The sequence below is a fragment of the Thermodesulfovibrio aggregans genome (genome assembly GCF_001514535.1).
Classification (GTDB): Bacteria; Nitrospirota; Thermodesulfovibrionia; order Thermodesulfovibrionales; family Thermodesulfovibrionaceae; genus Thermodesulfovibrio; species Thermodesulfovibrio aggregans.
This window is the reverse complement of the sequence record NZ_BCNO01000001.1, coordinates 229,563-287,233: the sequence shown is the minus strand read 5'-3', so window position 1 is coordinate 287,233 and position 57,671 is coordinate 229,563. Positions and strand designations below refer to the sequence as shown.

55 protein-coding genes, 1 other RNA gene and 2 pseudogenes (2 of these 58 cut by a window edge) are annotated in these 57,671 nt (G+C 35.2%); 19 read left to right on the top strand and 39 right to left on the bottom strand.

The window, feature by feature from the left end:
- Nucleotides 1-205, top strand: the final stretch of a protein-coding gene (locus tag TAGGR_RS01415) for a helix-turn-helix transcriptional regulator (RefSeq protein ID WP_059175587.1). The gene continues 788 nt to the left of window position 1, outside the view; 205 of the gene's 993 nt are visible here — the last part of the coding sequence; its start codon lies beyond the left edge, outside the window; its stop codon occupies nt 203-205.
- A 779-nt stretch (nt 206-984) separates the two neighbouring features.
- Here TAGGR_RS01415 and TAGGR_RS10385 read toward each other — a convergent pair.
- The gene (locus TAGGR_RS10385; RefSeq protein WP_153000410.1) at nt 985-1,203 is read right to left on the bottom strand and encodes a hypothetical protein; all 219 of its coding nucleotides are present in this window, start codon (nt 1,201-1,203) and stop codon (nt 985-987) included.
- 119 nt (nt 1,204-1,322) lie between these two features.
- On the bottom strand, nt 1,323-1,733 hold the full coding sequence (locus tag TAGGR_RS10200) for an AAA domain-containing protein (RefSeq protein WP_201783809.1): 411 nt from the start codon (nt 1,731-1,733) through the stop codon (nt 1,323-1,325).
- 39 nt (nt 1,734-1,772) lie between these two features.
- Here TAGGR_RS10200 and TAGGR_RS10985 point away from each other — a divergent pair, with 39 nt between their 5' ends.
- Nucleotides 1,773-1,901 (top strand): hypothetical protein, encoded by a 129-nt coding sequence (locus tag TAGGR_RS10985; RefSeq protein ID WP_269083316.1) that lies wholly within the window; start codon nt 1,773-1,775, stop codon nt 1,899-1,901.
- Between the two features lie 37 nt (nt 1,902-1,938).
- On the opposite strand, the gene istB is transcribed toward TAGGR_RS10985, so the two are convergent.
- A complete protein-coding gene (gene istB / locus TAGGR_RS01405) occupies nt 1,939-2,724 on the bottom strand; it encodes an IS21-like element helper ATPase IstB (RefSeq protein WP_059175586.1) in 786 nt (261 codons plus the stop codon).
- Nucleotides 2,712-4,190 (bottom strand): IS21 family transposase, encoded by a 1,479-nt coding sequence (gene istA / locus TAGGR_RS01400; RefSeq protein ID WP_059175585.1) that lies wholly within the window; start codon nt 4,188-4,190, stop codon nt 2,712-2,714. Before istA ends, istB begins: the two co-directional genes overlap by 13 nt.
- A 65-nt stretch (nt 4,191-4,255) precedes the next feature.
- Here istA and TAGGR_RS01395 point away from each other — a divergent pair, with 65 nt between their 5' ends.
- Together TAGGR_RS01395 and TAGGR_RS01390 are read left to right on the top strand one after the other, a co-directional pair.
- On the top strand, nt 4,256-5,380 hold the full coding sequence (locus tag TAGGR_RS01395) for a TonB-dependent receptor (RefSeq protein ID WP_059175584.1): 1,125 nt from the start codon (nt 4,256-4,258) through the stop codon (nt 5,378-5,380).
- A complete protein-coding gene (locus tag TAGGR_RS01390; protein WP_059175583.1) occupies nt 5,381-6,886 on the top strand; it encodes an ABC transporter substrate-binding protein in 1,506 nt (501 codons plus the stop codon).
- Between the two features lie 24 nt (nt 6,887-6,910).
- Here the strand turns inward: TAGGR_RS01390 and TAGGR_RS01385 are convergent, their stop codons facing one another.
- From TAGGR_RS01385 to TAGGR_RS01370, 4 genes are read right to left on the bottom strand one after another with little or no spacing between them, the layout of a single operon-like run.
- On the bottom strand, nt 6,911-7,633 hold the full coding sequence (locus tag TAGGR_RS01385) for a LytR/AlgR family response regulator transcription factor (RefSeq protein WP_059175582.1): 723 nt from the start codon (nt 7,631-7,633) through the stop codon (nt 6,911-6,913).
- Nucleotides 7,630-8,628, bottom strand: a complete 999-nt coding sequence (locus TAGGR_RS01380; protein WP_059175581.1) for a sensor histidine kinase — start codon at nt 8,626-8,628, stop codon at nt 7,630-7,632. The genes TAGGR_RS01385 and TAGGR_RS01380 overlap by 4 nt, the downstream gene beginning before the upstream one ends.
- A complete protein-coding gene (locus TAGGR_RS01375; protein ID WP_059175580.1) occupies nt 8,615-10,048 on the bottom strand; it encodes a phytoene desaturase family protein in 1,434 nt (477 codons plus the stop codon). Before TAGGR_RS01375 ends, TAGGR_RS01380 begins: the two co-directional genes overlap by 14 nt.
- On the bottom strand, nt 10,032-11,246 hold the full coding sequence (locus TAGGR_RS01370) for a methyltransferase domain-containing protein (RefSeq protein ID WP_059175579.1): 1,215 nt from the start codon (nt 11,244-11,246) through the stop codon (nt 10,032-10,034). Before TAGGR_RS01370 ends, TAGGR_RS01375 begins: the two co-directional genes overlap by 17 nt.
- Nucleotides 11,247-11,376: 130 nt before the next feature.
- On the opposite strand from TAGGR_RS01370, the gene TAGGR_RS01365 reads away from it, so the two are divergent.
- On the top strand, nt 11,377-11,715 hold the full coding sequence (locus tag TAGGR_RS01365; protein WP_059175578.1) for a hypothetical protein: 339 nt from the start codon (nt 11,377-11,379) through the stop codon (nt 11,713-11,715).
- 78 nt (nt 11,716-11,793) lie between these two features.
- On the top strand, nt 11,794-13,227 hold the full coding sequence (locus tag TAGGR_RS01360; RefSeq protein ID WP_059175577.1) for an SDR family oxidoreductase: 1,434 nt from the start codon (nt 11,794-11,796) through the stop codon (nt 13,225-13,227).
- A gap of 88 nt (nt 13,228-13,315) precedes the next feature.
- Here TAGGR_RS01360 and TAGGR_RS01355 read toward each other — a convergent pair whose 3' ends face one another.
- From TAGGR_RS01355 to miaA, 14 genes and pseudogenes are all read right to left on the bottom strand, one after another.
- Complete coding sequence (locus tag TAGGR_RS01355) at nt 13,316-15,844, bottom strand: DUF499 family protein (RefSeq protein ID WP_059175576.1); 2,529 nt, start codon at nt 15,842-15,844, stop codon at nt 13,316-13,318.
- A 58-nt stretch (nt 15,845-15,902) separates the two neighbouring features.
- On the bottom strand, nt 15,903-17,132 hold the full coding sequence (locus tag TAGGR_RS01350; RefSeq protein WP_059175575.1) for a DNA methyltransferase: 1,230 nt from the start codon (nt 17,130-17,132) through the stop codon (nt 15,903-15,905).
- Complete coding sequence (locus tag TAGGR_RS10785; protein WP_059175574.1) at nt 17,129-17,479, bottom strand: HepT-like ribonuclease domain-containing protein; 351 nt, start codon at nt 17,477-17,479, stop codon at nt 17,129-17,131. Before TAGGR_RS10785 ends, TAGGR_RS01350 begins: the two co-directional genes overlap by 4 nt.
- Nucleotides 17,472-17,768: a nucleotidyltransferase family protein gene (locus tag TAGGR_RS01340; protein WP_059175573.1), complete on the bottom strand. Its 297-nt coding sequence runs from the start codon at nt 17,766-17,768 to the stop codon at nt 17,472-17,474. Before TAGGR_RS01340 ends, TAGGR_RS10785 begins: the two co-directional genes overlap by 8 nt.
- 22 nt (nt 17,769-17,790) lie before the next feature.
- Nucleotides 17,791-19,278: pseudogene (locus TAGGR_RS01335) on the bottom strand (DUF1156 domain-containing protein); the annotation flags it as partial.
- Complete coding sequence (locus TAGGR_RS01330) at nt 19,275-22,598, bottom strand: helicase-related protein (RefSeq protein WP_059175572.1); 3,324 nt, start codon at nt 22,596-22,598, stop codon at nt 19,275-19,277. The gene TAGGR_RS01330 and the pseudogene TAGGR_RS01335, both read right to left, overlap by 4 nt.
- A 35-nt stretch (nt 22,599-22,633) precedes the next feature.
- The gene (gene sfsA, locus TAGGR_RS01325) at nt 22,634-23,797 is read right to left on the bottom strand and encodes a DNA/RNA nuclease SfsA (RefSeq protein ID WP_059175571.1); all 1,164 of its coding nucleotides are present in this window, start codon (nt 23,795-23,797) and stop codon (nt 22,634-22,636) included.
- Nucleotides 23,794-26,118 carry a carbamoyltransferase HypF gene (gene hypF, locus TAGGR_RS01320; protein WP_059175570.1) on the bottom strand — a complete coding sequence of 775 codons (2,325 nt, stop codon included), beginning with the start codon at nt 26,116-26,118 and terminating at the stop codon, nt 23,794-23,796. The genes sfsA and hypF overlap by 4 nt, the downstream gene beginning before the upstream one ends.
- Nucleotides 26,119-26,121: 3 nt before the next feature.
- Nucleotides 26,122-26,727 carry a ribonuclease HII gene (gene rnhB / locus TAGGR_RS01315; RefSeq protein ID WP_059175569.1) on the bottom strand — a complete coding sequence of 202 codons (606 nt, stop codon included), beginning with the start codon at nt 26,725-26,727 and terminating at the stop codon, nt 26,122-26,124.
- Nucleotides 26,724-27,086: a 50S ribosomal protein L19 gene (gene rplS / locus TAGGR_RS01310; protein ID WP_059175568.1), complete on the bottom strand. Its 363-nt coding sequence runs from the start codon at nt 27,084-27,086 to the stop codon at nt 26,724-26,726. Before rplS ends, rnhB begins: the two co-directional genes overlap by 4 nt.
- Nucleotides 27,067-27,834 (bottom strand): tRNA (guanosine(37)-N1)-methyltransferase TrmD, encoded by a 768-nt coding sequence (gene trmD / locus TAGGR_RS01305; RefSeq protein ID WP_059175567.1) that lies wholly within the window; start codon nt 27,832-27,834, stop codon nt 27,067-27,069. Before trmD ends, rplS begins: the two co-directional genes overlap by 20 nt.
- A gap of 114 nt (nt 27,835-27,948) precedes the next feature.
- On the bottom strand, nt 27,949-28,179 hold the full coding sequence (locus tag TAGGR_RS01300) for a KH domain-containing protein (RefSeq protein WP_028841925.1): 231 nt from the start codon (nt 28,177-28,179) through the stop codon (nt 27,949-27,951).
- A 54-nt stretch (nt 28,180-28,233) separates the two neighbouring features.
- On the bottom strand, nt 28,234-28,470 hold the full coding sequence (gene rpsP, locus TAGGR_RS01295; protein ID WP_153000409.1) for a 30S ribosomal protein S16: 237 nt from the start codon (nt 28,468-28,470) through the stop codon (nt 28,234-28,236).
- A gap of 41 nt (nt 28,471-28,511) precedes the next feature.
- Entirely contained in the window at nt 28,512-29,471 is a 960-nt protein-coding gene (miaA, locus tag TAGGR_RS01290) for a tRNA (adenosine(37)-N6)-dimethylallyltransferase MiaA (protein ID WP_059175566.1), read from the bottom strand.
- Nucleotides 29,472-29,529: 58 nt separating this feature from the next.
- On the opposite strand from miaA, the gene TAGGR_RS01285 reads away from it, so the two are divergent.
- The 5 genes from TAGGR_RS01285 to TAGGR_RS01265 are packed head-to-tail and all read left to right on the top strand — an operon-like array spanning nt 29,530 to nt 33,107.
- The gene (locus TAGGR_RS01285; RefSeq protein WP_059176525.1) at nt 29,530-30,291 is read left to right on the top strand and encodes a flagellar motor protein; all 762 of its coding nucleotides are present in this window, start codon (nt 29,530-29,532) and stop codon (nt 30,289-30,291) included.
- On the top strand, nt 30,288-30,929 hold the full coding sequence (locus TAGGR_RS01280) for an OmpA/MotB family protein (RefSeq protein WP_059175565.1): 642 nt from the start codon (nt 30,288-30,290) through the stop codon (nt 30,927-30,929). Before TAGGR_RS01285 ends, TAGGR_RS01280 begins: the two co-directional genes overlap by 4 nt.
- Nucleotides 30,930-30,946: 17 nt before the next feature.
- Nucleotides 30,947-31,474: a PilZ domain-containing protein gene (locus tag TAGGR_RS01275; RefSeq protein WP_161936153.1), complete on the top strand. Its 528-nt coding sequence runs from the start codon at nt 30,947-30,949 to the stop codon at nt 31,472-31,474.
- Nucleotides 31,475-32,341 (top strand): flagellar motor stator protein MotA, encoded by an 867-nt coding sequence (gene motA / locus TAGGR_RS01270; RefSeq protein ID WP_059175563.1) that lies wholly within the window; start codon nt 31,475-31,477, stop codon nt 32,339-32,341.
- Nucleotides 32,331-33,107: a flagellar motor protein MotB gene (locus tag TAGGR_RS01265; RefSeq protein WP_059175562.1), complete on the top strand. Its 777-nt coding sequence runs from the start codon at nt 32,331-32,333 to the stop codon at nt 33,105-33,107. The genes motA and TAGGR_RS01265 overlap by 11 nt, the downstream gene beginning before the upstream one ends.
- On the opposite strand, the gene TAGGR_RS01260 is transcribed toward TAGGR_RS01265, so the two are convergent.
- From TAGGR_RS01260 to TAGGR_RS01245, 4 genes are read right to left on the bottom strand one after another with little or no spacing between them, the layout of a single operon-like run.
- Nucleotides 33,085-33,963 (bottom strand): diacylglycerol/lipid kinase family protein, encoded by an 879-nt coding sequence (locus tag TAGGR_RS01260; protein WP_059175561.1) that lies wholly within the window; start codon nt 33,961-33,963, stop codon nt 33,085-33,087. The two genes, TAGGR_RS01265 and TAGGR_RS01260, sit on opposite strands and share 23 nt — an antisense overlap.
- Nucleotides 33,960-34,697 carry a 6-carboxyhexanoate--CoA ligase gene (locus tag TAGGR_RS01255; protein ID WP_082673512.1) on the bottom strand — a complete coding sequence of 246 codons (738 nt, stop codon included), beginning with the start codon at nt 34,695-34,697 and terminating at the stop codon, nt 33,960-33,962. Before TAGGR_RS01255 ends, TAGGR_RS01260 begins: the two co-directional genes overlap by 4 nt.
- Nucleotides 34,684-35,619, bottom strand: coding sequence for a biotin synthase BioB (bioB, locus tag TAGGR_RS01250; protein WP_059175559.1), 936 nt, complete (start codon nt 35,617-35,619; stop codon nt 34,684-34,686). The genes TAGGR_RS01255 and bioB overlap by 14 nt, the downstream gene beginning before the upstream one ends.
- On the bottom strand, nt 35,616-37,139 hold the full coding sequence (locus tag TAGGR_RS01245; protein ID WP_082673511.1) for a sodium-dependent transporter: 1,524 nt from the start codon (nt 37,137-37,139) through the stop codon (nt 35,616-35,618). The genes bioB and TAGGR_RS01245 overlap by 4 nt, the downstream gene beginning before the upstream one ends.
- Before the next feature lie 21 nt (nt 37,140-37,160).
- On the opposite strand from TAGGR_RS01245, the gene TAGGR_RS01240 reads away from it, so the two are divergent.
- From TAGGR_RS01240 to coaD, 5 genes are read left to right on the top strand one after another with little or no spacing between them, the layout of a single operon-like run.
- The gene (locus TAGGR_RS01240; RefSeq protein WP_059175557.1) at nt 37,161-38,219 is read left to right on the top strand and encodes a radical SAM/SPASM domain-containing protein; all 1,059 of its coding nucleotides are present in this window, start codon (nt 37,161-37,163) and stop codon (nt 38,217-38,219) included.
- Complete coding sequence (hemE, locus tag TAGGR_RS01235; RefSeq protein WP_059175556.1) at nt 38,216-39,232, top strand: uroporphyrinogen decarboxylase; 1,017 nt, start codon at nt 38,216-38,218, stop codon at nt 39,230-39,232. Before TAGGR_RS01240 ends, hemE begins: the two co-directional genes overlap by 4 nt.
- 2 nt (nt 39,233-39,234) lie before the next feature.
- The gene (gene purN / locus TAGGR_RS01230) at nt 39,235-39,885 is read left to right on the top strand and encodes a phosphoribosylglycinamide formyltransferase (protein WP_059175555.1); all 651 of its coding nucleotides are present in this window, start codon (nt 39,235-39,237) and stop codon (nt 39,883-39,885) included.
- A 4-nt stretch (nt 39,886-39,889) separates the two neighbouring features.
- Nucleotides 39,890-40,387, top strand: a complete 498-nt coding sequence (rsmD, locus tag TAGGR_RS01225; protein ID WP_059175554.1) for a 16S rRNA (guanine(966)-N(2))-methyltransferase RsmD — start codon at nt 39,890-39,892, stop codon at nt 40,385-40,387.
- Complete coding sequence (coaD, locus tag TAGGR_RS01220; RefSeq protein ID WP_059175553.1) at nt 40,384-40,884, top strand: pantetheine-phosphate adenylyltransferase; 501 nt, start codon at nt 40,384-40,386, stop codon at nt 40,882-40,884. Before rsmD ends, coaD begins: the two co-directional genes overlap by 4 nt.
- A gap of 70 nt (nt 40,885-40,954) precedes the next feature.
- On the opposite strand, the gene rnr is transcribed toward coaD, so the two are convergent.
- The 13 genes and pseudogenes from rnr to resB all read right to left on the bottom strand — a co-directional run bounded on the left by rnr (nt 40,955) and on the right by resB (nt 54,649).
- Nucleotides 40,955-43,042 carry a ribonuclease R gene (rnr, locus tag TAGGR_RS01215; protein WP_059175552.1) on the bottom strand — a complete coding sequence of 696 codons (2,088 nt, stop codon included), beginning with the start codon at nt 43,040-43,042 and terminating at the stop codon, nt 40,955-40,957.
- The gene (locus tag TAGGR_RS01210) at nt 43,039-43,773 is read right to left on the bottom strand and encodes a helix-turn-helix domain-containing protein (protein WP_059175551.1); all 735 of its coding nucleotides are present in this window, start codon (nt 43,771-43,773) and stop codon (nt 43,039-43,041) included. The genes rnr and TAGGR_RS01210 overlap by 4 nt, the downstream gene beginning before the upstream one ends.
- Nucleotides 43,766-44,359 carry a recombination mediator RecR gene (recR, locus tag TAGGR_RS01205; protein WP_059175550.1) on the bottom strand — a complete coding sequence of 198 codons (594 nt, stop codon included), beginning with the start codon at nt 44,357-44,359 and terminating at the stop codon, nt 43,766-43,768. Before recR ends, TAGGR_RS01210 begins: the two co-directional genes overlap by 8 nt.
- On the bottom strand, nt 44,356-44,700 hold the full coding sequence (locus tag TAGGR_RS01200; RefSeq protein ID WP_082673509.1) for a YbaB/EbfC family nucleoid-associated protein: 345 nt from the start codon (nt 44,698-44,700) through the stop codon (nt 44,356-44,358). The genes recR and TAGGR_RS01200 overlap by 4 nt, the downstream gene beginning before the upstream one ends.
- Nucleotides 44,693-46,273: a DNA polymerase III subunit gamma/tau gene (gene dnaX / locus TAGGR_RS01195; RefSeq protein ID WP_059175549.1), complete on the bottom strand. Its 1,581-nt coding sequence runs from the start codon at nt 46,271-46,273 to the stop codon at nt 44,693-44,695. The genes TAGGR_RS01200 and dnaX overlap by 8 nt, the downstream gene beginning before the upstream one ends.
- Before the next feature lie 15 nt (nt 46,274-46,288).
- Nucleotides 46,289-46,387, bottom strand: an RNA gene (ffs, locus tag TAGGR_RS01190) — signal recognition particle sRNA small type.
- Between the two features lie 22 nt (nt 46,388-46,409).
- Nucleotides 46,410-48,653: pseudogene (gene topA, locus TAGGR_RS11110) on the bottom strand (type I DNA topoisomerase); the annotation flags it as partial.
- Nucleotides 48,644-48,919 (bottom strand): hypothetical protein, encoded by a 276-nt coding sequence (locus TAGGR_RS01180; RefSeq protein ID WP_059175548.1) that lies wholly within the window; start codon nt 48,917-48,919, stop codon nt 48,644-48,646. The gene TAGGR_RS01180 and the pseudogene topA, both read right to left, overlap by 10 nt.
- On the bottom strand, nt 48,920-50,008 hold the full coding sequence (gene dprA, locus TAGGR_RS01175; protein ID WP_059175547.1) for a DNA-processing protein DprA: 1,089 nt from the start codon (nt 50,006-50,008) through the stop codon (nt 48,920-48,922).
- Nucleotides 50,001-51,182, bottom strand: coding sequence for an argininosuccinate synthase (locus TAGGR_RS01170; RefSeq protein ID WP_059175546.1), 1,182 nt, complete (start codon nt 51,180-51,182; stop codon nt 50,001-50,003). Before TAGGR_RS01170 ends, dprA begins: the two co-directional genes overlap by 8 nt.
- 30 nt (nt 51,183-51,212) lie before the next feature.
- Nucleotides 51,213-52,208, bottom strand: a complete 996-nt coding sequence (gene tsaD / locus TAGGR_RS01165; protein WP_059175545.1) for a tRNA (adenosine(37)-N6)-threonylcarbamoyltransferase complex transferase subunit TsaD — start codon at nt 52,206-52,208, stop codon at nt 51,213-51,215.
- Between the two features lie 3 nt (nt 52,209-52,211).
- Nucleotides 52,212-53,270 (bottom strand): c-type cytochrome biogenesis protein CcsB, encoded by a 1,059-nt coding sequence (gene ccsB / locus TAGGR_RS01160; RefSeq protein ID WP_059175544.1) that lies wholly within the window; start codon nt 53,268-53,270, stop codon nt 52,212-52,214.
- On the bottom strand, nt 53,267-54,649 hold the full coding sequence (gene resB / locus TAGGR_RS01155; RefSeq protein ID WP_059175543.1) for a cytochrome c biogenesis protein ResB: 1,383 nt from the start codon (nt 54,647-54,649) through the stop codon (nt 53,267-53,269). Before resB ends, ccsB begins: the two co-directional genes overlap by 4 nt.
- Nucleotides 54,650-54,713: 64 nt before the next feature.
- Between resB and TAGGR_RS01150 the strand changes: the two genes are divergently transcribed.
- The 3 genes from TAGGR_RS01150 to TAGGR_RS01140 all read left to right on the top strand — a co-directional run.
- Nucleotides 54,714-55,106: a glutaredoxin family protein gene (locus TAGGR_RS01150; RefSeq protein WP_153000407.1), complete on the top strand. Its 393-nt coding sequence runs from the start codon at nt 54,714-54,716 to the stop codon at nt 55,104-55,106.
- A 113-nt stretch (nt 55,107-55,219) separates the two neighbouring features.
- On the top strand, nt 55,220-57,220 hold the full coding sequence (locus TAGGR_RS01145) for a cytochrome c3 family protein (protein ID WP_059175541.1): 2,001 nt from the start codon (nt 55,220-55,222) through the stop codon (nt 57,218-57,220).
- Nucleotides 57,220-57,671, top strand: partial view of a cytochrome b/b6 domain-containing protein gene (locus TAGGR_RS01140; protein WP_059175540.1) — the 5' portion only. It continues 175 nt past the right edge of the window; 452 of the gene's 627 nt are visible here — the first part of the coding sequence; its start codon is at nt 57,220-57,222; the stop codon falls past the right edge of the window. The genes TAGGR_RS01145 and TAGGR_RS01140 overlap by 1 nt, the downstream gene beginning before the upstream one ends.

The window sequence follows — 57,671 nt, the reverse complement described above, 5'->3', positions numbered from 1 at the left end:
AAAGAGAAAACCAAAGTGGCATCATTCAGAACAAAGAACTGAAAACCCCGATGGAACAATAACTCTAACCTTTACAGTATCAGGGACAGATGAGATAAAGTGGTGGCTTTATTCATGGATTCCTCATTTTGAGATAATTGAACCTGTGACGCTAAAAGAAACGATGAAAGAGGAACTTAAAAAGGCACTGGAAAGAATCAATTAATCAGCAAAGAAACTGCTCGCATTGACTACTGATACAGTTATTGCGAGCCGAACACGAAGCGATTTCTAAGGTCCGTCATTGCGAGGAGCGTTCTTTTCTGTCATTGCGAGGAGCATCCTATCCTGTCATTGCGAGGAGCGTAAGCGACGAAGCAATCCCTACAGTCAGCCATTGCGTGCTCTTTTTTATGTCATTGCAAGAAGCGTCCTCTTCTGTCATTGCGAATGCCTTCTTTCTGTCATTGCGAGCCGAAGGCGAAGCAATCTCGCCTCTCTCTCGTCATTGCGACCCCGAGCACAGCGAGGGGGAAGCAATCTCTTCGTTACCACTCTGTAGGAATAGAGAGACTGCTTCGGGTGGAATGCCACCCTCGCAGTGACAAATATGCTTGCTCAACATTAAAAATTGCAATCCCTTTTAAATGAGGTCACGTTTCCGAGGGCGGGCTCTCCTTTGTCATTGCGAGAAGCATCCTATCCTGTCATTGCGAGGAGCGTTCTTTTCTGTCATTGCGAGGAGCGTAAGCGACGAAGCAATCCCTACAGTCAGCCATTGCGTGCTCTTTTTTATGTCATTGCAAGAAGCATCCTCTTCCTTCATTGCGAATGCCTTCTTTCTGTCATTGCGAGCCGAAGGCGAAGCAATCTCGCCTCTCTCTCGTCATTGCGACCCCGAGCACAGCGAGGGGGAAGCAATCTCTTCGTTACAACTCTGTAGGAATAGAGAGACTGCTTCGGGTGGAATGCCACCCTCGCAGTGACAAATATGCTTGCTCAACATTAAAAATTGCAATCCCTTTTAAATGAGGTCATGTTTCCGAGTGAAAGGTTGGACAAAGCTGTTGAGAAATTAACAGCAGAGTCGCAATCCCTTTTAAATGAGGTCACGTTTCCGAGGACGGGCTTTGTAACCCTCTGATTTTTAAGGCTTTTAAAGCCCATTTTTCCTAACCCCCTTTTTGAAAGGGCAAAATGTAAGTGTTTACTTTCAATTTTCACCCCTCTATTGAGGGTCCAAACTTGTCAAAGATCGTTGATACTGTAGTGAAAGCTCAAGTTGAGGATAATCCCCCAAAAACCTTGAGTTTTATGTTTATAACATACTCTATGAACTGCATTCAAAAGTTTTTTATAATCTCCTTTCCCTCAACTTTAGCGTTGTATAGAAAGTCTTTGTGTCCAACTATGAAAAGATTCTCTCTTACCCTTGAGAGTGCTACATTAAGACGCTTTTTATCGATTAGAAAGGAAAGGCTTCCATCTGTTCTTACACAACTGTAGATTACAATATCAGCCTCCTGTCCCTGAAAGCTATCAACGGTATCACATTTTATCTGTAAGTTTTGAATCTGACCTCTGTCTTTAAGGTCATTTATTATCTTTCGCAGTAGTTTTTTTTGTGCGCTGCATGGAGTTATCACTGCTATCTCTTTGCTTTTCTCTGGTGTTAGCTTTGAGGCTATGTCAATAAGAAGTTTTTTTATTTCCAATGCTTCTTCCTGATTATATCTGTTTGTTCCCCCGAGCAACCAACTTCTCTTGCAGCCGAGCAGCATGCTCAAAAGGTAATGAGTGATGCAGCAGTTGGTGATTTTCTCACTGGTGGACTTTTAAGTTTATATGTCTCAGCAAACAAAAAGGAGATAGTGAACAACATTAAAAAGGCAATTCAGATTACAGACTGTAAATTTTCATGAAAATTGACCCGGTTTTTTTCACGAAATTTGACCCACCCTATATAGTATCATTTTTTATTCTTTTTTCACCCCCTTTCTCAAATAATTCTTTCATCCTGTAGCTTTTCCCTGTTATAAAAAAGGGATAACAATGATGAAGAAGTCTGTCAAGTATTGCTGCTGCTATTACTTCATCTCCAAATATCTCATTCCACTCTTCAAATGGCTTGTTCGTTGTTATTATTGTTGAGGTCTTTTCATATCTCTTTGATATAAGTTTAAAAAATAAAGCCGCTGATGCCTTGCTTATCTCAAGATATCCAACTTCATCTATTATCAGCAACTCTATTCTGCTTAAGCTTTCTATATATTGGGGCAATGTTTTTGAATACTCCGCTGATATTAAGTTGTTTATCAGTTCTTCTGCTGTAAAAAACAATACTCTCTTTCTTGCCATCGCTGCTTTTACTCCTATGGCTACTGCTAAATGGGTTTTACCAACTCCAGGAGGTCCTGCAAAGATTATGTTCTTACCTTCCCCAACAAAATTAAGCTCACTTAGCTGTTTTATTAGTTTCTCATCTACCTTCGGTTGAAAGCTAAAGTCATACTCTTCAATGGTCTTTATGAATGGAAACTTCGCTTTCTTTATCTTCCTCTGTACTGAATTATCCAGTCTTGAGTCAACCTGATATTTCAGTAGATTATAAAGATAATGCTGATAGCTGAGTTGTGTCTTGTTTGCCTGTTCTGCTTCTTTTTCATAAATCTCTCCAACAAGGGGAATTGATAACAATTTACAGTAGTATTTTATTGTTTTTGATATGTCTTCTATATTTGCCATAGTTTATACTCCTTTAAATTTCTTTTTATTTGTTGCATTCCTTCATATTTAAATGATGCTTTCTGTGTTAAATTTACAGGTTCTTTTTGTTTTTCGTTCATTAAAAGTCCTTTTATGAAGTTTAAGTTGAAGTTTCTGTATTTAAAGCATTCTTCCATAACTGAGATACAGCTTTCATCTTGATAATAGCTCATGAGATCCATTATCTTTGCAAGATGATATCTGGGCTGTATATTTCTTTGCTGTTTAAGTGCTGTTAAAAATTCTTCTGTTTTGTTGTATTTGCAAAATCTTTCTTTAAATAAATAGGAGAGCCTTTCAAAGTTACTGTAATGTTGATAGAGGCTGGATTTAAAGTGAGACTTATCCATTATTATCTGACCTTTCTGTAAACTTATTGGATGCTCAGCAATTACTCTGCCCTGCTGGTTATAAACTCTGAGTTTAAGTCCTTTCTGTGGCAGTATCCACACTGTTTTACCTGCAAAGTGATATGAAACACTGTATCTGTTACCTTTATAGGAGATTAAACAGTCCTGAGTTACTTTCCTTGTCTGTTTGTATCTGCTTGCTATATCACAGTCCTTTGCTTCAATTAAATATTGTCTTTCTTTTTTAAATAACTCAAATGGAGTAGACTTCGTGGTTGTATGAATTTTGTTGTTAACAGCATTCTGGAATTCTTTAAGTTTAATCTGAAAGTCTGTTATTGATTCAAATGTGTTGTTTTTTATGAAATGCTCTTCAAGATAGTAAAAAGGACTTTCCACTTTCCCTTTGCTCCATGGATGATAGGGTAATGACCTTGTGGGTTTTATTCCATAAAAACCACAGAAATTTAAAAACCCTTCATTCCATCTAAACTTTTTTATGTCTGCATCCGCTACAAACTGAACTGCATTGTCAACCTGAAGTCTTCTGCATACCCCGCCTGCCTCACTAAATGCATCCTGTAACACTGAAAATATGCTTGACTGAGTCTTATCCACAGTTACATCATACACTCTGTAACGACTGTATCCGTATATGAGACAGTGAACATATAGTTTGACTAAACTCTGTCCTATCAAAACTTCATACTCTGCCCAATCATACTGCATCTGCTCTGCAGGTGCTGTCTCATATCTTAAAAAAGCCTTCCTTGATAAATCCTCTCTTATTGATGAGAAATTTTCCTTAACATAACGATAAACAGTTGATTTAGAACCCTTAAACCCTTTGCTTTTGAGATTTTCAATTATTACTGATACTCTTTGCTTCTTAAGTAAATAACTGTCTTTGATAAAATCATGAAAAACTGAAATTTCATCTGACGCTTTAGTTTTTCTTTCATATTGAGGATAAAAATCAGCTTTAAGAGCTTTCTTTACAGTGTTTCTTGATACCCCAACAAGCTTAGCAATTGCCCTTGTGCCAAGCTCTGGATTTTTCTTCTTAAGATTCCTTATTGTTACCCAATCTTCCATGCTTATCACCCTTTCCTTTCCCCCTGTTTTAGGGGTTATTTTAATAGAAGGGTGGGTCACTTTTCATGAGAAAAGTGGGTCAATTTTCAGTGAGAATTTTCATATTTCACAAAAAATGGTTTGATGATAAATCATACGGAGCAGATGGTTCTTATAAAATAACCATTGACAAACATGATTTAACCGTCGGATTTGAATACACAAGATTTAAAGATGGTGGTGATAAGAATTATTCAGATGACTATAGAGCACACTTTCAGAATGGTAACTATGTAAATTCAGAAATAACTGGCATTTATCTTATGGATGATTTTCACATAACGAAAAACTTCACAATTACCCCGGGACTGAGATATTCATCCTATGAGGGAAAAGCAGGACCTGCTGGTAAAGAAGAAGGAATCAAAGATATTTCTATGGAAGGAATAGCACCATCCCTCAAATTAACATATACCTATGATAAAAACTCTCTTGTCTATTTGAGTTTAGCGAGAGCTTTAAGGATGCCAACTCCTCCAGAGCATTACTGGCATTACTCGCCTGATGCAGGAGCTGACACAGGAGATTTACCCTTTAAAAAAGAGGATGGACTGATGATTCAGGGTGGGTGGAAAAATGAATTTCCAACAAAGACCTCACTGGAAATAAGCCCCTATTATTACAGAATTAAAAACTTTATTTATTTTGACCTTATAAACTTTGTCTCATATAATATTGACAGAGCAACTATTTACGGAATTGAAATAGAAGTATCCCAGCAGATTGGAAAAGGTTTTTCAGCTTTTGCCAATTATACCTTTCAGAAATCAAAAACAAAAGGTGACCCCTTTGTAGAAAACTTTGTCGCACCTGAAGATAGAGATTTTGATGAGATTCCTGCACTTCCAAAGCATAAGATAAATCTTGGGCTACAGTATAAAGGAGCAAGAGGAGAAAAGGTTACTCTCTATGGAAGATATGTATCAAGCCAGAAAGTTATATACAACAATAACACTCTTTACAATACTGATTTGAGAGTAAGAACTCAAAAGTCATACTTTACTGCTGATCTGGAGGTAAGCTATCCAGTTACAAAGAATATTTTTGTGCTTGGATATCTTCATAATATATTTGATAAAAACTATCAAGAAAGATTTGGCTATCCTGCAGCAGGAAGAAACTGGGGAATAGGAATCAGAGGAGTTTTTTAGTTGAATTTTAAAAGAGTTTTATTTTCTCTATTTGTCCTTGTTTTTATATCTTGTAGCTCTACATCAAGGACTTATGAAGGTATTGTTATTGCACTTGATTCAGAACCAAAAAGGATAAATCCTCTTTTTCTTACTGATCTTAACTCTCACATGGTTTCAAATATCATTTTCAAGGGACTTATCCGAATTAATGAAAAAGGTATTGCTGAACCAGAGCTTGCAGAATCATGGGAAATAAAAAACAACGGGCTTGAGATAGTTTTTCACCTAAAAGAAAACATTTACTGGCATGATGGAGAAAAATTCAAAGCAGAGGATGTAGTTTTCACATATGAGCTTTTTAATTCTCCTCAAGTTGCGTCACCAAGGAGGGGAGTTTTAGGTCCTGTAAAAGAGATTAAAGTAATTAATCCTCTTACTCTTGCTGTTATCTATAAAGAACCCTATGGCTCTGCTATTGAATCCTGGAGCATAGGGATACTTCCAAGTCATATTGGTAAAAAGGTTCTTGAACCTTCCTTTGATAATGAACCTATTGGAACAGGTGCATTCAGAATTGAGAAATGGCAAAAAGGACAGTTTATTTTTTTAATTTCATTTGATAAATTTTACGGCAGAAAGCCTGCAACAGGAAAAATAATACTCAAATTTATTCCTGACCCTACCACAAGATATCTTGAACTTAAATCAGGCAAAATTGATGTGGCAGAGTTACCATCTTATATGAAAACTGATGAACTAAGTAGCCAGTTCAACAGATACAAGGCAGACTCCTTCAGATACACCTGTCTTGGTTTTAATCTTAAAAAGCATCCATTCATTGATGAAAAATTCAGAAAAGCTGTTGCCTATTCCATAGACAAAGAAGAGTTGATAAACTCTGTACTAAAAGAAGGAAAAATCTCATTGGGACCCTATCCAGCCAATACCTGGTATTTTAATACTGATGTAAAGCCATATCCTTATGACATAGAAAAAGCAAGAGACATTCTTAAAAATATGAAGATTAATTCATTAAAGTTTTCAATCTCCATAAATGGCGAAAACAAGGAAATTCAAAGAGTTGCTCAGTTTATTCAGCAAAACCTCAAGAATATCGGAATTGAAATAGAGATAAAACTTTATGACTGGCAGACACTGAGGCATAGAATAATTGAAGAAAAAGTCTTTGATGCGGTTATTCTTTCAAGAGCATATCTGTGGGATCCAGACATTTATGATCTATGGCATTCATCAAAAACAGAAAAAGGTCAGTGGAACTTTTTTTCATTCAAAGATGAAAAAGTTGACATCCTCCTTGAAAAGGGAAGAAAAACTTTAAATTTTAATGAAAGACAGAAAATTTATAGAGAGGTTCACAGACTTCTTTATGAAAAACAGGCATGCATATTCCTTTACGAAAATCCTCTTGTTTTTTATGCAAATAAAAAGATTGAAGGAATAATACCTGACCCAAGAGGAATGCTTTATGGAGTTGAAAGATGGAAGATGAAGAGAGCTAACTAAAAAGTTTAAATAGCATAGATTGATTTAGCTAACTTCCTTTATCAAAAATTGACCATATCTCTCTCTAAAGAGCTTAGCACCTTCTTTGCTACTTGTAACTGTATCGTCTATCCCTGAAAATTTAAACTGAAGCTTGCTCTGATGAATTCTGTTTATTCTGGATATTTTCTTTACATTTATAAGATATGATTTATGAACTCGGAAAAAGTCAAAGTTTTTGAGCTTCTCTTCAAACCTTGATATGGAAAGAGGATAATAGATGAAATCATCCTTTGTTCTTATAGATGAATCCTTGAGTTCAGCCTTTATGTAAAATATCTCATCCTGTGAAATTATCCTGTAATCGCCCTTTAGGGTTTTAACCATGAATCTTACTGCTTCCCTTGATTCTCTGAATTTTTCAATTCTTTTTAATACTCTCTTAATATCTTCTGTTGTGTAGGGCTTTAGGAGATAGTCTATTGCTCCTACCTTAAAAGCCTCCAGGGCATATTCTTCATAGGCTGTTTGAAATACTATGAATAGGTTTTCATTTATGGTGAGTAATCTGTACGCAAGTTCTAATCCAGATATTTCAGGCATCTTTATATCGATGAAAGCAACTTCAATGTCAGAATTTTTCTCAACTATGCTGAGTGCCTCAGAAGCAGAGGAAGCTGAAAATATCACAGGCTCTGAAACTTCAGTAATCAGTCTTTTTAACCTCATAAGGGCTAATTTTTCATCATCTACGATTAAGATTTTCATATAGGTATTTTAATCAAGAATTCATTCTTTTTTCTGTCACCTAACTCTAATTTCCCATTGCAGAGAATTTTCAATCTCCTTGAGAGATTTTTAAGCCCTGTTCCAAATCTTAAATCCTTCACTGGCTTACCATCGTTGGAAATTTTAATCTGGCATAGCGAATTTGAGATATCAAAGATAATCTCAATATTTAACTCACTACCTGTAAATCCGTGCTTTATTGCGTTTTCAACAAGTAGCTGAATAGAAAAGCGTGGAATCAGGATGTTTTGAGCTTTATCGCTATTAATTATTTTCAATTTTATTAACCCTCCGTATCTTAAATTTTCAAGTTCCACATAGCCTTTAACATTTTCAACCTCTTCAGATATAGGTATAATATCCTGCTCCTTAAGAACTTTTCTTAGGAATCTGCTCAGCTTGATTAATGCTTCTTCAGCCTTTTCGCTATCTATTCTTATTAGTTCCGCAATGCTGTTTAAAACATTCTGAAGGAAATGGGAGTTAAGTTGAATATTAAGGGAAAGTATTCTGCTTTCTGCAAGTAGACTCTCAAGTTCCTGTTTTTTAGTTTTCATATTCACAAAAAGATAGATAAGCAAACCTGTAAGATAATTAAGAAAAGCTGAAAAAACTGCCAGAGTATTTATATTATTCAGAATGTTTTCTGGAATTGGTATGGTAAAAATCTTTACTAAAAAGAAGGCTGAGTAAAAACCAATATATCCTGCAAGAGAGGAAAAGAGGGCTGAAAAAATCCACCAAACATAGGGTTTGCTTATTTTAGGTAAGATGTAAAGATTATTGAGCGTAACAAAGAGAATTGAAAAAATTGCAAGACAGAATCCTAATATAGAACCTACTAACAAGCCATCTTGCCAATCGGCATTCAAGGTCTTGTAAATTATTATTGCTATGGAAGATGAAAAAAGTATCGCTACTGTAATAATTAAAATCCAATCTAATGGAGTTATCTTAAGTTCAAACTTTTTCATCTAAGTTTTCCAGAATATTTCTGACTCCCATGGAAACTCCTATCCAGCCCTGATAACAGAAAAAGCTGTCTCCTGCAAAATAGAGATTTTCAAATGGACTAAAGTTTGACGGAATTTTCCAGAAAGGAGCCTTTCTTGTAACAGGAATTCCTCCTACACTTCGTCTACCGAGATATCTGAAGAATGTTTCAGGAGTTGCCATAAAGGATTGAACTACCTGCTCTGTTTTAAGCCCAAAAGTATCTTTCATAATATTTAATATCATTTCCCTTAACTTCTCTTTTTTTATATCATATAAGTGTCTTTCAGTATTTATCCAGTAAGGAACTCGGGTATGAGTAGATACAGTAAAGGTCGTGTATTGAGAATTTTCCTTTTTAACTTCGTTAAATGAAAAAAATAGATATCTTGAGGAGGTATAGGGCAGAGGTTCTCTGATTATTCTAAGATGAAAGTTGTAATCGGGAGAGAAGTTTATGATAACACCATAAAGGACAATTGCTGAGTTATCGCTGTTTAGTTTAAGGTATCTTTTAATGTAATCTCTTATGTTGTCATCTTCCATAATATTTAAGTTTTCAAACACAGGCATTGAGATCACAACTTTTTTAAATTCTTCCTCTCCAAAATCTCCTTTAAGTATGAATCCACTGTTTTTCCTTTTTATTGATTTTACCTCAGAGTTTAGTAGACAATTCGGATTTTTTACGATTTCTTCAAATATTTTACCCATTCCTTCCCGAGGATAACCGACTCCTGTAAAAGGATAACCAAGAGAAAGAAGCATTGTAAGAAAGTTTACCTCAGCGATACTGCTCTGAGCTACAATCTTTACATGGGCATCCATAAAATCATAATAGTCTCTCTCTATTTGAGGGAAAAACTCCCTTAAACCCTTTTCAGCAGGTATAAGGAAAGATTTGAAGTGTTTTAAAATCAGGCTTTTCATATTCAAAAGGCTTTTAACAGAATTTCTCCAAGAAGAGAAATTATGATAGTAGCTGTGGGTCAAGACACTGTAAGTCACATCATAAACTTTTTTCCAGAAATCGTAGTTTCCTCTGTGCGGGAAGACTCTATCAATTTCATCGACTGTGTCAGAGAGGCATGAAAATCTTCTTACTATTCCTCTTGGAGTATGGATTATGATTGAAGGGTCAACTATTTTTATGTTTTTATCTATCTTAAAGTTTGAGAGAATCTCGCTCACTGGAAAATCATCTTTCAGCCCTGCAATAGTTGTTGCACCTGTGTTAAAAGTAAAGCCATTGCGAACAAAACTACCAGAGCAGCCTCCCAGACGATTACTCTTCTCAAATAGAGTAACCTGGTAACCTTTTCTCCAGAGCAGTTCGGAGGTTAGGGCACCTGCAATCCCACCTCCGACAACTGCTACTTTTTCTCTAAGCCTTTCTTGCATAGACTACATAAATTGGGTCAGAAAACAGGGTGCAACCAAAGTATTTGTCATCGTATGGTCTTCTGTAGCCCCTGATTGAGTAGGTTTTGAAATCTTTAAATCCGCCATCTCTAAGCAGAAGCTCAATCACATATCCCATCCTTTCAAAATCATGAAGATCAATCCAAAGCTTTATCACCTTTGGTGGAAAGTATCTGTTTGAGAAGCTCATAGAAACTATCCCATCTTTTTTAAGTACTCTTTTGATTTCAGCCACTAATTCAACAGGCTTTGTAACATACTCAATTGACAAATCACAGACAACTGTATCAAACTCTTCATCGGCAAATGGAAGTCTTGGCTCACTGTTTAAATCATGGATTAGGTATTCACTCAGTCTTGGGTTCTGTTTCATCTCTTCTTCGTTTAGTCCTAAGCCTACTACTTTAAGATTTTCATTTTCTGGAATGTGCGATTGATAACTGCTCATAAGATCAAGAATTTTTCCCCTCTCAGGTAAAATCTTTTTATAGAGTTCAACGAGATTTTCGTGAGCCTTTGAATCAATGTGAGTTGTAATTCTTGGTTCTTTATAAAAAATTTTATCTTCTGTCTCGTCCTCTCTTCTAAAGCTTTCAGGATTTTCAATTTCAAAGTCTGTAGGTGTTCCATCAAATCTCACCTGCATGCCCGGACCATTTTCAAGTGATATGGCACACCAGTCTCTGCACTCACCACCAACATCTGCTGATTTTTTTCTTACACTAACTATGTAACCATCAAGCTTTAAATCATACTTGGCAATTGGAATGTTTGTATCAATCTTTAATTTATCCTTACCTACTTCTATAACTCTGGCAGGCTTTGTATTCTCAGGAAAGACACCAGCCAATCCAGAGAAAAATCCAAGAGGATAAAATCTTCCAACTTTTGGTTTTATTTTCGTGTTAAAAGGCTTTGGAGGATTAAATTGAAAATTATGAACTTCAAGTATGTTTTCCTCTGAGTAGTTGAAAAGTTCTCCTTTTTTGAATTCGATGCTGAATCTGTCACCTTCTTTTCTGTCAATAATCATATCTCTTACTTTTTCAGGAAAAAGGTCAAGGTCTCGCCAAACATTTACTCGGCAGAATTGATGCTCTTCGTGCTCTCCGATTTGAGAGTTCCATTTAAATTTTAAAATGACCTCTGCTTTTGTTCTTTCTGATATTCTTTCCATTTTCAAACCTCCTTTTGATTTCTATCTTTAGTATGAAACTTATTGATGTCCTTTTGTAGTCTTTTTTTGTAAGTAAATTCCTTAAATTTACCCTTGAAATAATTATCCCGAAACTGTAAAATCTAAAGAAATGAAACTAATAGAAATCAAAGACAAGCTTACTAATCTTCAAACAGGAGAGTTAATAATTGGCTCAGAGCTTACAGGCAGTCATGCCTGTTATATGATTTACGGAGTTTTAAATCCTGGAGAGAAAAACTGGCTTATAAAACCAGGAAGAGGTCATGAAGAGATTGTTTTGATAATTAAGGGGAGGATAAAAGTTACTGGTGTATGGGAAGGAGAGCTCACAGAGGGAGATGCCTTCCACATTGAAGGTGAAGAAAGCCTATATTTTGAAAATCTCAGCGATACAGATGCCATCTATGTAATTGCTGGTGGACATTCAGAGCAAGGTCATCATCACTAAAATGGATAGATTAAAAGAAAAGGCTATCAACGTAATTTATTCTTCCCTATTGCTTTCTACACGGACATAATAGAGAAAATGAAAACAGTTTTACTTACAGGTGCAACAGGTTTTGTAGGTAGGAGACTCTTGTATAGTCTCTTAGACGAAAACATAAAAATAAGGCTTTTAGTACGAAATAAAAACAAACTCGAATATTCAATAATTGAAAGATGCCAGATCTATGAGGGTGATACTTTTAATCTGACCCTATTAGAGGAAGCCCTTAAAGGTGTTGATATTGCCGTATACCTCATACACATGATGGGTAAGGGTAGGGACTATGAGAGAAAAGAGGCTCAGAGTGCTGAAAATTTCAGAATAGCCTGTGAAAGAGCATGGGTAAAACAGATATTGTATCTTGGTGGACTTGGTGAAATTGAAGACGCAAGTCCTCATCTTAGAAGCAGATACATGACAGGTAAAATTCTAAGTGCCAATCCTGAAAAGGTAAAAGTTGCATGGTTCAGGGCAGGTGTCATAATAGGCTCAGGAAGTGCGAGCTTTGAAATTTTAAGAAACCTTGTGGAAAAACTACCTATCATGATAACTCCCCGATGGGTTAACACCCCAACATGTCCAATTTTCATAGACGATGTCATAAACTATCTTAAATCAATGATTCTTTCAGGCATGCTAATCCATGAAAAGATTGACATAGGTATGTCAACTATGACCTTCAAAGAGATGATGCTTCAGACTGCAGAGGTTCTTGAACTGAAGCGTATCATAATAGATGTACCTGTTTTAAGTCCAAGGCTTTCATCTTACTGGCTTATCCTATTTACTCCTGTAAATTTTGAACTTGCAAAGGAGCTTGTGCTGGGTTTGAAATCAAAAACAGTCAAGAAAAATAATAATGCTGAAAAATATTTTCCCGATGTAAAGGTTACACCCTTTAAGATAGCAATAAGAAAATCCTTACAAGAAATTGAAAGGGCACAGGTTATTAGCAGGTGGTGCGACAGCTCTGGAGGCAGTGTATGCGATGTCCCAAAAATCCCTGAAATTTCAAAGGCTGTATATGTGGATAGATATACAAGAAAAATAGAGCCTTCAATTGCCAATAAAATATTTGAGATATGTAAAAACTTAGGTGGACAGAGAGGCTGGTATGCCCTTAATTTTTTGTGGGGAATTAGAGGTTTAATTGACAAAATTGTCGGAGGATATGGACTCAACAGAGGAAGAAGAAGTTCTCAAACCCTGAGAGTTGGCGATGTAATTGATTTCTGGAAGGTAATTGACATTGTAGAAGGAAGCAGGCTTCTTCTTGAGGCTCAGATGAAGGTCCCGGGTAAAGCATGGCTTGAGTTTACAATTTCTGAAGAGTTCTTTACACAAACTGCTTACTTTTATCCCAGAGGTCTATGGGGCAGAATTTACTGGTATCTCTTCTATCCTTTTCATAAATTTATTTTCAATATGATGATAAACAGAATTGTGAAAGAGGCTTCAAATAGCAATATATGAGGAAGTATCAAAGTCGGGAAAAATAAAAAATTCCAATTTGCATTATAACTTGATTCGTAAATGATACTGAGAGAATCAATGAAATATCCTAATCTAAACTCTCTTTCTCAACGACTATTTCCGATTGTCTGAAGGCTTCTTTAATTTTGTCCTCATACTCTGCCTTTGAGATCTCACCATCAAATGCTTCAAGGGTTATTTTAACGGAGATGTGTTTAAACTTGGCTTCAATTAATCTTAGAGTTCTCATGAAATCTGAAAACTTACCTGTTGGTACTCTAACCTCAAATCTCATATGAGAGAAAAGTTCAAGCTTTGGTTGAGGACATGGTGGTTCTGTCTCAATGGTTTTTCCTGCATCTACCTCTTTCTTTTCTTCTTCTTTCCTGTACTTTTCTACTTCAATTTTTTCTTCGCATAGTTCTCTCTTAATTATGACTTCTCCTTCGCTGAGTTCAACTTCACAGTCTTCTTTGAAGTGTTGACAAAGTGGTTTTCCATTTTCCAGTATTCCTAATCCTAAAATGCCTTCCCTTACTCCCTTTCTTATAGCAGTTTTCAAAACTTCTTGAGAGGGAATTCTTATCTCTCCAGGAACTTTAAGGAATGTCTCGTATATTTTCTTTGTCTCGGCAAATTCATTCTGTTTTAAGTATCTCTCAAGAAGAACTAATGGTGCTATTTCCGAAACAAGCTCTCTCTCCTGTCTCAGTCTCTCGTATACTTCCATGTCAATTGATCTATCAGAGCCATAGGTACTAATTCCCAAATCAATCTCTTTGATGCCATCTCTTGATGCTATGTATATCTTTCTGTATAAATCTCTTAACGCACCTCTTACCAAGTTTTCTGCTCTTTTTATTTTTTCCTTAATTTCTCTTCTTTGTTCATCAGCAAGTTTCAGTGTCTTATCTTTCTCAATTAGATCCCAGGCAAGTTTTTTCTTCATCTCATTCTCAAATTTTGTTCTTTCCGTCGATTCCTGTCCTAAAAAAATTAGAGTATTTTTATAAACTCTTGGTCTGTCGCCATAATTATGTAGAATTTCCTCAAGATTGTTTATTTTGTTAAGGATCACGAGTTTCAAGGTAGGTGTATCTGGAATGTCCTTTGACTGTCTAGGCCATATGTAGTTTTCAAAGCATTTCTCAAGCCTCTCTGCAAGCATCTGCCTTTCAAGACTTTCAATTTTCTCAGAATCTATGCTCTCCATTCTGTCAATGAGCATCTTGTTTAGGTTTGGCTTGTTTGTAAAGAAAAGTCCCTCATCAGAGAGATAAAAGAGTTGCTCCTTAAGTTTTTCAATTGTCTCAACAACTATGCTACTGCTTACCGATGTTTCAGCAGATGAAAGCTTTATTTCACCTATTGTAGCTCCTCTTTCAGGTCGTCCGGAAAAGGAATACATAAAAATCGTTGTTGCCACTGAAGTACCAAAGTAATAAGGTCTTAAACTATCTGCCATTGTTCTGTCTACCTTCTTGGCTCCTGAATTGGTTGATGTTATGTCCTGAGCAATTATACTGTCGTACTCGGGACCTATGTGTTTTATAAGCTCTCTTCTTATTTCTTCATTGGAAAGATTAAAATCTGCCAATCTGATGTATGGTCTTTTTAGAGGAACAAGTGAATGAACAACCAGTGCAAGAAGCCTCAGAACTCCTCTTGTTCTCTGAAAGGTTGGAAAACTTCCCCATCTTTTATAGAGAACATCAATAACCTCTGGCTGAAAGGGATAGCTCTTTAAAAATCTCTCCCTATAAAAGGACTTTTCAACTCCCTCAGGTAGTAGTGACTCATTTTCAGCATAATCAAGAAACTCCTTGACTATCTCTTTCACTCCATTTTCATCAATCTTTGAAAAAAGCCTTCTACGAATAACACCTGCTACTTCTTCATCACTCACTGGAGTATAGACCCTTTCCACTCTTCCTACAATCCTTTTTAGATTTTGAAGAAGCTTTTCAGATGCGTCATCTCCGTAAGGACAACTTGCCGGAAGGCTCATAAATATCAGTGTTCTATCTGAGGTTTTTACAGTATTTGTTAAATTCTGAATAAAAAGAAGACTTTGAGTTGCAAGAGTACTCTCTCCAACTTTTTCGGTTAGAGTTCCTACAAGATAAGCATGCACCTCATCCATGAGAATGAGAAGTGGTTCGTACTGTTTTAAAAATTTCTTTAATTCTTCACCTCCGGGTGGAGTTTTACCCTTAAATCTCTCAATTTTTCCATTTAACTGATTTTCGAATTCTTCCCAGAGAGTATTATCCTTTGAACCAAGTTTAGCACCTGAGAAAACTACCACATTTGCTCCCCACTCTTTTGCTTTATGATAAAGGTAAATAAGAGTATGGGTTTTTCCACCACCAAACGGTGTCACAAGTTGAATGACCGAGTCTGATGGCTGACCTTTGAGCTTTTTTTCTGTCTCACTGACAATCTGTTTTAATCCATTTGTTTCGTAAGTTCTTGATAAAAATATCTCTCTGTCTCGATATTCTTCAGGAGCTTCTCCCTTTGCTACTTCCCAGAGATCAGAGGCATAGGTTTCCATTTTAAAGTTGCCTTCAATAATATCCCTGTGAGGTATGGCTATTTCAGTAAATGCCTTCATAGTTGTCTCCCCTTTTCAAGTCTTTGAAAAAATTTCATAACTTCAGTTGCTGTTTTCACTAAATTAGTCTTCCCTGCATTGGTTTTCTATCTTTCAATTCAGAGATGAGTCTATCCTTTCCACTTAAAAATCCATCGAGAAGTTTCTTCTCTTTACTGTCCTCAGAAAGACACTCTGAGATTGCCTGTGCTACCCTGAAAAATATCTCCTTTTCGGCGTATCCTGTATCATTTAAAATTTTAACTATCTCATCTCTTTTGCTCTTAGCCCACAAAATCAAGCACTGATGGAGCACATCAATAAGTTCACCATATTCTGATATTTCCTCTCTTTCATGGGGTCCCAGAACCTTTATAAATTCCTTATCCTTTCTGATAAAGGCTTTGTTGAAGTAGTTTTCTATCTCAAAGCCACAACTGCTTGCAAGTTTCCTTGCCTCGTCAAAAATCACCTTTGCCTCTCCAAAAATCCATCTGTAAAGAAGATAAAACCTTGTAAGTGGAGAAACCTCACCAGCCACGCCATTGTGAAGTATCTGACGAACAGCGTAATCTGTGACTGTTTCTCTCACAAACTCAAGAAGTTCACTGGCACTTACTTTATTCCCTCCATAATCTAAAACTTTTTCATATTTTCCAAAGATTTCAATTGCAGAACCTATACCTGCAATGAAGAAATCTGCTCCAGATATGCCTTCCTGCCACAGTCGCTCAAGTTTTTGATGGAGGTACTTACTTATCTCTTCTTTCACTTCATTATACCAGCCAGTTTCCTCTCTTTTCATTTTTCGACATACAAAATAGATTGAAGATGAAAGTGCAGCAGATTCTTTTGCTCTCAATCTCGATTTCATCTCCGTATCAATAGGCCATGATGCAGTTACAACTAAACCAGAGTCCAGAAGGGAATTTATCAGCGTTTCCCAGCCAGAGGTTGATTTATGAGTATAGACGATTGTTGCAATGCCATCAGGTTTGAGGACACGGTAAATCTCATGAAAAGATTTCTTGAGCATACTTTCAAAATATTCCTTCGCTTCTTCCCAACTTCTTTCGTTTGTATATGCGACAATCTCCTTAGTTTTTGGAGTTAATGGTGTTGAAAATAATTCCGGATATAAATCTCCAATAGTTCTTTTCAGCCATACATAAAAGAAATCGGAGAGATAGGAGTAGGGCACATTGTCGTAATAAGGCGGGTCTGTGAAAACTGCATCAAAGTAATTGTCAGGATAGGGTAGTTCAGTGGCAGAAGCTTGAATTACTTTTGGAATTTCAAGAGTTTTCATATGATTTCTTCCTTATTCAAGATGTTTTCAATTTTCTTTTTTAACCCTGGTAGTTCGTTTTTAACTATATCCCAAACAATTTCATAATCTACTACGAAATATCCATGAGCTAAACGATTTCTCATTGCAACAATTTGTGCCCATGGTATTCCTTCATATTTTTGCTGTATATCTTTCGGTATCTGATTTGCGGCTTCTCCAATAATCTCAAGATTTCTAACAACAGCATCTTTTGTTTTTGAATCCTTCAAAAATTCCATAAATGAATAACTTCCAATATATTCCTCAATTTTTTCAATGCTCTCTACAATATCCATAATAAAAAGTTTCCAATCTCTCTTAGACATAAATCAAGTCCTCCTCCACGCTCTTCCATAATAAAGGTTTCTGTTTTAAGGCATTGGGTGTAAACAAATCTACTTTTATTCCCAAGATTTCTTCTAAATGGTCTGCAAGCTCAAAAAACTTTAGTCCGATTGGTTTTTCAAATTCAACTAAAATATCAACATCGCTTACCTCTTTCTGCTCATCTCTTGCAAATGAACCAAAGATACCTATCTTAATAACACCATATTTTTCCCATATCTCATCCTTATGCTCAGTAAGTATTCTTTTTATCTCTTCAAGAGTTTTCATTGTCATCACCCCCATTTTCTTGGGATGTGGCGGAGGATTGAGGGGTGGGGGCAGAGTTGATTCGTGAGGAGTGGTCAATTGCTTCTAACATAGGTTCCAAGTCCCAACAACCTCTTGCATCACTAAATGGGTTAACTTCTCCATAATCCCATACCATTGGTAAAGCTTGTCTATCAAATGCTCTTTCAAAAGATAAAACATCGGATCTCCACCTTGTTAATACGGCCAAATATGTTGCCAACCTATTTATCCCTATCGCCAAGTAACTCACCACTGCCTTTGCATAATCTTGCCCGTATCCTTCCTCAATCATTTTCTGATATGCCTGCCTAACTTTTTCAGAAAAAGTAATTAAAGCAAGTTTCTGGCGGGAGTTGAAAAGGTCTCCCCATTTTAACATTCCGTATCTCTGAACCCTAAAGCCAAGAGTCTCTTTTGGTGGTAATTCCTCATCAGGCACAGGGTCAATTCCCCATTCTTCCATAAGTTTTTCTCTTTTCTCTTCAAGGTATTTCTCTGCCTGCCTGAAAACTTCCATATCTCTGGCGGTGGCTATTCTATAGGTCTTTCCCTTCTCATCCGGGTGATGCAGCACCACCGCAACCATCCTCTGCCCTGCTTTTCCCTGCTGGAAGAGTTTTCTTGTTGTACTGTCATCAACAGTTCCGCCGCAAACAGGACACACAGCCACTGCCCTTGAAACCGTTCCTCTTTCAGGTTCAAATCCTGCAGGCATCTTTTCGTAGCCATCACCGACAATCTTAAATTTTACCTCTCTGCCCTCAACATATGGATAGAGAGAAACTTTTTTGTTGTTCTTTTTTGCAAGCCAAAACTGTCTCATCAAAGGAATTTCAGCATTACAGGATAGGTTCTGACATGCTATTGTCCTTGCCCAGATGTATCCAACAGGTATTGAACCATCATCATCTTTCGGGTAAAATCTTCCTATTTCTTTTTTGGATTCTTCTAAAACCCATTCTCCCCATTTTTTTACATCTTCGAGCAGTGGATTTTTAATGGTGGTTTTTAATAAACTCCAATCTTCTTTTAATTCTTTTGGTCTTCCGTATTTCTGAGGATACTCAAGGGTACATTTTAATATGAGCACTGCCACCGGATTGTATTCAACTGCATGAACTTCACATCCAAGCCTTAAAGCTTCGAGGGGAATTGAACCACCACCAGAAAATGGATCAAGCACCCTTGGAGGTTTACCATATTCTTTTAATATATCCTCTCTTGCTTTATTGATTATATTGGAATTCAGGGAGTTTTCCCATTTGGCAAGCTCAATTATAAAATGCCTTATACTGTTCCACTCTTCAATGTTTTCTGTGGAAGGAATGAGGGCAGCGTAGTTTGTTGCTCTTGAAGAAGCAAGGGGTCTTCGAGCCCACCATATATGTAGTGTTGATATGTGTCCGTGTCTGATGTTTTTCTCTTTTGCCGATATTTCACTTATTTCTTTAACAGGAAAGCTTGTCTCTATAAAAGATTTTCTCTTCATTGTCTCCACTCCTCAGTCTTTTTCATTTTCCATTCTTCAACGGGCACTATAAATCTTACAGTTTCAACTTTTTCATAGATTTTTAGATTTTCAGCAGGATTTTTCACAATGTAAAGTGTTGGAGAGGTTGCTGCATTTGCCACTATATAGAGATAATACTGCTCTCTAAACCTCTTTGCCTTAAACCACTCATTTGGAGTTAGAGCAACCTCTGCCTCTCCAGCTCTTGCCTTTACCTCTATGTATCTTATTCCGTCAGGTCCCTTCGAACGGATATCAAATCCGAGATTTTCCCCTGATACATCCTGAGGTATTCTACCATGCCATTTTTCATACTTAATTGCTAACTGCATTCCGATCTTTTCAATCTCTTCATCATTGATCATTTCTGATTTTGCCGGTTTGACATATAGAGCTCCTAAAAATTTCGGCATTGATATTATTAGATTGGTCTCTTGTTCAATCGTTCTGTATAGATTTTTCAAAGCCTGTTCATAGTGCTTTTTTCTTTCCTCTTTGTTTCTTATAACAATGTCAACTTTTTCACCCCTGTCCTGTCTTTCATAGAGTTCAACAAGGTCTGCATCAAGTTCACTTATAAGATATTTTAAAGATGAAACTCCGTATTTAGTTTTTATCTCTGCCTGTCTCTGTCTTTCTTTTAATATCTCCTCTCTATATTTGTCAATTAAGGCAAAAACAAAATCCTCATGTTTGTCTATATCTTTAACTGCCATCTCTAATTTGTTGTTTTCACTGGCAGGTATCAAATCCCAAATGATTGATGGATTAAGTTCCTTTATTTCCCTTCCATTGTCATATAGAGCTATCAGTTTTTTACCTGCTATATCACCCTTACCATCATTAATTTCTCCTTCGTAGAAATACAAATAGCCATTTAGCCTTCCTTCAGGATCTATAAAGACTGCTCCCTGTTGAAGAGTTGTGAGATAATTTTGGTTTATCCATTTAAGTAATGCCTCAAAAAGAGGATGTCCAAAAGACACAAATTCAGCATCTGGATTTTTGAAAGCTATTTCTTTGTCAAAGGTTATCTTTGGATAATGATTCAACAAGGTACCGTAACTGTTTTTAAAATTCACATCAGCGGCAATCTGTTTTATCTCATAGGGGATAGATTCTACAGTTAAAAAGCCATCTTTTCTTAACTTATATTTTCCGCCAGCTTTATCAAAGGCTTTTTTAAAGTATTCTTCCACATACTCTGGAATGAGCCTGAATTCTTTTGCTTTTTCCGCCATCTCTTTGATTCTGGTATAATCTATATTTTTCGTGGCAAGACTCTCTCCAAGTAGATTTTTAATGTTTTTTATGTAGTCTTCGTCAGGCTTTATGTCAATGGAACTTATTATCTCATCAATTGTTTTTGCTCTGGTAATTGCATCAATTATGAGTTGATAAAGGTTTTTTCCGTAAAATACATCTCCAATTATGTCAAATACTTTATCGGTACCAAGAGCATTTTTTATCTCTTCCAATTTATCAAAAAGCTTGGAGAAAACCTCGCCTTCGGTTGTATCCTCAGCTACAAGGTTAAACATGAATACATCTTTTTGCTGACCATATCTATGAATTCTGCCCATTCTTTGTTCAAGCCTGTTTGGATTCCACGGAATGTCATAGTTTATCATTATATGACAGAACTGAAGATTTATACCTTCACCGGCTGCTTCTGTTGCTACCATTACCTCTGTTTGATTTTTAAATATCTTTTCAGCCTCAATCCTGTCTTCAAGCTTCATACCACCATGAATACAGTTCACAGAATATCCCCACGATTTTACTTTCTCATATAGATAATCCATTGTGTCCTTTGATTCAGTAAAGATTAAAATTTTTCTATTTCCACCTATTTGTTCTATTTTCCTGAAGCCCTCTTGTATTGCTTTTTTGAGCTCTTTTAGTTTAACCTCCTCCTCATCCTTTATGAGAGCTTCTGATAGATTAATAAGTTCATCTAAGGTTTGAATCTCTCTTTTTAACTCTTCCCTGTTTGTAGCAAGGCTCAGAGTTTCCCACTTGTTTTCCTCTTCCCATCTTTCCGATTCTTCGTAGTCTTCGTAGTCTTCGAATTTTTCAATGCCTATAAGGGCCGATTGGGGTTCATACTCGGTTTCTCTTAATAGCTGTTCAAGTTTTTGTTTTCTCCTTTTCAGTGAACAATAAAGAGCATAGATACTTGAAGCAAGTCTTCTTTGTAAGATAAGAAGAGCAAAGACAACATTTCTTCTCTGGACACTCTTTATTGCCTTATTGTACTGAGATAAAACATACTCTGAGACTTTGTTGTAAAGATGCTTTTCTCTGTCACTGAGTCTGAATTTAATTGTATTTGCATAACGATTGGTAAAGAGAGGTTTTCCTTCAAAATCTTTCAGGTCCTCTTTTAGCCTTCTTATGAAAAGAGGGTTATCGCCTCTTTCTATTGATTCCTTGACCATGTCTGAAGTAGCAAAAAATCCAGGTTCCAGCAGGTCAAGTAAAAGGCGATAATTTTCAGGGTCGCCTTTATGTGGTGTGGCAGTTAGAAATAAGAGATGCTTTGTGTTTTTTGACAATATCTCGCCGAGTTTGTATCTGTCTGTTTTTGAAAAATTATTTCCATATCTGTAGGCAGCCATTTTGTGAGCCTCATCCACAATTACCAGGTCCCAGTGAACAAGAGTTAAAGTATTAAGTATTTCATCTCTCTTTGCAAAATCAATGGATGTGATTATCTGATTCTCCCTTTCCCATATATTTTCGCCATAGTGAGCATCCATTATTTGACGTGTTACAACTGTGAATGTCTCCTGAAATTTCTCCTTGAGTTCTCGCCTCCATTGATCCTTTAGATGTCCAGGCACCACGATGAGTATCCGATTGATTATTCCTCTCAGTTTAAGCTCTTTGATAATAAGCCCAGCCATAATGGTTTTACCTGCTCCCGGGTCATCGGCAATCATAAATCTTACCTTTGGTAACTTAAGCACATAACCATAAACAGCATCTATCTGGAAAGGAAGTGGATCAATCTTGGAGATATTCATTGCTAAAAAGGCATCAAAGATACTAGCATATTGGAAACGAAGACACTCAACTGCAAGAAAAACTTCCTCTGCATTTCCCGTAAAAGTAAGTGTAAGTTCCCTCTTTTTTATTCTGCCTAATTCATCGTGGGAAATTAAATGGTCAATATGAGAACGGGAATAAAGGGTCGAACCTATTATACGAAATCCGAAACTTCTCTCCTCAATCTTTTTTACCTCAACAGGTTCGGGCCAAAATGGTCCCTCTATTATTGACCCTTCCTTTAGCATTAAAAAATGTTATCAAATTTAATGATTTTTTTCAATTAGCTTTTCTCATTCAAAGTATTGATATCCATCCTGTAATAATTCACCATGTCAACAAACTCTCTCCTAAAAATTGGATTTTCACTGAAATAGAATAGATGACTGCTACATTGGCAGTCTGAGCAGCCGAAGTTGGGAATTGGATTATCACAAATTTTGTTTAGACTCTCAGCTACCACACATTCAATATCACTGTCACTCAGTATTGGTATGTCCTTAATAACTTTTGCCTTATTTAAAAGATAGTCAATGTGCCAGTGTAGTTTCTTTATTTTTCTTTTGTGTCTTGCAATTCTACTGAATAGACCATCCATTGCCTTGCCAACATAGACATAGTAACCAGAGGGAAAATCTATTTCTCCAAGTTTACCAATTCTTATTAATTCAGGCTTTTCAAGGTAAATGAGTAGCAGATACACTCCTCTTTCTTTGAGTGCATTCTTGATGAATGAATAAGGAATTTTCAACTCCTTAACTTTTGTTACATAGCTGAAACTTCTGTCCCAACCAAGGGCAATAGCTTTTAGGTCAACTTTATCCTTAACTTCCATAAAAGCTTTTGAAAATTCATAATCAATATGATAGGCAGGAAGAAAATACTCTACCTGAGGGCTCATTACAACAAAAAGAACCGACGTTTTAATACCTCTCACTGCCATCTCTTTTAGCTCAATAAGATGCTTTTTACCTCTCTCAGTTACAGCATCGGGAAACATGGCAATCTTTTCTCCAAAAAGAGTGCAGGTTTTTACCTCAAGATAGAGCTTTTCACCATTACCTTCAAGAAGCAGATCAATTCGGCTGTGTGAAAGTTTAACTTCCTCAGCCTTTACTTTGAATCCTTTGTAAAATGATATTCTACCTTCATTGATTAGAGTTTTTATGACTCTGTTAGTTAGATGAGTGTGAAGCAATACGAAGTTACTGTTTTTTCTGCAAGCTAAAACTGTAAATGGAAGTTGTTGAGGTTCAGGATTTTTCACAAGAACCAGCTCAGTCTGCCCTGGAATTAAAAGTTCCCATAGTCTTCCCGGATTTGGGAGATGGCAATCTCTGATTTCTCCATTAACTTCGGCAGTAACTACAAAGCGATTTTTTCTTCTGATAAAATAACCTGTTATTTTCTCAATATTTAAAGGATATTCTATCAATGAAAGTCTCATAGATGAGACAAAAGCCTTTTACCAACTATGTAAGCCTGTCCAAGTGAGATGCAGGCATCATTGCTCGGGACATTTATGTGATAAAGTGGCTTTATGCCTATTTTTTTAAGGGCTTTTATTGTTTCCCTGATTAAATAGGCATTCTGAAATACTCCACCGCTTAATCCAACACTATCAAAGCCCATTTTTTCTCTGAAGTATTGAGTAAGTTCAATGATTATTTTGATTATGCTGTTATGAAATTTCCATGAAATGAAAGAAGGGGTTCTTTTATGGAAGTCATCAACTATCTGCCTGATCATTGGCTTGTAATCTATTATCACAGGCTCATTGGAAGAAATTACCAAATCAAAAGAATAGGAGTCCTTTTCAGAAAACTCCATACCGACATCAATTAAGCTTTCAAGGGCTATTGCTGCCTCTGCTTCAAATGTGTTGTAGTGACAAACACCAATTAGAGAGGAAACTCCGTCAAAAAGTCTTCCCATTCCTGATGAAAGAGGGCTGAATTGGGTAAGTCTTTTTATTTTAAGTATTTGCTTGATTTTGCTCTCATCCAGAGCCTTTGCAGGAGGTAGTTTCTTTATTAAATCAATATCTTCTCCAAAAACATCATCAATCAGAGAAAACGCTATCCTTGAACATTCCTTGATGGCATTTTCACCACCGGGTAGTCTCAAAGGTTTTAAATGGACAAGCCTCTGAAAATCTTTTACAGTGCAGTATAAAAACTCACTTCCCCAGATTGTGCCATCAGTGCCATAGCCTGTTCCATCAAAGGCAATTCCAAAGAGTTCATCCAATCCGTACTCTGCCATCAAAGAGGCTATATGGCAGTAGTGATGCTGAAGAGCAAAAGCTGGAATGTCTTTTTTTTCAGCATAATCCTTTGCCCATTGGGTTGAAAAATACATGGGATGCAAATCATGTCCTACTGCCTGAGGTTCAATGCGATACACTGACTTTAAGTTATCTAAAACTTCCTCATAAAACTCAAGAGTCTCAAGATTTTCCATGTCTCCTATGTGCTGGCTCATTATGGCATAGCTGGATTTTATAAGTGTAAAAGTATTCTTTAAGTCAGCACCTGCGCCAAGAACATCAGGCATTTCTTCTTTTAGAGGTATTGCCTTTGGAACAAATCCCCTTGCCCTTCTTATAAAGTAAATTTTCCCTTCAAGCTCTCTCACAACAGAGTCATCAACACGCATGAAAATGTCTCTGTTGTGCAACAAAAAAGCATCTGCCACATTAAGGAGTTTTTCAAGTGCCTCTTCGTTTTTTGTAATTATTGGTTCTTCAGAGATGTTTCCACTTGTCATAACCAGTGCCTCAAAGTGAGGCTGCAATGAGACATAACTATTTTGTGAGGGATAGTAAAACAAAAGATAGTGAAGGGGGGTGTAGGGTAGCATAAATCCAAGACAGGCATTATTCGGAGCAAGAGCTTCTGGAAGAGAGCAATCAGGCTTTTTTCTTAAAAGAACAATGGGACGGGAAAGGGAAGTGAGAATCTTTTTTTCAGCATCTGATACATGGCAGAATTTTTCTATGGATTTTATATCAGGACTCATTAAGGCAAAGGGCTTGTTGCTTCTTTTCTTTCTCTTTCTCAATTCCTCTATCGCATCTTTATTTTTTGCATCACAGCATAGATGAAATCCACCAAGTCCCCTTATTGCAAGAATTTTCCCTTTTTTTATAAGCCTTATAGTTTCTGGAATGGGGTTTTCAAGCTCTTTTAATTCTCCATCGGTCTTTAAAAAGAGCCTCACGCTCGGACCACATACAGGGCATGCATTTGGCTGGGCATGAAATCTTCTGTTTGATGGGTCTTTGTATTCTCTTTCACATTCAGGACACATCTTAAATACTGCCATTGTTGTATTTGGTCTGTCATAGGGAACTTTCATTGTAATTGTGTAACGGGGTCCACAGTTTGTGCAGTTTATAAAAGGATAGAGATATCTTCTGTCAGAAGGTGTGAAGAGCTCTTTCAAGCAGTCCCCACATATTGAAACATCCTCTGATACATGGGTAAATCCAGCATCATCAATACTTTCAATGATCTCAAAACTTTGATAATTATTTGGTGGAAGTTCCTGTGTATCAATTGAGTAAATCTTTGCAAGGGGTGGTGTTTCATTCTGTAATTTACTCAAAAAATCAAAGACTCTTTCACCTTCTACCTCAATGGTGACTCCCTTTGATGTATTAGTAACATATCCTTTTAAATTGAGGCTTTTTGCAAGATTATAGACAAAGGGTCTGAAGCCTACTCCCTGAACTACTCCTTTAACCTTTATGTGAAGGCGTTTCATTTATTAGAATAACATTAATTCTCTTACAGGAGAAAAGCTTTTTCTGTGAATGGGACAGGGACCAAATTTTTTTAAAGCCTGTAGATGCTCTTTTGTAGCATATCCTTTATGTCTGTCAAAACCATAGTGACTGTATTTTTCATGGTAGTCTTTCATTATTTTATCTCTTGTAACTTTGGCTATGATGCTTGCAGAGGCAATTAAGGCGCTCTTTCGGTCTCCTTTTATGATAGCTTTCTGTGGAATTTTTAACTCTGGCAGGGAAACAGCATCTATCAGTAAAAGTTCAACTTTTCTTCCAAGATTTTCATAGGCTTTAATCATCGCAAGCCGGGTTGCTTCAAGAATATTTATTCTGTCAATTATATCTACATCAATAATACCAACTCCCACAAAAGCATTACTGATGATTTGCTCAAAGAGGTTTTCTCTCTGCTCGGGAGTTAATTCTTTTGAATCCCTTATCCCCTCAATAAATACATTATCTCTGAAACTAACACAGGCTGCAACAATAGGACCTGCAAGGCAACCTCTTCCAGCCTCATCTATACCGGCAATGCTACTGTATCCCTGCGCAAAAAAAGACTCATCAAAGGCAAAAAGATTCATGCCTTTTGATAGTCTGTCTTTTCCTTAACCTTTGCCTCTTTACCTTTCTTTGTTCTGAGATAATAGAGTTTAGCTCTTCTTACATCGCCCCTTCTTACAACTTCAATTTTGTCAATTATGGGGCTGTGAAGAGGAAATACACGCTCAACTCCTACTCCAAAGGAGATTTTCCTTACAGTAAAGGTTTCTCTTAATCCTCCGCCTCTTCTGGCAATAACAACTCCTTCAAAAACCTGAATTCTTTCTTTATCTCCCTCTTTTACCTTTACATGAACCTTTACAGTATCTCCTGGTTTAAAATCAGGAATTTCACTCTTTTTAAATCTCTCCTCTATGGATCTAATTATTAACTGGTTCATGGACTCCCTCCAGAATTTTTTTATTTATTTCAGAGCAAAGCTCTTTAAGAATTTTCATATCTTCGGCGGATAAGTTTTTCAATAGATCAGGTCTGTTTTTTAATGTGTTCCTGAGTGCTTCTTTCTTTCTCCAGAGAGCTATTTTTTTATGGTCTCCACTCAAAAGAATATCTGGTACTCTCATTCCTTCAAACTCCTCAGGCCTTGTATAGTGAGGATAATCTAGAAATCCTTTCATGAATGAATCCTCCTCTGCTGAAAGCTCATCACCAAGTGCTCCAGGAATAAGTCTTACAACACTATCTATTATAACCAATGCTGCAAGTTCTCCACCACTTAAAACATAATCTCCAATTGAGATTTCCTCATCCACAAAGGCTTTGATCCTCTCATCAATACCTTCATATCTGCCGCATATTAGAGTAAGAGTTTTCTCTTCTTTATAAAACTCTTTAGCAATCCTCTGACTGAATCTTCTTCCCTGAGGTGAAAGTAATATCACCTTTCTTGGTATTCCATCGCTCTTAATATGTCTCAATGCATTGTAAAAGGGCTCTATCTGCATAACCATTCCAGCACCACCACCATAGGGATAGTCATCTACTTTCCTGTGTCTGTCAGTTGTAAAATCTCTCAAATTGTATACTTTCACTTCTGCGATTCCTTTATTTAATGCCCGTCCAACAACTCCATGTTTCAGGTAACACTCAATTACTTCAGGAAATATTGTTAAAACTTCAAATTTCATAAATGTTAGTAAAGACTTTATTAAAAAATAATTCCATTCTTATTTCTGCTTCTCTTTTTAAAATCAAAAGAAAAGGGCGTGAATGCACGCCCTTTATTTAATTCTTTTAATGGACTATTCTAAGATTTCAAGGACACATCTTTTGCCAACTTTTGTTCCAGCTGCACCAAGAATGGTCCTCATAGCCCTTGCAGTTTTACCCTGCTTTCCAATAACCTTACCAAGATCACTTGGAGCAACTCTGAGTTCATATACAGTGGTTTTCTCACCCTCAATCTCAGTGACCTTAACCTCCTCTGGTTTGTCAACCAGTGACTTTGCCATTGTCTCAATGAGTGTCTTCATGCTCATGTTCTAACCTCCGTGCAAAAGAGTAGTAAAATACCCTCAATGGGTATGTTAAGCAGAAACCCTTTCAATTAACTTTTTAACAGTATCAGAAGGCTGTGCTCCCTTCTCTAACCAGTAATTAACTCTATCCATCTTTAGATTAATTTCTGGTGGGTCTGTTTTAGGATTATAGGTACCCACAATTTCAATAAAAGGACCATTTCTACGAGCTCTTGCATCGGCAACAACAACTCTGTAAAATGGTTTTTTCTTTGCACCTAACCTCATTAGTCTTATTCTAACCAATTTTTACCTCCAAGTGATGAATTCTATAACTATTAAATATATTACATTATAGTCACTAAATTCAACATCTTTTTTAAAAAATGAAAAATTTTCTCTGCAATTATTTGAGGATCATGAAGTTCGGTTATATCAAACCAATTTATATTTTTTTCTTTTTTAAACCATGTAAACTGCCTTTTTGCGTACATTTTTGTTCTTTTTTTTGTAAGTCTAATTGCTTCCTCAAGATTGTACAAATCAGCCAGATAACCTGCAATTTCCTTGTAACCTATGGCTTGTAACGCAGGTAATGGAAAGTCTCCAGTTGCTTTTTTCTTTATCAAATTTAAGACAATTCTTACTTCTTCAACTAACCCCTTTTTAATCATTTCATCAACTCTCTCTTCAATCATTCTATATAGTATCTTGCGATCTCTTGTAAGTCCTATTTTAATAAAATCATAGGGTAGGGGCTTTGTGAATTTAATTTGGAACTCTGTTATATTTTTTCTTTCTTTGAAAAAAACTTCCAGAGCTCTTACAGTTCTTCTTAAATCAGCTGGATTAATTTTTTTAGCATAATCAGGATCAATTTCTTTGAGAAGTTCATATAACTTGCCTGGTTGGGCTTTTTCTTCTTCTAAAAGTTTTTTTCTTAAATTCCAGTCAGTATCAGGACCTTCAAAAATTCCCTCTGTCATAGCTCTTAAATAAAGACCCGTTCCTCCAACAATCAATGGAATTTTGTTCCTTTGAAAAATATCCTCTATGATTTCTTTCACTTTTTCAATATATGTTCCAGTGCTGAAATATTCCCATGGATTAATAATATCTATCATGTGGTGCATTATTTCTTGTCTTTGCTCTAAATTGGGCTTTGCTGTTCCGATATCCATGTATCTATATATCTGCATTGAGTCTGAACTTATTATTTCAGCATTTAAAAGTTTGGCAAGTTCAATTGATACCTCTGTTTTTCCTACTCCTGTAGGACCTAAAAGTATGATAATTTTTCTCTCCATCAAATTTATTATACAAGCATTGTTGCCAAATTTTGTTTATACTTTTATAATTTTAAAGATGGATTTAGTAGCTTTACTTGGGTTAATTATAGGTGTTGGTGCCATAATTGCTGGGAATATTGCTGAAGGAGGCACAACTGCCCATCTTGTTCAAGTGGCAGCAGCTATTATCGTATTTGGAGGAACATTTGGAGCTACTGTTTTAAGTTTTCCATTTAAAGATTTAGTTACAGCTCTGGTTAGTTTAAAGTTTATATTTTTTAAAAGAGAAGCTGATTTTGACAGGATTATAGAAACTATTCTTGATCTATTAGTTATAGCCAGAAGAAGAGGAATTCTGGCTCTGCAGGAGGAACTTGAGATAATTGAAGATCCATTTTTGAAAAGAGGAATTTCCTATGTAATTGATGGAGTTTCTCCAAGCATAATTAAAGAATCTCTTTCTCAGGAGATTTATAATTATGAAGAAACTATAAGGCGAGCTGCAAAGGTTTATGAATCTGCAGGAGGATATGCTCCTACTATCGGTATTATTGGTGCTGTATTGGGACTTATACATGTCTTAAAAAACGTAACCGACCCATCAAAGATAGGGATAGGTATAGCAACAGCCTTTGTTGCAACCATTTATGGAGTTGGCTCAGCAAATCTCATATTTATTCCGATAGCAAAAAGAATAGTCAATAAACTTGAAGATGAAATACTTCTTATGGAATTAATGGTTGAAGGAGTTCTTGGTATAGAAGCTGGAATGAATCCCTATTTCTTAAGAGCAAAGCTGGAGTCATTTGTGAGAGACCGCCAAAAGGAAAGACTATGAGAGCAAGAAAGAGAAACAACAATAACGAAGAAGATAATATCCATCGTTGGCTTATCTCCTATTCGGATTTTTTGACTCTTCTGTTTACATTTTTTGTAGCCCTCTATGCTTTATCTTCCATGGATTTAATAAAAGCCGAAAAAATGACCACTTCTTTAAGAAAAGTGTTTAAAGTTATTGATGAACCCATTTCTTTTGAAGAAGACCGCAATAAGGCAATTATTGAAGACTTAAGAAAGCTTTTAAATGATGTTTCAGGAGTTGATATAAGATCAGGTCCCAGGGGTATTGTAATAACTTTACCGGATATTCTTTTATTCAGCTCAGGTTCTGCTGAATTGAAACCTGAAGCATATGAACCACTCACAAGAATTGCTGAAAAACTAAAAGAAATACCAGGCAAAATATCAATAGAAGGACATACTGATAACATTCCAATAAGTTCATCCATTTATAAATCAAATTGGGAACTTTCTGCAGCAAGAGCTTCTTCAGTATTACATTTTTTACTTCAAAAAGGACTTAATCCAGATAGATTCATGATAGCCGGTTATGGTGAATATAGACCTATAGAATCTAATGAGACTGCAGAGGGTAGGGCAAAAAACAGAAGAGTTGAAATTATAATACTAAGATAATTATAATATTGATGGTTATGGAAGAAAAATATCAGAAAATGAGAGAATTTTCAAGAATAGATGCTGTTATTCCATTTTCAGCAAGATTAGTTAGTTCTGAAGACAAAACAAAGGTAAAATCAAGAATTCTTGGAGAAATTAATTTTGCTCAAACTCCTGTTGAAGAGCCCCTTGATAAAGTACTTGCTCAGTGGTTAAAAGTTATCAATGCAAAATTGGATTATCTTATTAATTTATGGAGTTTAAAGGAAGAAGGATTTTCATGTTTACCAACAGCTGAGGTAAATATAAGTGGTGGTGGAATGAGCTTTATTTCTGATATTCCCTACAACAAAGGAGATATTCTCGAGCTAAAAATGGTTCTTGAAACCCCTTCTCCTGTAGCATTATTCCTATATGGTGAAGTAATAAAGTGTGAAGCACTAAATAGTGGTTATAGAGTAGCTGTACAGTTTGTCAATATAGATGAGGATATAAGAGATTATGTTGTAAGATTTGTTTTTTACCGTCAAAGACAGTTATTAAGACAAAAAAAGGAAGTATAGATGCTTGTAATAGTTGGTGGATTAATTGTCCTTGGAAGTGTAGTCGGTGGTTATATTATGGAACATGGCAATCTTTCTGTTCTTTTCCAACCTGCAGAAGTTGTAATAATATTTGGTGCTGCCATAGGTGCACTTGTAATTGCTTCACCAATACATGTATTAAAAGGAGTCATAAAAGGTGCTATCAGCACAATTACAGGAGGTAAAGAGTATTCTAAGAAAGACTATCTTGATATACTCTTACTTTTGAGTGAGCTTTTTACAAAAATCAGAAAAGAAGGTCTTATCTCAATTGAACAGGATGTGGAAGAGCCAGAAAACAGTGCGATTCTTTCTAAATATCCAAAATTTATAAAAAATCATCATGCTTTGGCACTTCTTACGGATACTTTGAGAACTGTAATGACAACAACTGTATCTCCTTACGAGTTAGAAAGTCTTCTCGATACCGAGATAGAGACTCTCCATGAAACAGAAGCAGCTCCTGTAAAGAATTTAAATACTATTGCTGACAGCCTTCCAGGTCTGGGAATTGTTGCAGCAGTTTTGGGAGTCGTTTTAACAATGGGAAAAATGAAAGAACCACCTGAAGTCATAGGACATTCTGTAGGAGCTGCATTGGTGGGAACATTTATGGGAGTATTGATGTGTTACGGATTTGTCGGACCCTTGGCAAAAAGACTTGAAGCAAAGGTAAATCAAGAGAAAGAGTATTTGCAGGTAATAAAATCTGCATTAATAGCATTTGTTAGTGGAGCTGCTCCTCAGATTGCTGTTGAGTTTGCCCGAAGAAACATTCCTCCTCATTTAAGACCAACATTCCATGAATTAGAAGAAGAATTAAGAGCATTAAAGAGTGGCAGATAAATCCAAAACAACTGTAATAGTCAAAAGAATTAAAAAAGGACATGAAGGTCATCATGGCGGAAGCTGGAAAGTAGCCTATGCTGACTTTACAACAGCTATGATGGCTTTCTTTCTGCTATTGTGGTTGATTAGTATGCTCGAGCCTGCAAAAAGAGCTGCTATTGCTGACTACTTCACAAACTTTAATCTCTTTCAATCTGGTCAGTCCTTTATGGAACAGACCTCAGCAATTCATCAAGAGGTAAAGCCAGTTCAAGCTGAAAATCCAATGGAAAGATTTAAAGAGCAGATGAAAAAAGTAATTGAAGAAAAACTCAGAGAGTTAAAGGATCATATCATGATAGATACAGTTGAGGGCGGAGTTAGAATACAGATTGTTGACCTTGAAGGTGAACCAATGTTTCCTCTATCTTCTGCAGAGCCCACTGAAAAAGCAAAAGAAATTTTAAAAGTTGTTGCAGAAAATATAAAGGATGAACCAGCAAAGATAGCAGTAGAAGGACATACAGATGCTGTGCCTTTCAGAGGGGGTAAAACCACAAACTGGGAGCTTTCCACTGCAAGAGCTTCCTCAGCAAGAAGAGAGCTTGAAAAAAACGGAGTTGAACCGGAAAAAATTGCAAGAGTTGTTGGTTATGCTGATACAATGCCTCTTATAAAAGAAGATCCAAAGGACCCAAGAAATAGAAGGATCAGCATTATTTTAATGTTTGAAAAAAATCAGGCGCCATCGCAACCAAACTTCATTCAGGAAAAACAAGGTTAAGAGAGTCTCTAACTATATCAATTTCAACTGGAGTTTTCCCAAAATAGTCCCCATCTATCTGGACATGGGCATTTCCTAAAATCTTTAAAGATTCTGTTTTAAAATATTCTGTTTTTTTCATCTCTATATGTTTCCCAATAATTACACCTAAGATTTGAAGACTCATCTCAAATTTAGAGCGAGTTTTTGAGAGGAAAGCGTAAAAATATGGTTTTTTTAAATCCGAATCAGGTGCTATTTTAAAAGACCCTCCATAGCAAGAAGCCTTTGATATAACAGCACTATAAGCTTTTTTAGTTCCTGAATTTAGAATTTTAAGTTCATCAGGTGAGTAACTAATCAAGGTCTTTATCCCACTTAAAATATAGGCTATTTTCTTTAAATGCCTTTTTTTACCTGAGTCAACATTATACACTGCTTTGCCATCAAAGCCAACACCTGCCATAAGAATAAAAAGTCTTTGTTTTTCTTGATTTTTTATTCTTCCAAGGTGAATTTTCTGAACATTTCCTGTGATTGCAACTTCAATTGCTTTCTTTAAGTTTTTTGGAATTTTTAACTCCTTTGCAAGCACTGAAGTTGTTCCCATTGGAAGAATTGCCATCGGAGTTTCAGAAAAGGCAAGTCCATTTACAACTTCATTGTATGTTCCATCTCCGCCTGCAGCAATAACAAGTGTCTCTCTACTGTTTTTTATTTGTTCTGCAAATCTTTGAGCATCACCAGGTTTTTCAGTAAGTAATGTTTCTACTGAAATTCCTTTATTTTTCAATATTTCTTCAGCCTTTTTAATTTTTCTTAGAGCTCCACCGCCTGCTATGGGATTTCCAATTAAAAAAACTTTTCTATAACTCATTTGACAATCACAGGAGTTTTCTCAAGAAATTTTATAAGTCTTTCAATATCTATGGGTGTTTTGACAAAAAAGGCTCTTCCACCAATTGGTGTTCCTTCTTTTTTTATATTTGTAATTCTCAAATATCCAAACTTCTTTGAAGATATGTAGCCTGTAGTGTAGTCAGGATTATCGGAAACACAAATTTCGGCTATAATTTCAGGCACTGATGCTACTTTTGATGCAACTGTCACTGCTTCAATAACTCTTTGAGGCTCAGATGTGAGTTTTTTGACTTTCTTTAAAATTTGAATTTTTCTTTTTTTATCCATCTGAATTCGTGAAACCCTAATACCTCTATCCTTATCAGGTTCAAGGCGTTCTGCAGTTAGACAATCAATTAATGCAGCTCCTCTCATTTTCTGCCCTCTTATAATACTCCATGCTAGCGCTATTGCTTTTTCTGAAATTCCCAAGTCAGCTAAACGACTATCTATGAATTTTTGAGCTTGCTCAGGAGTATAACAAAATACGGTCTCTATGGGAAGGGCTCTGATAGATTGAATTTCTTCTTTTATTTTTTCGACTGTGAGAACAACTTTATCGGGAGTACCATTTGGATGTTCTAAAGCTCTTTTGAGATATTTTTTTAAAACTCTCTCTAATTCCTCAAATTTGTAGATTCCCTCTGCTCCAGAGATGTGAATCTCTCTATTTTTTTCAAGCAATGAAGCTCTCATTCTAAGAGACCACATAGTCAATCTCAAGTCCATGGTCATGTATGAATTTTAAATCGTCAATATAACTTCTTCCATGTGTAGTTAAATAATCACCTGTCATTAGAGCATTTGCACCTGCAAGAAAAATCCATGAAGCAAACTCACCAAGTAAAGGTCTTCCTCCGCATATTCTTATGTCCTTTTGGGGTAATATCAATCTAAAAATTGCAATTATCCTTAGTGCCTCTAATGGAGAGACAACAGGCTGATTTTCAAGGGGAGTTCCTTTTATAGGTGTAAGAAAATTAAGAGGAACAGAATCTACATTAAACTCTTTTAAAAAATAAGCCATATCAACTCTATCTTTCCATGTCTCTCCCATCCCAAAAACACCTCCTGAACAGACTGAAACTCCTGCTTTCTTCGCTGCTTCCAATGTGCGGACCTTATCTGAAAACTTATGAGTTGTGCATATTTTGGGGAAAAATTCTTCTGAAGTTTCAATGTTACAGTGAAGCCTCTGAAGTCCAAAGTCTTTTAAATAAGAAATTTCGTCATAATTTAATAACCCTAAAGAGGCACAAGTATTTATTCCATTTTTTGCAATTGTTTCAATAGCCTCAGCAATTTTTTTCATTTCCTGCTTTGATGGTTTTATTCCACTTATTACAATTGAAAATCTTTTTACTTTGTGTTTTTTTGCATCTAAGGCTTTTTTTAGTATTTCATTCTTATCCATCAAAGGATATACTGGTGCATGAGTTTTCCACCTCAAAGATTGGGCGCAGAAAAAACAGTCCTCTGGACAGATTCCACTTTTGGCATTCACTATTGCACATAGTTCTACTTTGTTGCCTTTGTATTTTTTTCTTTCAGAGTTTGCTGTAAAGATCAACTCATAGAAATCTGCAGTCTCTATGAGTTTTAATGTTGTCTCTTTTGAGTTTAATATCTTCATTTTTTCATTAATCTCATGTATCTTATGTCTCTCATAACAATACTACGACTTTTTACTGCTATGAATGCTAAGAATATGAGAAACAACAGAATAAATAAACGTGCTATAAGTTTTGAACTGTCTACCATGGAAATTATACTATTGAAATCTTTAATCACCCAGAAGTAAAGGATTAAAAATATAAAAATCGGCGGAATTATAGCTGTAATCCAGACAACTATTTTCGGTAATCTCAGTGTTGTATTCTGTGTTAGTTCTTTGTAGAAGTTATTTATTCCAAAGATCCAGACAAAGACAACTATCTCAACCAATCCAAACAAAAGTAACATAAAACATCCTGCCCAGAAGTCAAGTTCATCTATGAAATTTGGGATAAAAGCAGAGAGATGAGCTCCTATGGTCACGAGAATCATTGATACAGTGACTGCCTTTGTATGTTCCCACTTCATTTCGTCTTCAAAAAGAGCTATCAAAGGCTGTATAAGTGCCAAAGAAGAAGTAAGAGCTGCTAAAAAAAGAAGCATAAACCAGACAAATGAAACGAACCATCCAAATGGAAGGTTCATAAGAACTGCAGGCATTGTCATAAATCCAAGCCTGAAAGTTCCCTCCTTAGCAAGCTCTGGAATAGCAATACCGGAAAACATTGCAAAAGCTGCTGGAATTGCAATTGATGCACCTATGATAATCTCAATAAATTCATTAATTGACACAGTATAAACACCTGCTTTTACAACATCTTCCTGTGGTCTTACATAGCTTGCATATACAGCAATTGCTCCCATTCCTAAGGAAAGGGTAAAAAATATCTGTCCGGATGCTTCAACCCAGACAACAGGGTCAGTAATTTTTGAAAAATTCAGATTGTATATGAATTTTAATCCTTCAAATCCCTTCCAGTTATTTGCTGAAATACATATTAATCCAAGAAAGATACCCAATAAAATTATGGTAGGCATTCCAATTTTTGCGATAATCTCTATCCCTCGTCTTACACCTTTTTGTAGAATGAACCAGTTAATTGCAATAGTTAAAACAAGAAAAAAATAAGCCAGAATTGAGGGTTTTGTATATTCCTTAAAGAAACTTACATAGGGTTTAACTGCCTCGTGAGCATCAGCGGTTATTACAGGTTTTGGCATCTGACTGAAGAGAGAGAGAAAGGCAAAGCCCATTGTCCAGGATTCAATGTATATGTAGTACATACATATAAGTAGAGGAATGGCAACTCCTATTGAACCAAGAATTCTTGCCCAGCTTGCATGGTTGAAAAATAATCCCAAAATTCCAGTCATTGAGCCATGACCATGTTTGCCAGCATATCTTCCAATAACCCATTCAATAATCATCAATGGAAATCCCATAAGTAATAGAGCAATAAAATATGGAACCATGAAGGCTCCACCACCATATAGAGCAGCCTTTGATGGAAACCTGAGAATATTTCCCAAGCCAACAGCATTACCTGCTGTTGCAAGAATTAAACCTAATTTTGAACCCCATGATGCTCTTTCTGACATAAAGATATATTATAATAAAAAATGAAGTTTGAGCCAAAATGGATAGCCTGGGAAATAACCCGTAGATGCAATCTAAGATGCATTCACTGTCGTTCTTCTTCAGAAGAAGTGGTTAAAGAACATCCTGATCCAGTTAAAGAAGAATGCTTTAGAATAATAGATGATATAACCTCCTTTGCTCAACCGGTTCTGGTTCTTACAGGAGGAGAGCCTCTTTTAAGAGAAGATATATTTGAGATTGCCGAATACGGTAATCAGAAGGGTTTGAGAGTATGTATGGCTACAAATGGCACTCTGGTTAACGATGAGATTTGTAAAAAAATTAAAGATGCCAACATAAAAATGATTTCATTGAGTCTTGACGGTCCTGATGAAAAAACTCACGACGATTTTCGTCAGCAAAAAGGTGCTTTTAAGGCTACAATAAATGCTGCAAAGCTTTTTAAAAAATATGATATTCCATTCTTGATTAACTCTTCATTTACGAAGAGGAACCAGCACACAATACCTGAAACTTACAAGCTTGCAAAGCAACTTGGAGCTACTGCATGGTATATGTTTATGATTGTTCCAACAGGAAGAGGTGAGGATTTACTGAAAGAACTCATAGATGACAAAGACTATGAAGAGATACTTCACTGGCACTATGAGATGGAAAAGAATGAAAAGGAAATACTTGTAAGACCTACATGTGCTCCCCAGTATTATAGAGTAATTTTAGAGAGATCAAAAGAAGAGGGTGAAAAATTTGAAAGAAGGTCTCTTAAGTTTTCAACTGGAGGAGCAAAAGGATGTGTGGCAGCTCAGTTAATATGTCTTATAAATGTTGATGAAGATGTAATGCCCTGTAGTTATTTTCCTTTGCCAGCGGGTAATTTAAAAAAACAGAGTTTCAGAGAGATATGGGAAAACTCAAAATTATTTAAAGACTTAAGAGATTTTGCTTCATACAAGGGCCGTTGCGGAGTTTGTGAGTATATAAATGTTTGTGGAGGATGTAGAGCCCGTGCTTATTGTCTAAAGGAAGATTACATGGAAGAAGATCCGCAATGTAAATACATTCCAAGGAGATATAGATGAAAGATGCCTTTTTAAAAGCCTGTCAGGGTATAAGACCTTCATATACTCCTGTATGGTTTATGAGACAGGCAGGAAGATATATGCCAGAGTATCAAAAAATAAGGCAAAAATATGATTTTCTTACAATGTGCAAAACTCCTGAAATTGCAGCAGAAGTGACACTTCAGCCTGTAAAGATTTTAAATGTTGATGCAGCTATCCTTTTTTCAGATATCTTGATACCTCTTGAAGCAATGGGTTTGAAAATAGATTTTATAGATAAAGGTCCAGAGGTTTCACCTGTTATAAGAACAGGGTTTGATTTAAAAAATTTAAAAGAATTTGATCTATCAGCCGTAGATTTTGTTTTTGAGACAATTAAAATTTTAATAAAAGAACTTGATGTTCCTCTGATAGGTTTTTCTGCTTCACCATTCACTCTCGCAACATATGTGATTGAAGGAGGTTCTTCAAAGGATTTTGTTAATACAAAAAGATTTATCTTTTCAGAACCCCAAAACTTTCATAGGCTTATGGAGACTCTTACAGAGGCAACAACTAAGTATCTCATTGAGCAAATAAATGCTGGAGTTCATGCAGTACAGATTTTTGATACATGGGCTGGGATTCTCTCTCCTTTTGATTATGGAATATTCTGCAAACCCTATTTAGAAAAAATACTAAAGCAAATATCTATGTCTGTTCCTTTAATCTATTATTGTTCAAATACATCAGGACTTCTTAATCAAATTAAAGATTTAGAATTTGATGTTTTTAGTCTTGACTGGAGAGTTGATATAAAGGATGCCTGTTTTTATCTTAATTATAGACCTATTCAGGGTAATCTTGATCCTCTTGTTCTTCTTGGTAGAGAAGATGAGATTTTAAAAAGAGTAAAAAATGTGTTAATTGATGGAAATTCTGCAAAATCTCATATTTTTAATCTTGGTCATGGGGTTAATATTAATACCAATGTTGATGTATTGAAAAAAGTTGTTGATTTTATTCATGAATTTCGTTTTGAGGAGGTTTAAAAATGCTTAAAATAGGAGTTTTAGCATCAGGAAGAGGTTCTAATTTTCAGGCGATAATTGATGAGATTGAAGCTGGCAAGCTTCAAGCAAAAATAGAAATTCTTATTGTTGACAATCCAGAGGCATATGCAATAGAGAGAGCTAAAAAACATGGAATACCTTATCTTTATGTCAATCCAAAAGACTTTTCTTCAAAGGAAGCCTTTTATGAAAAAATAAGAGATGAACTTTTATCAAAAGGTGTAGAACTTGTAGTTCTGGCAGGATTTATGAGAATAGTTAAAAAACCTCTGCTTGATGCTTTTCCAAATAGAATTATGAACATCCATCCAGCTCTTCTTCCATCATTTCCAGGATTGCATGGTCAGAAACAGGCAGTTGATTATGGAGTTAGAATAAGTGGTTGCACTGTTCATTTTGTTGACGAAGGAGTTGATACAGGACCAATAATAATTCAGGCAGCTGTGCCAGTTCATCCTGAGGATACAGAAGAAAGCCTTTCTGAGAGAATCCTAAAGCTTGAACATAAAATTTATCCTGAAGCAATAAGACTTTTTGCTGAAGGAAGACTTAAGGTAGAAGGAAGAAAAGTAAAAATTTTAGACTATAGTTTGCCAGAAAAATACTTTACAAATCCAGAAATAAGGGAATAAAAAAATGGTTCAAAAAACAGTAAGACCAACTCCTGCAATTGTTAGAAAGGCTATTTTTGACATTTTAAAAGATGTACAGGACAAAACATTTATTGACCTCTATGCAGGTAAGGGCTTAGTTGGCATGGAAGCTTTAAAAAGAGGTGCCTGTGAGGTAATATTTGTAGAAAAAGATCCTGTTTTATGCATTTTTATAAAAAACACCCTCCAGAAAAAGAAACTTTCAGATAAAGCAAAAGTTTACAATCTGGATGCAGTGCATTTTCTTGAACAGAGTTCCAGAGCATATGACATAATTTTTGCAGATCCTCCATATGAATCAGGAGAACTGGAAAGATTATTCAAAGTATTCGAAAAAAAACTTCTTGTTAAAGAAAATGGCTTATTGATACTGCAACATTATAAAAAAGAATCATTAAGGGAAAAACTTAAAGCTCTCAAGATACACAAATGCTACAAATACGGTGATACTCTTTTAACTGTTTATAGGAGGGAAGAGTGAAAAAAATAGGAATTTATCCGGGAACATTTGATCCTATAACAAATGGACATCTTGATGTCATCAAAAGAGCACTTAAAATTTTTGATGAACTTATAGTTGCTGTTGCAGTGTCAAGTTATAAAAAAAATCCTGTTTTTACTGTGGAAGAGAGAGTTCATTTTATAAAGGAAACAACAAAGGGACTTAAAAATTTAAAAGTTGAATCCTTTGATGGTCTTCTTGTTGATTTTTTAAAAGAAAAAGGAGCTGTAGCTATTGTGAGAGGGTTAAGAGCAGTGTCAGACTATGAGTTTGAACTTCAACTTGCTCATGCCAATCGCAGACTTTTTAAAGAGGCCGAAACAGTATTTTTAATGCCTTCTGAAGAATATTCTTTTCTTTCTTCCAGTATTGTTAAAGAAATTGCATATTTTGGAGGCTCTGTAAAAAACCTTGTCCCCCCAATTGTTGAAAAGGCATTAAAAGAAAAATTCCAGAACTTACGTGGTCTTTCCTGAAAATAGAGGATTTTTTGAGTTTATCAATTTATTTATATTTAATCTTCTAAAACTGAGAATTTTCTCTATTTCACAGAAGTTCAAAAATTATCTCTCTTTCATCAATGTTTACTTTTGAAACTCTAATTTGTAAAGACGTGCCAATTGTAAACTTTCTTTTTTTCTTCAAGCCCATCAGGCAGTATTTTTTTTCATCAAATTGATAAAAATCGTCAGTCATGTAAGAAATAGGCAAGAATCCTTCAATATAATATTCTTCAAGTCTTACTCTTAATCCCTCTGGACTAACCATTGTAACTTTTCCATTAAACTCTTCTCCAACCTTGTCTTTCATAAACCACACTCTCATTATTTGAATAGAATCTCTTTCAACAGAATCAGCTCTTCTTTCCATTCTTGAACTATGAATGGCAATATCGGGCAGAATCTCTTCAAGCTCCTTTTTTCTTTCTTTTGATATTTTTTCTTTTTGTAAAAATTCCTTTAAAATTCTGTGAACAATGAGGTCAGGATATCTTCTTATAGGTGAGGTAAAATGAGTATAACATTCTGATGCCAATCCAAAATGTCCAACATTTTCTGGACTATAACGGGCTTGTTTTAAACTTCTTAAAATTAGATAGTTCACTATCTCTTCATAGGGAGTACCTTTGACTACTCCGATGAATTCATGAAACTTAGATGGCTTCAAGTCTTCTTTTAAAATGCCCAAATTTTTGATAATTTTAGTAAGATATTGAATTTTATTGGGTTCAGGTTCTTCATGAACACGGTAAAGGCATGGAACATTTTTGGAATATAAAAACTCTGCAACTGCCTCATTTGCTGCTATCATGAATTCTTCAATTATAAAGTGAGCAAGATTTCTTTCAGCTTTAATTATTGCCTGAGGATCTCCTTTTATGTCAAGTAAAACCTCTGGTTCGGGAAGATCAAAATCGAGGCTACCTCTTTTTTTTCTTTTATTCTTAAGTATTTCGCAAAGTTCAGCCATTCTTTCAAAATGAGGTACAAGGCTTTTATATCTTTTAATCTCTTCTGCATCTTTATCAATTAAAATTTTTTTAACTGAAGTATAGGTCATTCTCTCTACAGTCTGGATTATACTGGGATAAAAAAGAGTTTCCTTTCTTTCTCCTGAGTTACTGAAATGCATTTCTACTGTAAAGGTAAGTCTTGGAGTTTTTGGAAGTAAACTGCATATATTTTCACTCAATGCTGGAGGAAGCATAGGTATTACACGGTCTGGTAAATAAACGCTTGTTCCTCTTTGTCTTGCTTCTATGTCTATGGTAGAGTTCCATTTTACATAATGACTTACATCAGCTATGTGAACCCAGAGTATAAAACCGTTTCTTGTTTTCTTTATAGAGACAGCATCGTCAAAATCCTTTGCATTTTCTCCATCTATGGTTACTGTGGGAAGTTCTCTTAGATCAACTCTGTTTTTAAACTGTCTTTTTGAAATACCTTTGGAAGAAATTTCTTCCGAAGCAGTAATCACATCATTAGGAAACTTTTTTGGTAAATCATATTCATAGGTAAGTATTTCAATATCTTGTCTGGAGTTTTTGGGTTTTTCAAAAACTTTAATTATTTTTGCAACTAAAGGTTTATTTATTGATTGATAGGTTGTAACCTCAGCAAGAACAATATCTCCTGGTTTAACTTTAATTTCTCCTGGTGCAATAACAATCTGTTGATTTATATTTTTATTTCTTGGTTGAATATAAAAAATTGGACCTGATTTTTCTACTAAACCAACAACTCTTTTTACAGCTCTTTCAAGTATTCTTATTATTCTTCCTTCTCTTTTCCTTCTCTGTTCAAGCCTTGCAACAACTCTGTCTCCATGCATTGCTCCCATTGTCGCATGGGGAGGGATGAATATATCTCTTTCACTGGGAGAGTCAGGAATTACAAAGCCATATCCATTTCTGTGAGCCTCAAAAAAGCCTGTTATTAGTTGTACTTCCTTAACAGGCAAGTAAAGTCCTTTTCGATTTCTCAAAATCTTTCCTTGAGTGACAAGGTCTTTAAGAAGGCGCTTTAACTTTTTTCTTTCAGAAGATTTTAGTCCAAAAGCCTCTGCTATTTCTTTGAAACTTAGAGGTTTATCAGATTTTCTAATAAATTCTAATAGATTTTCTCCCTTCAATTTTTCTCCTGTGGAAGATTGAGATATACTACCTGACCGGTTTCTCCAATTTTTCCCATGTCTTTACCGTTAAATAAAACTTTAACTCCTCCAGCATTTCCTATATGAAGTCTGAAAGATTTATTAGCTTGAAGTTGTATCTTTTGTCCTGGATTGAGAAGAAACTCTCTCTTGTCCCTATCATCTATGGTTATTCTCATCCACACTTTATCAGAAGTTTCAATTATAAGTTTTTGTTCTTTTACTGGAGATTCCTGTTGAGACATGTTTGTTTCTATTTTTTCCTCAATTTTTGATATTTCTGAGTTCGTCTCTTGCTTTACAGGGGGTGGGGGAGGTAAGATTTGTTCTTTTCTCTCAGATTTGATAAGTAGAAAAACTATAAAAAAAACTATAAATATGACCGCTAAGGTTATACTCCAGTTTGGTAACTTTTTGAAAAAAGATGTTTTTTGATCGGACGATTCTATGTCATTTAGTTCGATTTCTCTTTTAGTATTTTGTTTTGATTGGAGATAATTTTCATAATCTTTTAAAATAGCTGATGGATCGACTCCAAGATTTTTCGCATAGGTTATAATATATGCTCTTGTGTATACTGCAATTGGTAATTTATCAAAATCACCTTCTTCTATGAACTGCAAGTAAGACTTCTTTATCTTCGTCTCTTCAGCAATTTCCTCTAATGTTTTTTCAAGCTCTAATCTTCTTTTTTTTAGCTCTTCATACATTCACAGGCTTCCTTCCTTCTAAAGCTTTTGACAATGTTACTTCATCTGCAAACTCAATGTCAATCCCTATAGGAAGCCCATAGGCAATTCTTGATATTTTAATGTCGTATTTTTTTAACATATCAGCGATCCATTGTGCTGTAAGCTCTCCTTTTGTATTTGGGCTTGTTGAGATTATAACTTCTTTGATCTGACCTGTTTTAACTCTCTCTTCAAGCTCTTTTATCTTTAACTTATCTGGAGTTAATCCATCAACAGGAGATATATTTCCTCCAAGAACATGATATGTACCCTTATATCCAGTTTTTTCAAATAAAACTATATTGCTTGGTTCTTCTACTACACATATTATAGATTGATCTCTTTCAGGATTACTGCATATATTGCATTTTTCCTGCTCCGTAATGTTAAAACAAACAGAGCAGTATTTAGCGTTTTTTTTCAGATTTATAATTGCCTGTGCTATATCAATAGCTTCTTGCTGTGGCATGCTCATTATAAAAAAAGCAAGTCTCTGAGCAGTTTTTCTACCAATCCCCGGAAGTTTGCAAAGATTTTCAATAAGTTTCTCTATAGGATTACTCATAATCTTCCAAAAATACTGCTTAGGTCAGGCATTCCTGGAAGATTGAACGGTAGAGAAACTTTAGCCATCTCGCTTTGTGCAAGTTCATGAGCTCTTTTTAATGCTTCATTTACCGCAGCAAGAACTAAATCTTCAAGCATTTCTACATCATCAGGATTTACAACTTCTTTATCAATCTTTACTGAAATAATTTCTCCTGCTCCATTTGCTTGAACTGTAACCATTCCTCCGCCTGCTGTTGCTTCAACTGTCATCTTTTTTATCTCTTCCTGTTTTCTCTGAATTTCTTCCTGAATTTTTTGAGCTTGCCTCATTATCTCTCCAAACATCTTTTTAGACATCTCCTCCTCCTTTTTTAGGTATTATATTAAAAATTCTTCCATCAAAAAGCTGCAAAGTTTTTTTAACAAGAGGATGATTAATAACTTCCTTAGTTAAATCTTCCCTTGACTGATGTGTATTTAAATTCTCTACAGTCCGTATAACTATCTTACCATCATAACCTGATTCTTTCAATAAATTTTGGATTACCGATAAATTTTCTTTTAAAGATTCAGCATAAAGAGCAGCACCACCATTGTAAATTAAATGAATTTCATTATCTTCAAAAATTACTTCAGCATGTTTAATTTTCGTAGCAAGCAGATGATTCTGAACTTCAAGCTTTTCAAGAAATTCCTGCCAGATTGTTTCTTTTAATTTTAATGTGCTTTCTGGTAAAGATTTTTCTTTCTCAACTAAATTCTCTGTATTTTGAGATAAAGATGTAGGAGGAATTGCATTATCCACAGACACTCTTTTGTTTACCTCTCTTATGGTTTCATCAATATTTCTGAAGTGTGACAGCAGGCTAAGTTTGAGAAGAGTTATCTCGAAAATAATTCTCGGGAAAAACGAATTTTTTATTGCCAACTCAGAATTAATTAATTCTTTTATGAGAAGAATAAGATGCTCTTCCGATGTCTTCTTACTCAATTTTGTAATTAGCTCTGTCTCTGATTCAGTTACATAAAGTTTAAAATTTTTCGTGATTTTACATACAAGTATATTTCTCAGAAAATTAATTAAATCTGTTGTCAGCCTTTTGAAGTCAGTTCCAATACTATTTAGTTCTTCTATCTGCAAAATAATTCTTTCCTTTTCTCCCTCAATTAAGGATTCTGTAAGCTCATAAAGTAGCCCTGTATCTGCTCCACCAATCAGAAGATTTACATCTTCCTGTGTGACTTTATCTGTAAATGATGTTACTTGATCAAGCAATACTAAAGCATCTCTCATGCTACCTTCAGCATTTGTTGCAATGATATGAAGTGCCTCTTCAGTAATATCAATATTTTCTTGCATACAAATAAATTGAAGTCGTTGTTTTATTAAATTAACAGGGATTCTTTTAAATTGAAGATGCTGACATCTACTTAAAACAGTTAGAGGAATTTTTCTTGGTTCAGTTGTTGCTAAAACAAATACCACATGAGGAGGAGGTTCTTCCAAAGTTTTAAGAAAAGCATTAAAGGCTGCTTGACTCAACATGTGAGCCTCATCAATTATGTAAACTTTATAAAGCCCTTCTGCAGAGGCATATCTTATATTCTCTCTTAAATCTCTAATGTTTTCCACTGATGTATGAGATGCAGCATCTATTTCTATAACACTCATAGCTCTACCTTCTTTTATTGCAAGGCAGGAAGGACATTCATTGCAGGGTCTTGGCTGATGGCCTGTACAGTTTAATGCTTTTGCAAGAATCCTTGCTGTTGATGTTTTGCCAACTCCTTTAGGACCTGAAAAAATATAGGCATGAGAGATCTTTCCAGCTTTTAATGAATTTTCAAGTATTTTTACAACTACTTCTTGTCCTGTTAGATCAGAAAACTTTTGAGGTCTGTATTTTCTTGCTAGGCCCAGATATGCCATCTTAAATTCCTTAAAAAGGGACCGACTTACTGCGGCACGCAGAATGGAATGCTTACCGTTGCTTCCTTCCGGACCTGGCGGGGTTCACATCCTTCTGCTGCGCAGGGTCGGTCCCAGCTGAGTTTTCGTTTAATTCTATTTTACATTTACAGGATGGATTATGGCAAATTAAAAATTCTTCACCATTTTTGTCTTTCTTTTTCAACATGTAAGGAGCTTTGCATTTTTCACATTCCACTGCTACTGGTTCAAAAGATAGTGTAAATTTACACTCTGGATAATTTGAACAAGCCCAGAAACTTCTGCCTTTTTTAGTTTGTTTTTTCAAAATATCTCCACCGCATTGGGGACACTTTATCTCAGCAGTAATTGATTGAGTATATTTACACTCAGGATATTTTGAACAGGCAATAAATTCACCTCTTCTGCCATTTCTTATCACCAGTGGAGCCCCACATTCTGGACATATTTTGTCCGTTGGTTTTGCTTCATTACCATTTTCAGATTTGCTTAATGATCTGGAATTTTTACAGGAAGGATAACTGGAACAAGCTAAAAATGGTAATCCTTTGCTCCATCTTATAACCATATTTTTACCGCACCTGTCGCATATGACTTCTGTCATGATTTCTCTGGGTTTTGTTCTTCTGGAAGTTTTTAGAGCTTCCTCAAGATCTTTCTCAAATTCTCTATAAAATTCTTCAATTACTTTATTCCACTTAACTTCGTTTAGGGAGATTTTATCAAGATCTTCTTCCATTTTTGCAGTAAAGTTATAATCCATCAACTCAGGGAACTTTTCTTCAAGAAGGTCATTTACAACAAAACCGAGATAGGTTGGATATAGCCTATTTTTGATCTTTCTTACATAATCTCTTTCCTGAATTGTACTTAGTATAGTAGCATAGGTAGAAGGTCTGCCAATACCTTTCTCTTCAAGGGCTTTAACAAGTGTTGCCTCTGTATATCTTGGAGGAGGTTCTGTCGTATGTTTTTCTGATGTAACATCAATAAGTTTTAATTGAGATTTTTCTTTCAAAGAAGGCAATATTGTATCTTGCTCACTTTCTTCATCTTTATAGAGAACAAGAAATCCTGGAAATACAATAACTGAACCACTTACTCTGAATTGGGCAGTACTGTCTTTGTCTTCAATTATATATGTAGTTTGTTCAATCTCAGCGGGGCTCATCTGGCTGGCAAGAAATCTGTCCCATATAAGTTTATATAAAGAGTATTGTTCCTTTGTAAGATATTTCTTGACAACGTCTGGTGTTTTATCAGGATAAGTAGGTCTTATACATTCATGGGCATCCTGTATAGGTGTTGTTGTTTTTTTAGTCTGTTTGCCTGTGTCTGTACCGATAAATTCTTTACCAAAAGTTCCCTCAATAATTTTTTTTGCCCACTGTTTTGCTTCCTGAGCAACTCTTACAGAGTCTGTTCTCATATATGTAATCAATCCAACTCTACTGCCTTCTATATCAATTCCTTCGTAAAGTTGTTGAGCAATTAACATGGTTTTCTTGGGAGAAAAACCTAGTACTGACGAAGCCTGCTGTTGAAGTGTTGCGGTTCTAAAAGGCTCTGGTGGATTTTTCTTTTTTCTTTTCTTTTCAATCTTTGACAGATAGTAATCTAATCCTTTAAGTTCATCTATAATTTTTTGAGCTTCTTCTTCAACAGTAATTAGAAATTTTGCTTCTTCATCTTTTCTGTCAACGACAAGTTTACCTCTGTACTTATGTAAATTGGCATTAAGTTTTTTCCCGTCACTTTCAAATTCACCATGTATTGTCCAGTAGTCTGTGGGCTGAAATGTAAGTATTTCCTTTTCTCTTTCAACAACCATTCGTAAAGCAACAGATTGAACCCTTCCAGCACTTAACCCTTTTTTAACCTTCTTCCAGAGAAAAGGACTCAAGTTGTAACCAACAAGTCTGTCAAGAATTCTTCTTGCCTGTTGAGAATATACTTTGTTTAAATCTATCTTTGACGGATTTTCAATTGCCTTTTTTACGGCAGTTGGAGTGATTTCATTAAAGATTGCCCTATAAACTGGAACTCCTGAAGTCTTTATTTCTTCTGCAATGTGATAGGCTATAGCTTCTCCTTCTCTATCAGGATCAGTGGCAATAAATATTTTTTTTGCATATTTCGCAGACTCTCTTAGTTCTTTTACGACTTTTTCTTTTCCTGGAATTATAATGTACTCAGGCTCAAATCCTTTTTCTATATTAACACCAAGTCTGTCCTCTGGAAGGTCTTTAATATGTCCAATTGATGCCTTTACCTGAAAATCTTTCCCTACAATTTTATTGATTGTTTTCGCTTTTGCAGGTGATTCGACAATTATAAGATTTTTTCCTTTTAGTTCCATATTATTTGTTTTCCTTTACTGAAAATAAAGCTGTATATATCATCTTCGTGTAGATCGGTCTCCCTCATCAATAGATAAGCAAGAAGAGCCCTTATCATATCAATTTCTTCAAGCTCGAGAAGTTCACTCCCTTCAATGAAATTAAGCTCCTCTTTTATCTGATGTAAATCAATTTCGACGAGAGATATATCTTTTAGAGTCTCCTCGCTGTAGTCATTGTCAATTAACTGTCTTGCAAGAACTCTTAGATAATCAAGAAGTTTCATCTAAATCCTCCTCGTGTATTTACCTTCTATTTTTGTAATCAATCCTTTTATTTCAAGTCTGAGAAGTATTTCAAGAACTTTTGTTATACTTATACCTGTCCTTAAAACTATCTCATCTGTTGTTAGCAGTTCATCTAATATATTAAATATATCCCTTTCTTCACTATCTAATTCAACTGTTTCAGTTTTATATTGCTTTTTTAATGATGGAATAAAATGCATTATTTCATCAAGTATGTCCTCAACTTTTGTAACAAGTTTTGCTCCTTTTTGAATCAAATAATTTGTACCTTCAGAATTTTTTGAATTAATATTTCCTGGAACAGCAAAAACTTCTCTTCCCTGTTCTAAAGCAAAAGATGCGGTAATTAGAGCTCCAGAATTTATCGAAGCTTCAGTAACAACTGTTCCAATTGACATTCCACTTATTATTCTATTTCTCCTTGGAAAATTTTCCTTTTTTGGTCCTTCCTCAGGATAGAACTCACTTAAAATTGCACCATTGTGGATGATTTTTTCTGCTAAAAGTCTATTTTCCGGTGGGTAAATATTTAAAACTCCGCTACCTAAAACAGCAATAGTTCTACTACCATTGGAAATAGCTGATTTGTGTGCCACTGAATCAATTCCTCTTGCAAGTCCGCTTACAATGGTAATACCACATTGAGCAATTTGAGATGCTAATTGCTCTGTTACTCTTCTACCATATTCACTCAATTTTCTTGAACCAACAATTGCCAATCCAAAATGATCTTCAGGTTTTATCTCTCCTTTACAGAATAAAACCACCGGTGGATCGTAAATCTCTTTCAAATACTTGGGATATTCTTCATCATTTAATGAATAAATCTTAATTTGTCTTTTTTCACAAAGATTTATTATTCGGTCTATTTCATTCCATTTGTTGAATTCTTTTATTCTTTTTGCTCTCTGTATTCCTATTCCGTCAATCTCAGCAAGTTCCTCAATAGTTGCACTGAAAATATTTTCTGCCGAGTTAAATTTTGTAATAAGTCTTTTTACAAGAACAGAACCCAGATCTTTTATTTCGTTTAATGCAAGATAAAGTCTAACTTCTTCATTAAACATTTTTCAACATTCTTAATCTTAACGCATTAATTTTAATAAATCCCTGAGCATCTTTTTGGTTGTAAATCTGGTCTTTTTCAAAAGTAGCAAGTTCCTGGCTATAGAGAGAGTAGGGTGACTTTCTTCCTGTAACTATACAATTACCTTTATAAAGTTTAAGTCTTACTGTACCTTTAACATTTCTCTGGGTTTCATCAATCAATTTCTGCAAAGCGACTCTTTCAGGTGAAAACCAGTATCCGTAGTAAATAAGTTCAGCATATTTCGGTATAAGGCTGTCTCTAAGATGCATCAACTCTCTGTCCATTGTTATTGACTCAATTGCTTTATGGGCAATATGTAAAACTGTTCCAGCAGGCGTTTCATATACTCCTCTTGATTTAATTCCAACATAACGATTTTCAACAATATCTACTCTCCCAATTCCATTTTCTCCAGCAATTCTATTAAGCTTCTGAAATAGCTCTACACCTGAAAGTTTTTCACCATTAAGTGCAACTGGATTACCTTCTTCATAGTCTATTTCAATATAAACTGGTTTATCAGGAGCTTTTTCAGGTGGAATTACCATTGAATACATATCTTCTGGAGGCTCTCTCCAAGGATCTTCAAGTATTCCTCCTTCATAACTTATGTGGAAAAGATTTTTGTCAATACTGTAAGGTTTTTCCTTTGTAGCCTGCACAGGAATATTATGTTTTTGAGCATATTCAATAAGACTACTACGGGAGTCAAACTCCCACTCACGCCATGGCGCAATTACCTTGATATCAGGTTTTAGAGCATAATATGTTAATTCAAATCTTACCTGATCGTTTCCTTTACCAGTAGCTCCATGAGCTACTGCTTCTGCATTTTCTTTTATAGCAATTTCAATTTGTTTTTTTGCTATCAGAGGTCTTGCAATAGATGTTCCCATAAGATAACCTGTTTCATATACTGCATTTGCTCTTAACATGGGAAATATATAGTCATTTACAAATTCCTCCCTTAAATCCTCAATATAAACTTTTGATGCTCCTGTACTTAATGCTTTTTTAGATATCTCCTCAAAGTTTTCTTCCTGTCCGATGTCAGCACAAAAAGCAATTACCTCAGCATTATATTTTTCCTTTAACCACTTAATTGCAACTGAAGTATCGAGTCCTCCTGAATAAGCAAGAATAATTTTCATTTTTTACCTCCTTCTTAATTTATCCTCTTATTATAACGGTAAATAGGCTCTTGCATTTAAATAAAGATCGGATTTTTCACCTCTTAGAAATCTATGATATCCTGCAACAGCTATCATTGCAGCATTATCTGTGCAAAGGGATTTTGAAGGAAGATATACTTCTAAATCTTCTATCATCTGAGCTCTTTTCCTTAACTCACTATTTGCAGCAACTCCACCTGTTATAACAACCCTTTTTAAATTTTCCATAGCTCCTGCCCATCTTACTTTTTCAATCAATACATCAACAACTGAAGCCTGAAAAGCTGCTGAAATATCCCTTTTTATTTCCTCAGGTGGAAACTCTTCTTCATAACCAAGATTTCTTAAAAGTACCTTAACTGCTGTTTTTAATCCACTAAAGCTAAAATCTAGTGTTCCCTGTAGATAAGGTCTTGGAAGATTAAATTTTTCTACATCTCCATTCTGGGCTAGTGCATCAATTACTGGTCCGCCAGGATAACCAAGTCCGAGCATTTTTGCTACTTTGTCATAGGCTTCCCCTGCAGCATCATCACGGGTTCTTCCAAGCTCTTTATATTTTCCAAAATCATCGACCCTGTAAAGAGAAGTATGCCCCCCTGAAACTATAAGAGTTAAAAATGGAAACTCTGGAAACTTTTCTTCTAAAAAAATTGCCTGAATATGTCCTTCAAGATGATTTACTCCAATTAAAGGTTTATGAGATGCATAACTTAAAGCTTTAGCAAAACAAAGCCCAACTAATAAAGACCCAATTAAACCAGGACCATGACATACGCTTATAAGATCAACATCATTTAATTTCACTTTTGCTTCATTGAGAGCTCTCTCAGTAACATCCCATATCCATTCAATGTGTTTACGAGAGGCTATTTCAGGCACAATACCACCATATTTGCTGTGAAACTTAATCTGAGATGACACAATGTTGCTTAAAATTTTTCTATTCTCTAAAATTGCAACTGATGTGTCATCACAGGATGTATCAATTCCAAGTATAATCATGAATTACATACTTCCGTATGAATGTAGCCCGCTTAAAAATAGATTTACTCCAAGATAGGTAAAAATTGTTACAAGAAAGCCTATTACAGCTATCATTGATATCTTCGTACCTTTCCATCCTCTTATAAATTTTGCATGAAGATAGAATGCATAAACAAACCATGTTATCAACGACCACGTCTCCTTTGGATCCCATCCCCAGTATCTTCCCCAAGCCTGATCAGCCCATATTGCTCCAAAAACCAATCCTCCTATGGTAAATATTGGAAAACCAAATGCTATTCCTTTATATGTCAAATCTTCAAGAAATTGTGAATTAATCTTTAGACTATGAAGGGCTTTTTTTATTAAATCGCCAAACTTCCAGAATAGAAAAACAGTTACTAATAGTGCTATCCAGCTTAAAGTAGATATTATCAATGAAGAACTTCCTAAAGTTGTATGAAAGATTTTTACTGATTTAGGATTTGATGCTGAAAGACTATCAAATATTAACGATATAAACAAAAAAACCATAAAGCCCAGAATTGATGTTGAAAAAATGTATTTAAAAGATTTTTTGTTTTCTGTGTCCATTATCACATGAAGAATGGCTGTGATAAAACTTATCGCAAAGGCTGCATAAGATATAAAACTCAAAGCAACATGTGCTAGCAACCAATTACTTTTAAGAGCAGGAACAAGAGGCTGTACTTCCTTTGTTACTCCAAGCACATCAGTTAAGCCAATTGTTATACCAGCTATAATTGAAACAAAAACTCCAAAACTCTTATTTTTATATTTCCACTCAATGAAAAGATAACCTGCTACCATACACAAAACAAAAAAAATCAAACTTTCGTACAGATTAGTTATGGGAATACTTCTCATAATTGAATGATTTATTGAATACATCTCTTTAAATCTCTGAATGAATCCATAAATATGGATTAGAGTTCCAGCAGAGAGCACTCCTGTTGCAACAATACCTATTTTTTTATTTTTCGTAAGGAGATAAACAATATAACCGGGCATTGCAAGCATGTAAAGAAGTCCTGCAATAGATATAATCTGGTAGCTCATAGTTGTTCTCCTTTAAGCTTTTTTATTATCTCATCAATTTGTCTTTCAACTATTCCCTTTGATGTTGGACAATAAAAGTTTATCTGATTTTTGCTTATTACTACAAAGTAATTAACAGGTCTTAAGAAAAGGCATATAAAAAGACCAATGCACATCAAAATTGAACCTATGTAAATTAAAGGTACCCCTGGGTCTTTTCTTACCTGCAGTCCTGTAAATTGGGCACCCCATAGTTCGTTAAATCTAAGTGTTCCATAGGGAGTTTGCCATGTCTCAGGAATTCTTTTTAGAATCCACTGTTGAGTTTTCTTCCCATTTTCTTCAAAAGTTACCAAAACAGCGGGATTAATCATATCTGAAGTCATATTAAAGAGTTTTCCTTCTTCATCTACTCCCAAAGCAGGAGAAAAATCTGTAACAGAAGCAGTTACCGAAGTTTGAGGAATTTTAAACTTTTCCTCAAAATGAGCGTTTATATTAAATTCTTTGCCTGTTTTATCAAAATATGTAAACCTGAATTCGGCATGCTCAGTTGGTTGAAATCCATAGCTTGCTTGATAAAATGTAATTCCTTTGTAAGTAAAAGGTTGATTTACCTCAATTACAATGTTTTCCATTACAGGTTTACCATTTTCAATAATTTTTATATAGCTTCTATAAGCTTTGGGCATTGAAGAGTTTTCATAGTATTCTGCCTCAAATTTTTCACATCTTACTTCAAAATCAAGTGGAATCGCTTTACCATCATCAGAAATCACAAAATTAAGACCTGTTCCTTCAACTATGTTCATAGAACCTCTAAAACCAAAAAAGCTTCCTATTAGAGCTCCAGCAAGAATTATAAGGATACTTAGGTGAGTTAGATATACTGCAAGTCTTGTTTTAGTCCATTTCTTCGCATGGATTTGAAGACCTTCCTGAGTTTCAAATATATGTGTCGAAAATCCTCTATTTTGAAAGATTTCTTTAATTTTGTCCAATATCTTATCATCGTTTATTTTTAATGTTTTTTTTACTGGCATATTCTCAAGTATCTGCATTGGATAAGGCTTTGGAGAGGTTTTGAAGGATTTTAGAAGTGAAGGTAGTCTATCAATGGAACAAACAATTAAATTTAGTGCAAACATGAACAGTAAAAATATAAACCACCAACTGTGATAAACATTGTTAAGATCAAAAAGGCTAATTATTTCATATACTTTATGAGCAGATGAAATGGACATGAACTTTGAAAAAAACTTAATAATTGGCTCAGGCTCAATGCTTTGAGGAATAATTGTACCAATAGCAGCTCCAGATGAAATAATTATAAACAAAGCTACTGCAAGGTCAACAGAGGAAAAAAAATTCCACACCTTCTCATTTAGTTTGTTGAGCATTATTCCTCCAAAGAAGTTTGAGTTAATAATTGATTAATTTATCATATCTGTGATATATTTTTCTATGAGTTGCTTGAAAAAATTCATCGTGCCTGCCTTTATAATTCTTTTTTTATTTATTGGAATTGCCGATTGCAAAGACAAAAAACCTGTCATTCTTTATCTTTTCTGGGCAGAAGGATGTCCCTACTGCGCAAAGGAAAAAATTTTTTTATCTGAGTTAAAGAAAAAGTATCCTTCGCTTCAAATTAAAGATTATGATGTATCAGTGCCTGCATCAGTAGAACTTCTCAAAACAATGTCAAAAGCTTACAAAATAAATCCAACAGGAGTTCCTGTTACATTTATTGGTAGTAAAGCATTAATTGGGTTTTCAGAAAAAACAGCCTCTCAAATTGAAGAAGCCGTAAACTACTGTTTAAAAAATATCTGCGAAGATCCTCTCTATAAAAAATAATTATCAAATTTTTTAAAAATTTTTATAAACCCATCTGTTACAAATTATTGATATTCTCTTGATGTTGTGGTATAATGTCCCAAACATTTAAAATTCGGGTAAAGGAGTGAGGGATGAGAGGGATTTTAATTTGCGGTGTGATTATCTTATGCTTTCTTCTTTCATATTTTATTCCAGTTAAAGAAGCAGTTTCTGACGATGTAAAATCCTGTTTGCGATGTCATGGGATGAAAAGCTTCCAGAAAAAATTAGAAAATGGCGAAACACTCTCCCTTTATATTGATGGTGCAAAATTTGAAAAATCTGTTCATGGAAGTCTTGATTGTTCATCCTGTCATCCAGATATTACATTAAAAAATCATCCTAGACCCAAAAAAATTGCTGATAAGAGGGTATACACAAAAGAATTTTCAAAAAATTGCTTAACCTGTCATCCACAAGATGCTTTGATGAAACCTAAAATGCATGGACAAATTGTAAAAAAAGGTGAAGTTCTCTGTGCAGAATGTCATGGCTCCCATTACATTGATTCAATGAAAGATTGGAAAAAGAAAGCATCTTTTAATGAATACTGTATAAGTTGCCATAAATTTAATATAAGCAAGACTCTGCCAAGTAAAGAGAAGATTTCTCTTAAGGTTAATGAGGATGAAATTAAAAAATCTGTTCATGGTAAATTTCAATGCCTTGTCTGTCACAGTGATTTTTCAAAGGTAAATCATCCTGTATATGATTACAAAAATAAAGCAGAGTATAGAACTAAAATGACTGCAATTTGTACAAAATGTCATACTGATAAAGAACTTCAGAAAAATCCAGCCCATTATGCTCTTACAAAAACAGCATCATGTATTGAATGCCATGGGTACCATGGAGTAAAATCAGCCAAGGTTGTTAAATCTCTTCCCGAAAATCAGTATTGCTTGAAATGTCATAGCAGTAGCATTGTGATGAAAATGAAAAACGGAGAAACATTATCAGTGCAGGTAAAAGAAAACGATATTTTAAGTTCTGTTCATAAAAAACTTAAATGTACAGATTGCCACAAAGAATTTTCCAGAAGTGAGCATCCTATAAGAACTTTTGACTCTATAAAAGATTACAGAACAAAAGCAAAAGATATCTGCAATAACTGTCATCAGGACGCAGTTAAGAAATATGATATAAGTATTCATGCAGAAGCTCTTAAAAAGGGTAATCAGCAATCTCCTGATTGTGTTAAATGCCATGATTATCATAAAGTGACATACATTACTAAAGACAAAATGGCAAGTTCAGAACTCTGCATAAAATGCCACAGTGATTCTGGCAAAGCCTTTAAAGAAAGTGTACATCAACAGGCAATAATTCAAGGAAAACAAAATGCACCAAACTGTGCTTCCTGTCATAACTCCCATGATGTACTGCCAACAAACATTGCAAAATTAGGGGATTCCTGTATTAAATGCCACAAAGATGCAAAATCAACCCATACAAAATGGCTATGGAATCCACCTCTGAGATTAACAACTTTTGTAGATGCCCATTTTAATTCTGCATCCTGTGCTTCCTGCCATACAAAAGCTGAAAAAGCAATCTATCTTACACTTTTTGATAGGGCTAATAAAAAACCATTAACAAATTCAGAAGTTGCAAAGATATTTGGCATAGATATAAAAGGTGTGAAAGCTAAAATTGATTACAATAATGATGAAACAGTTCAGCAAGATGAACTCTGGAAATTTATGTCAACGGTAAAAGCAAAGTCAAAAGCAAATCTTTCAGGTAGAATTGATGTTTTAAATCCCAATGATGCTCATAAAATAGAGTCAAAAGAAAAATCAATAAAAGACTGCTCTTACTGCCATTCTTCAGGTGCTCAATTTAAGTCGAAACTTGAGATTAACCAAGAAGGAACAAAACCTATAAAATTAGAACTTGACAGAAAAGCCTTAAACTCAGCCTATGCAATACCAAATATCAAAGACTTCTATGTATTAGGTCTGACTAAAATAAAAATTCTTGACATTCTGTTCTTCGTAGCTCTTCTTGGCGGTATTGCTGTTCCAGTAGGACACATAACTCTCAGAATTTTAACAGCACCAATTAGAAGAAAAAGAAAAGGAGGTAAATAATGAAGAAAATTTATCTTCATCCATTACCAGTCAGAATCTGGCATTGGATAAATGCAATAGGTTTCATAATACTTATAATTACAGGTGCTCAAATAAGATTTGTTGACTCAATGGGATTGATGAGCTTTGAAACTGCTGTTCAAATTCATAGCTGGCTTGGTTTTATATTGCTTGCAAACTATTTTATATGGCTATTGTACTATCTTTTATCGGGTAAACTATTCAAAATCTACGTACCACCTTTCTGGAGACCTGTGGAATTTATAAAAAATTCAATAAGACAGGCTAAATATTATGGATATGGAATAATGGTAGGCGATAAAAATCCTCATCATCCAACACCTGAAAATAAATTTAATCCAATGCAACAAATCTCCTATTTAATGATAATGGCACTTCTTATACCATTACAAATTATTACAGGCTTGATTCTCTGGGATCCAGAGCTTTT

Excerpts from the sequence above, each read along its gene's own strand:
- TAGGR_RS01145 (WP_059175541.1), top strand. The coding sequence starts at position 55,220 with ATGAGAGGGATTTTAATTTGCGGTGTGATTATCTTATGCTTTCTTCTT.
- TAGGR_RS01240 (WP_059175557.1), top strand. The coding sequence starts at position 37,161 with ATGAAGTTTGAGCCAAAATGGATAGCCTGGGAAATAACCCGTAGATGC.
- TAGGR_RS01355 (WP_059175576.1), bottom strand. The coding sequence starts at position 15,844 with ATGAAGGCATTTACTGAAATAGCCATACCTCACAGGGATATTATTGAA.
- TAGGR_RS01180 (WP_059175548.1), bottom strand. The coding sequence starts at position 48,919 with ATGAAACTTCTTGATTATCTAAGAGTTCTTGCAAGACAGTTAATTGAC.
- TAGGR_RS01380 (WP_059175581.1), bottom strand. The coding sequence starts at position 8,628 with ATGAAAAAGTTTGAACTTAAGATAACTCCATTAGATTGGATTTTAATT.
- recR (WP_059175550.1), bottom strand. The coding sequence starts at position 44,359 with ATGAGTAATCCTATAGAGAAACTTATTGAAAATCTTTGCAAACTTCCG.
- TAGGR_RS01360 (WP_059175577.1), top strand. The coding sequence starts at position 11,794 with ATGAAAACAGTTTTACTTACAGGTGCAACAGGTTTTGTAGGTAGGAGA.
- ccsB (WP_059175544.1), bottom strand. The coding sequence starts at position 53,270 with ATGAGCTACCAGATTATATCTATTGCAGGACTTCTTTACATGCTTGCA.
- TAGGR_RS10985 (WP_269083316.1), top strand. The coding sequence starts at position 1,773 with ATGAGTGATGCAGCAGTTGGTGATTTTCTCACTGGTGGACTTTTAAGT.
- TAGGR_RS01350 (WP_059175575.1), bottom strand. The coding sequence starts at position 17,132 with ATGAAAACTCTTGAAATTCCAAAAGTAATTCAAGCTTCTGCCACTGAA.
- TAGGR_RS01365 (WP_059175578.1), top strand. The coding sequence starts at position 11,377 with ATGAAACTAATAGAAATCAAAGACAAGCTTACTAATCTTCAAACAGGA.
- TAGGR_RS01200 (WP_082673509.1), bottom strand. The coding sequence starts at position 44,700 with ATGTCTAAAAAGATGTTTGGAGAGATAATGAGGCAAGCTCAAAAAATT.
- hemE (WP_059175556.1), top strand. The coding sequence starts at position 38,216 with ATGAAAGATGCCTTTTTAAAAGCCTGTCAGGGTATAAGACCTTCATAT.
- TAGGR_RS01150 (WP_153000407.1), top strand. The coding sequence starts at position 54,714 with ATGAGTTGCTTGAAAAAATTCATCGTGCCTGCCTTTATAATTCTTTTT.
- purN (WP_059175555.1), top strand. The coding sequence starts at position 39,235 with ATGCTTAAAATAGGAGTTTTAGCATCAGGAAGAGGTTCTAATTTTCAG.
- resB (WP_059175543.1), bottom strand. The coding sequence starts at position 54,649 with ATGCTCAACAAACTAAATGAGAAGGTGTGGAATTTTTTTTCCTCTGTT.
- TAGGR_RS01385 (WP_059175582.1), bottom strand. The coding sequence starts at position 7,633 with ATGAAAATCTTAATCGTAGATGATGAAAAATTAGCCCTTATGAGGTTA.
- TAGGR_RS01300 (WP_028841925.1), bottom strand. The coding sequence starts at position 28,179 with ATGAAGACACTCATTGAGACAATGGCAAAGTCACTGGTTGACAAACCA.
- istA (WP_059175585.1), bottom strand. The coding sequence starts at position 4,190 with ATGGAAGATTGGGTAACAATAAGGAATCTTAAGAAGAAAAATCCAGAG.
- TAGGR_RS01340 (WP_059175573.1), bottom strand. The coding sequence starts at position 17,768 with ATGAAAACTCTTGAAGAGATAAAAAGAATACTTACTGAGCATAAGGAT.
- TAGGR_RS01285 (WP_059176525.1), top strand. The coding sequence starts at position 29,530 with ATGGATTTAGTAGCTTTACTTGGGTTAATTATAGGTGTTGGTGCCATA.
- trmD (WP_059175567.1), bottom strand. The coding sequence starts at position 27,834 with ATGAAATTTGAAGTTTTAACAATATTTCCTGAAGTAATTGAGTGTTAC.
- TAGGR_RS01275 (WP_161936153.1), top strand. The coding sequence starts at position 30,947 with ATGGAAGAAAAATATCAGAAAATGAGAGAATTTTCAAGAATAGATGCT.
- dprA (WP_059175547.1), bottom strand. The coding sequence starts at position 50,008 with ATGTTTAATGAAGAAGTTAGACTTTATCTTGCATTAAACGAAATAAAA.
- rsmD (WP_059175554.1), top strand. The coding sequence starts at position 39,890 with ATGGTTCAAAAAACAGTAAGACCAACTCCTGCAATTGTTAGAAAGGCT.
- TAGGR_RS01375 (WP_059175580.1), bottom strand. The coding sequence starts at position 10,048 with ATGCAAGAAAGGCTTAGAGAAAAAGTAGCAGTTGTCGGAGGTGGGATT.
- dnaX (WP_059175549.1), bottom strand. The coding sequence starts at position 46,273 with ATGGCATATCTGGGCCTAGCAAGAAAATACAGACCTCAAAAGTTTTCT.
- TAGGR_RS01245 (WP_082673511.1), bottom strand. The coding sequence starts at position 37,139 with ATGTCAGAAAGAGCATCATGGGGTTCAAAATTAGGTTTAATTCTTGCA.
- rplS (WP_059175568.1), bottom strand. The coding sequence starts at position 27,086 with ATGAACCAGTTAATAATTAGATCCATAGAGGAGAGATTTAAAAAGAGT.
- motA (WP_059175563.1), top strand. The coding sequence starts at position 31,475 with ATGCTTGTAATAGTTGGTGGATTAATTGTCCTTGGAAGTGTAGTCGGT.
- miaA (WP_059175566.1), bottom strand. The coding sequence starts at position 29,471 with ATGGAGAGAAAAATTATCATACTTTTAGGTCCTACAGGAGTAGGAAAA.
- TAGGR_RS01255 (WP_082673512.1), bottom strand. The coding sequence starts at position 34,697 with ATGTGGTCTCTTAGAATGAGAGCTTCATTGCTTGAAAAAAATAGAGAG.
- bioB (WP_059175559.1), bottom strand. The coding sequence starts at position 35,619 with ATGAAGATATTAAACTCAAAAGAGACAACATTAAAACTCATAGAGACT.
- hypF (WP_059175570.1), bottom strand. The coding sequence starts at position 26,118 with ATGAAACGCCTTCACATAAAGGTTAAAGGAGTAGTTCAGGGAGTAGGC.
- TAGGR_RS01370 (WP_059175579.1), bottom strand. The coding sequence starts at position 11,246 with ATGGAAAGAATATCAGAAAGAACAAAAGCAGAGGTCATTTTAAAATTT.
- TAGGR_RS10785 (WP_059175574.1), bottom strand. The coding sequence starts at position 17,479 with ATGTCTAAGAGAGATTGGAAACTTTTTATTATGGATATTGTAGAGAGC.
- TAGGR_RS01330 (WP_059175572.1), bottom strand. The coding sequence starts at position 22,598 with ATGCTAAAGGAAGGGTCAATAATAGAGGGACCATTTTGGCCCGAACCT.
- TAGGR_RS01260 (WP_059175561.1), bottom strand. The coding sequence starts at position 33,963 with ATGAGTTATAGAAAAGTTTTTTTAATTGGAAATCCCATAGCAGGCGGT.
- tsaD (WP_059175545.1), bottom strand. The coding sequence starts at position 52,208 with ATGATTATACTTGGAATTGATACATCCTGTGATGACACATCAGTTGCA.
- TAGGR_RS01170 (WP_059175546.1), bottom strand. The coding sequence starts at position 51,182 with ATGAAAATTATTCTTGCTTATTCAGGAGGACTCGATACTTCAGTTGCA.
- TAGGR_RS01395 (WP_059175584.1), top strand. The coding sequence starts at position 4,256 with ATGAGAAAAGTGGGTCAATTTTCAGTGAGAATTTTCATATTTCACAAA.
- istB (WP_059175586.1), bottom strand. The coding sequence starts at position 2,724 with ATGGCAAATATAGAAGACATATCAAAAACAATAAAATACTACTGTAAA.
- rnhB (WP_059175569.1), bottom strand. The coding sequence starts at position 26,727 with ATGAATCTTTTTGCCTTTGATGAGTCTTTTTTTGCGCAGGGATACAGT.
- TAGGR_RS01280 (WP_059175565.1), top strand. The coding sequence starts at position 30,288 with ATGAGAGCAAGAAAGAGAAACAACAATAACGAAGAAGATAATATCCAT.
- sfsA (WP_059175571.1), bottom strand. The coding sequence starts at position 23,797 with ATGAGACTTTCATTGATAGAATATCCTTTAAATATTGAGAAAATAACA.
- TAGGR_RS01210 (WP_059175551.1), bottom strand. The coding sequence starts at position 43,773 with ATGTATGAAGAGCTAAAAAAAAGAAGATTAGAGCTTGAAAAAACATTA.